Raw genomic sequence first — 57,671 nt, 5'->3', positions numbered from 1 at the left:
TCGCGACGCCGTACCTCATCCGTCCGTTCGAGCACGGCGCCGACATCGTCGTGCACTCGGCCACGAAGTTCCTCGGCGGGCACGGCACGGTCATCGGCGGGCTCATCGTCGACGGCGGGACGTTCGCCTGGTCGGAGCACGCCGACCGGTTCCCCGAGTTCAGCACCCCGGACCCGTCGTACCACGGTGCGGTCTTCACCGAGGCCGTCGGCGACGCGCTCGCCTACATCGTCAAGGCCCGCGTGCAGCTGCTCCGTGACCTCGGAGCCTCGAACTCGGCGGACACCGCGTTCGCGTTGCTGCAGGGCATCGAGACCCTGTCGCTCCGCATCGAGCGGCACGTGTCCAACGCCCAGGAGATCGCGGAGTGGCTCGACCAGCACCCCGACGTCGCCACCGTCGCCTACGCCGGACTGCCGACGTCGCCCTGGTACGCCGCCGCGAACCGGTACGCGCCGAAGGGCGTCGGCGCGGTGCTGTCGTTCGAGCTCAAGGGCGGGGTGAGCGCGGGCAAGGCGTTCGTCGACAACCTGCGGCTGTTCTCGCACCTGGCGAACATCGGCGACGTCCGGTCGCTCGTCATCCACCCGGCGTCGACCACGCACTCGCAGCTCACCCCGGAGCAGCAGCTCACCACCGGGGTCACGCCCGGGCTGGTGCGCCTGTCGGTCGGCATCGAGAACATCGCGGACCTGAAGGCGGACCTCGAGGCCGGGCTCGCTGCGGCCCGAGCGGTCGCGCAGGAGAGCCAGCGCGCGTAGGGCCGGCGCGAGCCTGCCTGCCGACGCAGAACGACAGGGTCGACGTCGTGCGACATCGGCCCTGTCGTTCTGCGTCGGCCCCAACCGGCCCGCCCGACCCAACCCGCAGGCGCCGGGCGTGACGTAACACGGCGGCGGTGACCCGCGCCTCCCGGCAGACTGGACGCACGATGGACTGGCAGACGACCCCCGAGGACTCCGTGCCGTCCACCCTGGTGCCCGGCACCGAACTCGGCACCCTCGGCAAGCCCCCCGTGACCGGCGCATGGCGTCCGGGCGACCACCCGGGAGCACGCCACTTCGCGTCGCTCGGCGAGCAGTGGGTGCGCGGCGGCCGCCTGCCGGCCGTACGGGTGGCGTACGAGACGTGGGGCACGCTCAACGCCGCCCGTGACAACGCGGTGCTCGTCCTGCACGCGATGACCGGCGACTCGCACGTCACGGGCGCTCCCGGCCCCGGCCACCGCACCGCCGGCTGGTGGGGTGACGTGGTCGGACCTGGCCAGGCGATCGACACCGACCGGTGGTTCGTCGTCGCGCCGAACATGCTCGGCGGCTGTCAGGGCACCACCGGGCCGTCCTCGGTGTCGCCGACGGGCGTGGAGTGGGGCTCGCGGTTCCCCTTCGTCACGGTGCGCGACCAGGTCGAGGTGCAGGTGCAGCTCGCCGACCGGCTCGGCATCGAGACCTTCGCCGCGGTGGTCGGCGGATCGATGGGCGGCATGCACGCCCTCGAGTTCGCCGTCGCGCACCCGTCGCGCGTGCAGCGGCTGGCCGTCCTGGCCTCCACGGCGCAGACCACCGCCGACCAGATCGCGGCGAACTCGCTGCAGCGGGCGGCGATCCAGATGGACCCCGCCTTCGCGGGCGGCGACTACTACGAGGCCGATGCCGGCGAGGGACCGCACCGCGGCCTGTCGCTGGCCCGGCGGATGGCGCTCATGACGTACCGCGCGTCGGACGAGCTGAACAGCCGCTTTGCGCGGTCCTGGCAGAGCGACGTCTCCCCGCTCGGCGACGACGGGCGGTTCTCGGTGGAGAGCTACCTCGACTTCCACGGCAACAAGTTCACCCGGCGGTTCGACGCCTCGAGTTACGTGACCCTGACGTACGCGATGGACTCGCACGACGTCGGTGCCGGACGCGGCGGGGTGTCGGCAGCACTCGGGCTGGTGACCGCGCTGACCCTGGTGGTGGGGGTCTCGAGCGACCGGCTGTTCCCCGTCGAGGACCAGCACCGGATCGCCGCGGGCGTGCCGGACACCCTCGACGGGGACTCAGCCGCGGTGATCGCGAGCGAGTTCGGCCACGACGGGTTCCTCATCGAGCACGAGCAGGTCGGGGCGCACCTGCGGCGGTTGCTCGAGTCCTGAGCGGGAGCCCGCCAGCCACCGCGGCGCGCCGAAGGCCCCCCAACGGGTGGCGCGCGTGGAATGATGGCGTGGAGCCCGGCACTGACCGACGCTCGGTTTCCCGCACCACCCAGATCGTCACCAACCAGGACATCGATGGACTTCATCGCACAGGAACGCGACCGCTTGCTGCGGTCGGCGACCCGTGTCGTGGGCATCGTCTGCGCGCTCGTCAGCGTCGTGGGCATCCTCTCCTCCGCCGCCGTGACCACGCTGCCCCTCATCGGCGCACTCCTCTGCATCGCCGCGATGATCACCGCACTCGTGTGCTTCGCCCGCGGCGGCGAAGTGTGGTGGACCGCCGCCATCGTCGTCTCGGGGCTCGCCGCGATGGTGCTGCTCTTCACCGGCGTCGAGGACTCGGCCAGGCCGCTCGTCGCCAGCGCCGTCATGCCCCTGGCCGCCGGCGGGCTCTCGGCACCGCTGATGGCACAGCGCGGACACCCGGTCGGTCTCGGCATCACCATCGCCGGAGGCGGTGCCGTGGTGGTGCTCATGGTCTGGGGGTCGGGCTCGCTCCTGTCGACTCCCGTCAGCGGCGCACTGCTCGGGTGGATCCTGATGGCCGTCGTGGCGATCTGGATCTCCCGCAGCATCCCCCGCGTCGCCCGTCGCATCTACAGCATCGGCACCGCCCACCGCGCCGAACGGCAGGCCAGCGAGACCGAGGCGCAGCGGCGCCAGGGTGCCCGTCTGCTGCACGACACCGTGCTCGCGACCCTGACGCTGCTGGCGCACTCCGGCGTCGGCGTCTCCGAGCAGGCGATGCGGGAGCAAGCCGCCGAGGACGCCCGGCTGCTCCGGCACCTGCGCCTCGGTGCGACCCCGCAGCCCTCGCAGTCCGGCGACTACTCGCTCACCCGCGAAGAGGAATCGCCGCTCGGGCAGACCCTCGAGTCGGTCAAGCAGCGCTTCGGCCGGATGGGGCTCGAGGTCAGCTGGCACGGCACCGGACAGGTCCTGCTGCCGTCGAACGTGCTCGACGCGTTCCTGCTCGCGCTCGGCGAGTGCCTGGAGAACGTCCGTCGGCACGCCGGTGTCGGCGAGGCCCACGTCACGATCGTCCACGACAACGAGGTCGTCCGTGCGATGGTCACCGACTCCGGCGTCGGCTTCGACCTCACCACCGTCAGCGCCGAACGGCTCGGCTTCAAGGAGAGCGTCGTGAACCGCCTCCGCGAGGTCGGTGGCGACGCCAAGCTCTTCTCCGCGCCGGGCTCCGGCACCACCGTCGTCCTGGAGGCACCGCGATGACCCGGGTCCCCGAGGACACCATCGGCCGCAGTCTGCCCGGCGAGACCTCGCCACCAGCTCCCCGTACCCGTCGCGAAGCACGCGAGCGGTACCGGACGAGCGAGCGCCGGCAGGCCCGAGGACTCCCCTCGACGTCCACCGGTGCCCGCTCTCTGCGCCAAGCCGCCAAGCCCGGCGCCTCGCTCGGTGCCGGTTACCTCGGGCTCGGCGCCGCGGTCCTCACCGCCATCGAGGCCGCCGCCGGCATCGCCTTCTTCCTGGTGCGCTGGAACGAGTACTCCGATCCGTGGCTCCCCGCGCTCGCGTGGTTGCTCTACGTCGTCGCCGCCGTCGGTGTCGGTCTCAGTGTCCTGACCTACGGCGAGCGGCTGACGGGGCTGGCCTTCGCGTTGATCTGCGTCGTCCTCGCCTGCGTGGTCACGCTCGACTTCATCGGCATCTGGCCCGAGCACGACATCGCGCACACCGCCACGGCCTCGATGGCCGCGGGCTTCGCGTTGCTGCCGATCGCCACGCTCCGGCCCGCCCGCGAGGTCGCGGCCGCGATCGGCGTGCTCGGCATCGCCTTCATCGTGATGGCCGTGGCGTCGACACCCATCACGCACGAAACCATGCCCGGCATCGTGTCCCTGCTGTCGCTCGTCGTCGTACCGCCGGCGCTCGCCCTGTACGTCGTGCAGCGGTTCCGTCAGCTGGTGCAGCGCGAACTCGACCGGGTGCTCGTGCAGAGCAACGTGCAGGCACCGCAGTTCGCCGTCGGCATGCTCGCCTCGGACGAGCTCGCCCGGCTCGACCTGGCCGCCGAGAAGCTGCTCGACGCCGTCGCGAACGGCACCGACCCGCTGCCGCTGTCCGACGCCTCGAGCTCCGTCGCCGCGTCCCTCGCCACCGAGCTCCGCCTGCACCTGATCGAGGGCCGCCGCGAGACCTGGCTCTACCACGCCATCACCGAGTCCGACCACCTCGGCCGATCGGTCAGCGTCGCCGACCCGACCGCCCTCGCCGGACACCTCTCCCCCACCCAGCGCGACGGGTTGCTGCAGGCGATCTGGCAGATGGTCGGGGACGGGCGCACCGCGCAGCCCGGCATGCCCGTCGTCTCGGTCACCCTCGGCCCGATCGGCTCCGACGGCCACCCGGTCAGCGACGACACCATGGACGTCCCCGTCGTCATCGAGTCCCGTGGGGTGCCGCGGCGCAGCCTCGGCCCGACGGCCTGGAGCGCCCTGCAGCGCATCGGCCCGTACACCGAGACGGTCCGGGACGGCACGCTGCACATCGTGGCGCACTGCGTCGTGAACCGACATCCGTCGATGTAGCTGCCGGACACCCGCACGCCTGACCCGCTTCCGGCCCGGATCCTCCTAGGATCGGCCGAGCAATCCGCACCGAGAAAGGACGCCAGCATGGCGACTCCAGAGGAACCGATCCGACTCGCACTGGTCGACGACCACAGGATGCTCCTCGGCGCGCTCACGGAGTGGATCCGGAACGCGGCCGACGACATCACCCTGGTGGCCGCCGTCACGACCTGGCCCGAGCTCCTGACGAGCCCGGCGTTCCCGGTCGACGTGGTGCTGCTGGACCTGGACCTCAAGGACTCCATCCCGGTGTCGCTGAAGATCTCGACGCTCAAGACCGCGGGCGTCAAGACCGTCGTGATGAGCACGTACTCGGAGCCGAACGTCGTGCGCGAGGCCCTCGGCGCCGGGGCCCTCGGGTACCTCGTCAAGAGCGAGGACGCCGACATGATCGTCGAGGCGATCCGCTCCGCCCAGCGCGGCGAGCAGTACGTCTCGGCCGAGCTCGACCTCGCCATCAACAGCGGCGACGTCGGCGGCGTCCCGAAGCTCAGCGCCCAGGAGCGTCGCGTGATGGCCCTGTACGGCGGTGGCGAGCCCGTCAAGAGCGTCGCCTACCAGCTCGGCATCTCCGAGGAGACCGCGAAGAGCTACCTCAAGCGCATCCGCGAGAAGTACCGCGTCGCCGGCTTCGACGTCGGCACGAAGGTGGCGCTCCGGAAGCGTGCGATCACCGACGGCATCATCGTGCAGGACGGCAGCCCCCTGGGGCTGTAGCGCGCGTCGCGCTGCGCGTTGCGCTTCGTGAGCAGCAATGGTCGGGTCCCGTCACAGGACCCGACCATTGCTGCTCACCATGAGCGGTGGCCGCGCCGCGCGACGGACGGGAGGCCCGTGGCGGCGTCGCCACGGGCCTCCCGTCCGGTGGGCGCGTGCGCGCACCCCGCGCGTCAGGCCGTCGGGACCGGTGCGGTGATCGGACCGGTGGAGGGCGACGAGGAGCGGACCGCGGCACGACGGGTGCTCCGCCGCTCGACCGCGTAGCTGACCATCGTCACCAGGACGCCGAGCAGCGCGAGGCCGATGCCGAGCCAGCCCGGTGCGAGGAACCCGAAGCCGGCCGCGATGACCGCACCGCCGAGGGCCGCCCCGAGCGAGTTGCCGATGTTGAACGCGGAGTGGTTGAGCGCCGCCGCGATCGTGCGGGCATCGCCGGCGACGTCCATCAGACGCGACTGCACCGCGGGCGGGATCGCCGACGACGTCGCGCCGAGCAGGAACGCGCCGAGCAGCATCCCCCAGAGCCACTGGGCCGTCAGGACGGTGATGAGCAGTGCGCCGATGAGCGCGAACATCCCGACGTAGATCGTGCGCTTGACGCTGCGGTCGGCCAGGTGTCCGCCGAGCACCCCGCCGACGACCATGCCGATGCCGACGACGACGAGCACGATCGGCACGAACGACTCGGGCATTCCGGTGACGTGCTGCACGAGCGGCGAGATGTACGAGTACACCGCGAAGAACCCGCCGAACCCGACGGCGCCGAGGCCCATCACGATCCACACCTGCGGCACGCGGAACGCCCGGAGCTCACGGCCGATCGTGGCGTGCTCGTCGCGGGCGCTCTTCGGCACGAAGGCCGCGACGGCCACGAAGGTCAGGGCGAACAGGGCGGCGACCACGCCGTAGGCGACCCGCCAGCCGGCCATCTGTCCGACCCACGTGATCGCCGGGACACCGACGACGTTCGCGACCGACAGGCCGAGCAGCACCATCGCGATGCCCTTGCCCCGCTTGCCCGGGCCCATCATGTCGCCGGCGACGATCGAGGCGATGCCGAAGTACGCGCCGTGCGGCAGGCCCGCCACGAACCGGGCGACGAGCACCAGGCCGAACGAGGGCAGCAGGGCACTCGCGACCGTCGCGAGGACGAACCCGACGAGCAGGACGAGGATCAGGCCCTTGCGCGGGAACCGGGCGGACATCGCCGCGATGGTCGGTGCGCCGACGACGACCCCGAGGGCGTACGCACTGACGAGCCAGCCGGCGTGGGCGATCCCGGCGTCCGGGTCGATGCCGTACTGCTCGGGGAGCAGGGCCTGCGCGATGTTCGGCAGCAGCCCCATCGCGACGAACTCGGTCGAGCCGATGGCGAACCCGCCGAGGGCGAGCGAGATGAGCGCGAGGGTGCGACGCGCAGGCGTGAGCTGTGACATGGGGCCTGTTCTCGTGCGGGCGGAGCGGGACGACGGTGCAGCACCCCACCGGACGGGGCGGCCGTGATGTCCTGGTCCATCGAGTGTAGACCGCTCCAACGGACCGGCGGAATCGCACAGGGCCGAGTCGTCCACGGCACGCGGACCGGACCTACGCCACGCGGACGCAGGCGCCCAATGCTCGGGCGGCCAGCGCCCGGCGCTCAGGCGGCCAGCGCTCGGCGCTCAGGCGGCCAGCGTTCAGGCGGCCTGGCGCTCCGGAGTGCGCGTCCGCCCTGCGGAGTGCTCGGGCAGCTCGTCGCGGTGCACCCATCCGGTGCCGCACTCCGCGCAGCTCGCCCAGGCGTTGCCGCCCTGCTCGTCCGTGTCGATGACGACCGTTCGCAGGTCGCAGTCGGGGCACCAGCCGTCGTGCATCATCACGCGCTCCTCATCGTCGTCTCGGAGGCCACCCGGTGTGGCTCGATGCAGACCATGAGACACCCGACCACCGACATCCGAGGGACCGACCCGGCGTGTCGGAAGACGGTTCGGTGCAGGATGTCGACGTGCCCACCGTGACGACCGTCCTGGCCTCCTGCGCCGCCGGAGCGCCCGCGAACTGCGAGGACGTCACGGACCCGCTCGAGATCGTCATCGTCGTGGTGTTCGCGGTCGCCGGCCTCGTCCTGCTGACGGTCGCCGCGGTCCTCGGCACCGACCCCCGTCGCCGCCGGCGTCCCCGTCGGCGCCGCTGAGGGCTACTCGCCGAGCGCGGCCGCTGAGGGCTACTCGCCGAGCGCGGTCTCGAGCCGTTCGAGCTTGCCGTCGATCTCGCCGGTGTGCCCGGGTCGGATGTCGGCCTTGAGCACGAGCGACACCCGCGTGCCGTACTCGCCGACGGCCTCGGTGGCGCGCTTGACGACGTCCATGACCTCGTCCCACTCCCCCTCGACCTCGGTGAACATCGACGAGGTGCGGTTCGGCAGTCCGCTCTCGCGCACCACGCGGACGGCTGCCGCGACGGCGTCGTGCACGGACCCGTCGGACGTTGCAGCGGGACCACCGGACGGAGCGACGGAGAAGGCGACGATCATGCGTCCATCCTGCCCGGCTCGTGCTGGTCGCGCACGGAAGGCGACGAGCGCGCCGACACCCATCGGGACCCCGCAGACCGTCCCATCCGCACCAGCACGGCCACGCTCCACACCAGGATCGCCACCTCGAGCACGTTCCGCAGCGTGAGCACCACGAGGATCCACGGCTGCACGCCGAGCACCTGGTCGTAGTACCCCGGGTAGACCAGCTGCGTGAGCAGGGCCATCGGCAGCGCGAGCACCGCGATCGGCACGAACCGGCGCGCACTCGGGGTGCCGGCCGCGAGCCCCCACACGATCGGCACCGCGAACCAGCCGATGTACTGCGGCGAGCCCACCTTGTTCGTCGCGATGAGCGCCGCGACGAACAGGAGCGCGAGGACCGGTGCGAGCTCGGCCCGGCGGGCACCCCGGTGTGCGGCCCAGAGTGCGAGCACGACCCCGGCCACCACGACGACGGCCATCAGTGGCGTCGACACCGCGGCGGCGGCGGACGTGCCGGCACCGGACACCTCGAAGGTCAGGATCTCCTGGTTGTAGAACACCGCGGCTCCGTCGGCACCGAACGCCGCGGCCCACATGAACGGCGTCGCGAGCGGCGACTCGATCTGCAGCGCACGACCGGTCTGCTCACCGACGAACGACAGCAGGTACGGCGCACCGCCCCACAGCACGTCGACGAGCACGATGAGGGCGCTCAGCACCAGCGCTCCGGCGAGCACACCCCGGCGGTGTCCCCGACGCACCAGCAGCAGCACCGCGACGAGCGCCGCGGGCCACACCTTCGTCCACGCGCCGGCCGTGAAGAGCGCGGAGGCGACGGCCGGCCTCGAGGCCACGAACGTCACGCCCACCAGCGCGAACACCGTCGCGACGGTGTCGATCCGACCGAGCGCGATCGGTCCGAGCGCGAGCAGGAACAGCAGCCACCACCAGACGACCCGCACCCCGGACGACCCCACCCGCGCCCGGAACCGCCACAGGAACGCGCACGCCGCGGCGTCGAGCAGCACCATCAGCAGCAGCCAGCCGGTACCGATGGACTCGACTCCCCCGAGCGCCGCCGCGGCCATCGGCACGATCGCCAGGATCGGGTACACCCACGCGCCGTCGATGCCGACCCAGAAGTCGGCGGTCCGCCCGGTCTCGATCCACCGGCTGTAGGTGATGGTCACGTCACCGAGCGGCAGGTTCGCCGACACGAGGGTCAGCCACCACAGGAACCCGTGCACGGCGACGAACGCCAGGACGAAGCCGGCGAGTTCGAGCCACCGGTTCGAGGTCCTCTGCACCGGACGAGCGTAGCGGCCGGACCGGGGGGGCGATCGCTGCCACGATCTCAGGCTCTCCCGAGCATGACGTGTCACCGTTCAGCTCGTGACCACCGACACCCCGCGCACGCGCCGCAAGGCCGTCATCTGGATCTCCGTCATCGCCGCCGTCGTCGTCCTCGGCGTCGTCGGCGCGGTGGTCTTCACGAACGTCTACACGAGCACCGAGAACGCGAAGGCCTCCGCCGCGCCCTCGGTCGCCGCGACGCGCGAGGCCTCCACCCTCGACGCCACCGACCTGTCCGGCGAGTGGACGGTCGGCGGCGATTCCGAGGCCGGGTACCGCGTCCACGAGGTCCTGAACGGCTCCGACGTCACCGTCACCGGCCGCACCGACAGCGTCTCCGGCACCGCGACCGTCGACGGCACGAGCATCACCGCCGCGACGATCGCGGTGCAGGTCGCCGACATCACCACCGACTCCGACCAGCGCGACGCCTACTTCCGCGACTCCGCGATGGACGCGGCGGCCTTCCCCGAGACCACCTTCGAACTCACCGGACCGATCGCCGACGCGGTCCCGAGCGGTTCCGACACGACGACCGTGACGGCTCCGGGGAAGCTCACCCTGCACGGCGTCACGAAGGACGTCACCGCGAAGCTGCAGGTCGGCCTGAACGGCGACGGCGTCGACATCTCCGGTTCGGTCCCGGTCACCTTCTCGGACTACGCCGTGCAGGCACCGAACCTCGGGTTCGTCAAGGTCGACGACGCCGGTTCCGTCGAGTTCCTGGTGCACGCGACCCCCGCGAGCTGACGTCCGCGACGCGCGTCACGCCCGTGACGTGACCGCCGACGGTCTGGAGGCGCCGTGCCAGCTGGCACCGCGCCTCCCGGCCGTCCGTCGTCGCGTCCCGGGCCGCACGCGCGCAGCCCACGCCCGTTGCGTCCGCAACCGGCGACACGGTCGTCGTCGTACGACGGCGACCCTGTCGCTGCCGCGCGTGCGCAACGGTGCGCCTACGCAACGAACGACGAAGTCGATGTCGTACGACGTCGACACCGTCGTTCCGCGTCGGTGGCTACCCGCGCGCATCCCCGTCGACGACCAGGTCCCGCACGACCCCCGGCAGCTCGGCGATGAGCGTCGTCATCGGGAACGGCCCGCCGCCGGACGCCCGCCGCGCCGCGAGCCCGTGCACCACCGCGGCCGACGCGGCCAGGTGCGCGAGGTCCGACGGCGTGAGCGACGAACCGGCCGCCTCGACGGCACCCTGCCGCGCGGCGACGAGCGCCCCGAGCACCCCGCCCAGCACGTCCCCGGCACCGGCCGCCGCGAGCCACGGCGTCGCCGAGGACGCCACGAGCCGCACCGACCCGTCCGGCGTGACCACGTGGGTCCGCTCCCCCTTGAGCAGCACGACGCTGCCGGTCTGCTCGGCCGCACGGAGCGCTGCAGCGGCCGGGTCCTGTTCGATCGAGTCGCGCGAGACCCCGAGCAACGACGCGAGTTCACCGGCGTGCGGGGTGAGCACGGCGAGCGGCCCGAGGTCGACGAGCGGGATCGCCCCGGCGTCCACGACGACCGGCACGCCGTCGTCGGAGGCGTGCGCGAAGCCCGACGCCGTCGTCGCGTCCAGTTCTCCGAGCGACGGCGCCGCGACGCCCGACCCGACGAGCCAGGCCTGCACGCGGCCCACACCGGAGACGACCTCGGGGCGGCGGGTGAGCACGTGGTCGGTGGCACGTGGCGGTCCGACGTACCGGACCATGCCGACGCCGCTGTGCACGGCCGCGTCGACCCCCAGCACCGCTGCGCCCGGGTACTGGTCGGAACCGGTCGCGACGCCGAGCACCCCGCGGCGGTACTTGGTGGACTCCCCCGTCGGCGCGGTGACCCACGCGGCGGCATCGGACGGTCGGACGGGCACGAAGTCGTTCACCGGCCCCACGTTACGGTGGAGCACATGAGCCTGTTCCTGCCTGGTCGCGTGGTGGTCTTCGACTACGGCGAGGTGATCAGCCGGACACCGCACGCCTCGCGGGACGCCCTCGTGGCCGCCACCGGCGTCCCGGCCGACGAGCTGTTCCCGGTGTACCAGGAGCTCCGGCACGACCTGGACCGCGGCGACCTGTCCGTCGTGGCGTACTGGCGTGCGATCGCGGAACGGACCGGCCGGAGCTGGAGCATCTCCGAGATCCACCGGTTCTGGGCGATCGACTTCACCGGGTGGTTCGAGGTCGAGCCGGAGACCCTCGAGATCGTCGAGGAGCTGCACGACGCCGGCACCCGTGTCGCCCTGCTCTCGAACGCGGGCTTCGACTTCGGCGACCCGTACCGCCGCTCCCCGATGGGCTCGCTGTTCGAGACGGTCGTGGTGAGCGCCGAGGAGCACGTCCTGAAGCCCGCGGCATCCATCTACCGCGACACCTGTGCGCGCTTGGGAATCGAGCCGGGTCAGATGGTGTTCGTGGACAACAGGGCCGAGAACGCCACCGGTGCGGAAGCGATCGGGGCGGTCGGCCACCACTACACGTCGCCGGACGGCCTGCGGACGTTCCTGGAGGAACTCAGCCGACAGCCCGCGCCGGCGCCCGTCCCCTGAGGAGCCCGCGTGACGCACGCCCTGTTCGACCCGATCACCGTCCGTGACCTGACCGTCCGCAACCGCATCTGGGTCTCCCCGATGTGCCAGTACTCGGTGGACCAGCAGGACGGCGTACCGACCCCGTGGCACCTCGTGCACCTGGGCGGGTTCGCCAAGGGCGGCGCCGGCGCGGTCGTGGTCGAGGCGACGGGCGTCGTGCCCGAGGGGCGGATCACCCCGCAGGACCTCGGGCTGTGGAACGACCAGCAGCGCGACGCCTACAAGCCGATCGTCGACTTCCTGCACGAGCAGGGCGCCGCGGCGGGCATCCAGCTCGCGCATGCCGGGCGCAAGGCATCGACCTACCGCCCCTGGGACACCACCCACGGCACCGTCCCCGCCGACCAGGGCGGCTGGACGACCGTCGCGCCGTCGGCCGTGGCCTTCGACGGCTACGACGTCCCGCGCGAGCTCGCGGTCGAGGACATCCGCGTCGTCGCCCTCGCCTTCGCCCAGTCCGCCCGCCGCGCCGTGGAGGCCGGGTTCGACCTGGTCGAGATCCACGCGGCGCACGGGTACCTGCTGCACCAGTTCCTCTCGCCGCTGAGCAACCAGCGCACCGACCAGTACGGCGGCTCGCTCGGGAACCGTGCCCGCGCGCTGCTCGAGGTCGTCGACGCCGTCCGTGCCGAGGTCGGCGAGGGCTACCCGATCGTCGTCCGGTTCTCGGCCACCGACTGGGTCGAGGGCGGGCTCACGCTCGACGAGACCACCGTCGTCGCCCGCTGGGCCGCCGAGCACGGTGCCGACCTGGCCGACGTGTCGACCGGCGGCAACGTCGCGAGCGCGCCCATCCCGGTCGGCCCCGGCTACCAGGTGCCGCACGCCGCGGCGATCAAGCGCGACGCCGGCATCCCGACCATCGCCGTGGGCATGATCTCCGAGGCGTTCCAGGCCGAGCAGATCGTCGCCACGGGGCTCGCCGACGTCGTGATGATCGGCCGCGAGATGCTCCGCGACCCGTCGTTCGCGCTCCGTGCCGCAGTGGAACTCCGCGTGCCGGTCGACTACGAGCCGCAGCAGTACCACCGCGCGCGGATCACGGCGTAGGTCGGCCCGATCGGCGCGGGTCGCGCCTCCGGGATGGTCACGGCGACCACCCTGGAGGCGCGAGGCGCGTTCTGCACGGATTCCCGGCTTGGCACCGCGCCAGGCAGTACGATTGGCAGCACTGTGGACGATCCCCCGAATAGTTCTTCGCCTCACTCATCCGCCGCTCACTCGGTGAGCTGCACGTCATCCCTGTGCGCGAACGGGGGTGAATCATGAGTCCGATCGACATCGTCATGCTGATCGGCGGCATCCTGCTGACGCTCGGCACGGGTGTGTTCGTCGCGTCCGAGTTCGCGCTGGTCAACCTGGACCGCGCCGACGTCGAGGCCCGCCGCGACCGCGGTGAGACCGGCCTCGCACCGGTCATCGGCGCGCTGAAGGTCACCTCGACGCACCTCTCCAGTGCGCAGCTCGGCATCACGCTGACCACGCTGCTCACCGGGTACCTGCTCGAACCCTCGATCGCGAAGCTGCTCGAAGCCCCCTTCCTGGCGATGAACCTGCCGGAGGGCATCGTCGAGACCGTCGGTTCGATCGTGGCGCTCGTCATCGCGACCCTGCTGTCGATGATCCTCGGCGAGCTCGTCCCGAAGAACTTCGCGCTCGCGCTGCCCCTGCAGACCGCGAAGCTCGTCGTCCCGCTGCAGATCGCCTTCACGACGGTCTTCAAGCCGGCCGTCGCGCTGCTGAACGGCACCGCGAACGCCGTGCTCCGGTCGATGGGCATCGAGCCGCAGGAAGAACTCTCCGGTGCCCGCAGCGCCGAGGAACTCACCTCGCTGCTGCGTCGCTCCGCCTCGGAGGGCTCGCTCGAGCAGGACACCGCAACGCTCCTCGAGCGCACCATCTCGTTCTCCGAACTCAGCGCCAGCGACGTGATGACCCCGCGCCCCCGGCTCTCCACCATCCGGGTGTCCGAGTCCGCTGAAGACGTCATCGCCCTCGCCCGCAAGACCGGTTTCAGCCGCTTCCCCGTCATCGAGGAGGACGCGGACGACGTCGTCGGCATCGTGCACGTCAAGCAGGCCGTCGCCGTGCCGCGCGAGAAGCGTCCGGAGGTCCCGGTCGGGGCGCTCATGACCGACGCCGAACGCGTGCCGGAGACCATGCCGGGTGACACCCTGCTCGCCGAGGTCCGTGGCCGCGGGTACCAGATGGTCATCGTCGTCGACGAGTACGGCGGCACCGCCGGGGTCGTCACGCTCGAGGACCTGATCGAGGAGATCGTCGGCGAGGTCTCCGACGAGCACGACCGCGCCCGCATCGACGTGGTCCGCTCGCGCGACTGGCTGACCTTCCCCGGGCTCCTGCGTCCCGACGAGCTCGAGGACCGCGCCGGCGTGAAGGTGCCCGAGGACGGTCCGTACGAGACCGTCGGCGGGTTCGTCATGTCGACGCTGGGCCGCCTGCCCGTGGTCGGCGACGAGGTCCCGCTCGACGGCGGCGTGTTCCGCGTCGAGCGGCTGGACGGACGCCGGATCGACCGCATCCGCTGGACCCCGACGCCCCAGCCCACCGACACCGCGGCGACCGCGATCATCATCCCGTCCACCAAGAGCACGCCGACCACCACCACGACGAAGGGCAGCACCCGATGAGCTCGGACTGGTGGGGCATCTTCTGGCTCGTCGTCCTCCTGATGGGCAACGCCTTCTTCGTCGCGGCGGAGTTCGCCGTCATCTCGGCACGCCGCTCACAGATCGAGCCCCGCGCCGAAGAGGGCTCCAAGGCGGCACAGATGACGCTGTGGGCGATGGAGCACGCGACCCGCATGCTCGCGACCACGCAGCTCGGCATCACGGTCTGCTCGCTGCTGATCCTCAACGTCTCCGAGCCGGCGATCCACCACCTGCTCGAGGTCCCGCTGCACCTGACCGGGTGGAGCGCCGAGGTGATCGGCACCGTGGCCTTCGTGTTCACGCTGCTGCTCGTGTCGTTCCTGCACGTGGTGTTCGGTGAGATGGTCCCGAAGAACATCTCGTTCTCGATGCCGGATCGCGCCGCACTGCTGCTCGTCCCGACGCTCTGGTACATCGGTCACGGCCTGCACTGGGTGATCGTCGGCCTGAACGAGGTCGCGAACGCCGTGCTGCGCCTGTTCCGGGTCGAGCCCAAGGACGAAGCGGTGAGCGCCTTCACGGTGGAAGAGGTGCAGACGATCGTGGAGCAGTCCCGCCGCGAGGGCACCCTGACCGACGACGGCAAGCTCGCCCTGGCGTTCGAGTTCACCGAGAAGAAGGTCCGCGACGTGGCCGTCCCGATGGCCGAGCTCGTCACCCTGCCCGACGACGCCACCCCCGGCGACGTCGAGCACGCCGTCGCCCAGCGCGGGTTCTCCCGCTACGTGCTCGTCGGCGAGGACGGCTCCCCCACGGGCTACGTGCACGTCAAGGACGTCATCGACCTGCGTCCGGACGAGTTCGACGACCCGGTGCCGCCGAAGCGCATCCGCCAGCTCATCTCGCTCTACACCGAGATGGACCTCGAGGACGCGCTGGCGACCATGCGGGCCGCCGGTCGCCACGTGGCGCGGGCGTTCGACTCGGACGGCCGCACGATCGGCGTGCTGTTCCTCGAGGACATCCTCGAAGAACTCGTCGGCGAGGTCGAGGACGCGACCCGACGCCGGTAGACGCAACGGGATGAGGGACGGGAGGCACGGTGCCAGCTGGCACCGTGCCTCCCGTCCGTCTGTGGTCGCGACCACGGCGTCGGCGTGCGTTTCGCGCTCAGCGACACGTCACGCACTGCGTTGCCCGTGAGCTGTCGCTCAGCGCGAAAGTCCGGCGCAGCAGCTACCAGCTGACGGGCAGGGGCTTGCCCTCTTCGTACCCGGCCGCGGACTGGATGCCGACCAGCGCGCGCTCGGAGAACTCGGCGAGCGACGAGGCGCCCGCGTAGGTGGCGGAGCTGCGGAGGCCGGTCGTGATCATGTCGAGCAGGTCCTCGACGCTCGGCCGCCCCGGGTCGAGGTAGATCGTCGACGACGAGATGCCCTCGGCGAAGAGCGCCTTGCGGGCCCGCTCGTACGGGTCGAGCCGCTCGAACCGTTCACGCACGGCCTTGGCCGAGGCCATGCCCCAGCTCTCCTTGTACGCCTTGCCCGCGGCGTCGCGGCGCAGGACCCCGGGGGCCTCCAACGTGCCGGCGAACCACGAGCCGATCATGACGGCCGACGCTCCTGCTGCCAGCGCGAGGGCGACGTCGCGCGGGTAACGCACCCCGCCGTCCGCCCAGACGTGGGCGCCGAGCGAGCGGGCCGCTGCGGCCGTCTCGAGCACGGCGGAGAACTGCGGGCGACCGACGGCGGTCATCATGCGCGTGGTGCACATGGCGCCGGGGCCGACACCGACCTTGATGATGTCCGCTCCGGCACCGACGAGGTGCGCGACGGCGTCGGCGGTGACGACGTTGCCGGCGACGAGCGGGATGCCGAGCCGCAGGGACGCGACGGTCCGGAGCGCGCGGAGCATGCCCTCCTGGTGGCCGTGCGCGGTGTCGAGGACCAGGACGTCCACGCCGGCGGCCGCGAGGGCCTTCGCCTTCGCTGCGACGTCGCCGTTGATGCCGACCGCTGCGGCGACCCGGAGGCGGCCGGAGGCGTCGACAGCGGGCGTGTAGATGTCGGAGCGGATCGCGCTCGTCCGGCTGGTGGTGCCGACGACGCGGCCGTGGCGCATCACCGGCGCGAAGTCGACCTCGGCGGCCGAGAGCACGTCGTACACGTGCCGGGGCGTGCCGGCGTCCTCGGCGTCGATGGCGGTCGAGGCGCCGTGCAGCAGGTCGCCGAGGATCGCGTCGGGGCCCGCGGTGCCGAGGCGGTTCGCGGGCACGCAGCCGAGGTACTCGCCGTCGGCGTCGCGGACGACCACGCCGCGGCCGGCGACGGGCAGGAGCTGCTCGAGGGCCTCGGCCACCGTGGTGTCCGCCCCCATGTCGTAGGCGGTGTCGTAGTCGACCGGCTGCTCCTTGACCCAGCGGATCGCGGCGTCGAGGTCCTGCAGGTGCATGTCCTGGGGCAGGACGCCGAGACCACCGCGGCGGGCCAGGGTGGCCGCGAGCCGGGGCCCGGTGACCGAGTTCATGTTGGCGCTGACGATGGGGATCGTCGCGCCGCTGCCGTCGTTCGCGGCGAGGTCCACGTCGAAGCGGCTCGTCACCCCGGAGCGGCTCGGGACGAGGAAGACGTCGGAGTAGGTCAGGTCGTGCGTCGGCCGGGTCTCGTAGAACCTCATGCGCTCCACTGTACGGCTCCGTCAGGGGCCCGGGTCGGGGGCACCACGGCGGCCGACTCGCGTCGCGGCTGACACGGAACGGACATGTCGGAGCGGCTAGGCTTGTCCCTGTGCGGCGCAGGGTTGCTCCGCACGACACACACGAGCATCTATCGACGGAGAGTGGGCGATCGGCTGTGTCGAGCCATCTGACCGGAACGGACGAGACCGCGGGCGAATTCGGGGCGAACGAGTGGCTCGTCGACGAGCTCTACGAGCAGTTCGTCGCGGACAAGGAGTCGGTCGACAAGTCCTGGTGGCCGGTCCTCGAGAGCTACCACCGCACGCAGGTCGGTGACGCTCCGGCACCGACGGGCACCCCCGCGGAGCAGGCGCCGACGCAGCAGCAGTCGTCCACGCAGCAGCCCGCCACCGGCGACACCCCCGGCGAGGCCAAGTCCGGCCCGATCCAGGCGAAGACCACCTCGCGCCAGCCGGCACCGCAGCCGATCCCGGCCGAGGCGAACGACGCCGCCGACGACCACGAGGAGACCCACGAAGACGTGGCGACCCCGCTCCGCGGCATGGCGAAGACGCTGGCCTCGAACATGGACGCCTCGCTGACGGTCCCGACCGCCACGAGCGTGCGGACCATCCCGGCGAAGCTGATGATCGACAACCGGATCGTCATCAACAACCACCTGCGCCGGGCCCGCGGCGGCAAGATCTCCTTCACGCACCTGATCGGGTGGGCCATGGTCCAGGCGATCAAGGACTTCCCCAGCCAGAACGTCTTCTACGAGGAGCGCGACGGCAAGCCGTTCGTCGTCGCCCCGGCACACGTCAACCTCGGCATCGCGATCGACGTCCCCAAGAAGGACGGCACCCGTTCGCTCCTGGTGCCGAGCATCAAGCGCGCGGAGACCCTGACGTTCGGCCAGTTCCTCTCCGCCTACGAGGACCTCGTCAAGCGCGCCCGCGACAACAAGCTCACCCCGGCCGACTTCCAGGGCACGACGATCTCCCTCACCAACCCGGGCGGCATCGGCACCGTGCACTCGGTCCCCCGTCTGACGAAGGGGCAGGGCTCGATCATCGGCGCCGGTGCCCTCGAGTACCCGGCGCAGTTCCAGGGATCGGCGTCGAAGACCCTGGTCGAGCTGGGCATCGGCAAGACCATCACCCTGACGAGCACCTACGACCACCGGGTCATCCAGGGCGCGGGCTCCGGCGAGTACCTCAAGCACGTGCACGAGCGGCTCATCGGCGAGCACCGCTTCTACGACGACATCTTCGCCGCGCTCCGGATCCCGTACAAGCCGATCCAGTGGGCGAACGACATCAACGTCGACCTCGCGCACCGGGTGAACAAGACCGCCCGCGTGCAGGAGCTCATCAACAGCTTCCGCGTGCGTGGGCACCTGATGGCCGACATCGACCCGCTCGAGTACCGCCAGCGCACGCACCCCGACCTCGAGATCGAGAGCCACGGGCTGACCTTCTGGGACCTCGACCGCGAGTTCGTCACAGGCGGGCTCGCCGGCACCACCTCCGCACCGCTCCGCGACGTCCTCGGGATCCTGCGCGACGCCTACTGCCGCACCGTCGGCATCGAGTACATGCACATCCAGGACCCGGACCAGCGCCGCTGGGTCCAGGAGCGCATCGAGGTCCCCTACTCGAAGCCGTCGAAGGAAGAGCAGCTGCGCGTCCTCGGCAAGCTCAACGAGGCCGAGGCGTTCGAGACCTTCCTGCAGACCAAGTACGTCGGCCAGAAGCGCTTCTCGCTCGAGGGCGGCGAGTCCACCATCGCCTTCCTCGACACCCTGATCCAGCACGCCGCCGGTGCCGGTCTCGCCGAGGTCGCGATCGGCATGGCCCACCGTGGTCGCCTGAACGTGCTGACGAACATCGCCGGCAAGACCTACGGCCAGATCTTCCGCGAGTTCGAGGGGTCGTCGCTGCCGGGCACGGTGTCCGGGCAGGGCTCCGGCGACGTGAAGTACCACGTCGGCACCGAGGGTGTGTTCCGCACGTCCGACGGCTCGAGCATCCCGGTGACGATCGCCGCGAACCCGTCCCACCTCGAAGCCGTCGACGGCGTGCTCGAGGGCATCGTCCGTGCCAAGCAGGACCGTGAGGCGCCCGGCAGCTTCGGCGTGCTCCCGGTGCTCGTGCACGGCGACGCGGCGATGGCGGGCCAGGGCGTGGTCGTCGAGACGCTGCAGATGTCGCAGCTCCGCGGCTACCGCACCGGCGGCACCGTCCACCTGGTGATCAACAACCAGGTCGGGTTCACCACCCCGCCCGAGTCTGCGCGCAGCTCGGTGTACTCCACCGACGTCGCGAAGACCATCCAGGCACCGATCTTCCACGTGAACGGTGACGACCCCGAGGCCGTCGCCCGCGTCGCGGAACTCGCCTTCGCGTACCGCGAGGAGTTCCACCGCGACGTCGTGATCGACCTGATCTGCTACCGCCGCCGCGGCCACAACGAGGGCGACGACCCCTCGATGACGCAGCCCCTGATGTACAACCTCATCGAGGCGAAGCGCTCCGTGCGCACGCTGTACACCGAGGCCCTCGTCGGCCGCGGTGACATCACGCAAGAGGAGTACGACGAGGCGCACCGCGACTTCCAGGACCGCCTGGAGCGCGCCTTCGCGGAGACCCACGAGGCGCAGACCGGCACCATCCCGGTGATCGAGGTCGATGACGACGGTGCCGTGCAGGGCCTCGAACGCCCGGCCGCGCAGCGCGACGACTCCGAGGTCGAGGTGCACGAGACCGCGGTGTCCGAGGAGCTCGTCCGGGCGATCGGCGACGCACACAGCAACCCGCCGGCCGGCTTCTCGATCCACCCGAAGCTGCAGCAGCTGCTGACCAAGCGCACCGAGATGACGCGCAACGGCGGCATCGACTGGGCGATGGCGGAGCTCATGGCCATCGGGTCGATCCTGGTCGAGGGCAAGCCCGTCCGCCTCGCCGGACAGGACGCCCGCCGTGGCACCTTCGTGCAGCGCCAGTCGGTGTTCCACGACCGGGTGAACGGTCAGGAGTGGCTGCCGCTGTCGAACCTCACCGAGGACCAGGCCCGGTTCTACGTGTACGACTCGCTGCTGAGCGAGTACGCGGCGATGGCGTTCGAGTACGGCTACTCGGTCGAGCGCCCCGAGGCCCTCGTGCTCTGGGAGGCCCAGTTCGGCGACTTCGCGAACGGCGCCCAGATCGTCATCGACGAGTTCATCTCCTCCGCCGAGCAGAAGTGGGGCCAGCGCTCCGGGCTCGTCCTCCTGCTGCCGCACGGCTACGAGGGCCAGGGGCCGGACCACTCGTCGGCACGCATCGAGCGGTACCTGCAGCTGTGCGCCGAGGACAACATGATCGTCGCGCGGCCGTCCACGCCGGCGTCGTACTTCCACCTGCTCCGCCGCCAGGCCTGGGCGAAGCCGCAGAAGCCGCTCGTCGTGTTCTCGCCCAAGGCGATGCTCCGGCTCCGTCAGGCGACGAGTGCGGTCGGCGACTTCACGAACGGCACCTTCGAGGAGGTCCTCGACGACGCCCGGGTGAGCGACAAGAGCGCCGTGCGTCGCGTGGTGCTGCACTCCGGCAAGGTGCACCACGACCTCCGTGCCGAGGTCGACAAGCGGGGCGTCACCGACGTCGCGCTCGTCCGCCTCGAGCAGCTCGCGCCACTCCCCCTCGACCGCATCCTCGAGGTGCTGGCCGGCTACCCGGACGCCGACGTCGTGTGGGCGCAGGAGGAGCCGGAGAACCAGGGCGCCTGGCCGTTCGTCTGCATGAACCTGTCGCCGCACCTCGGCGGACGGCCGTTGTCCGTCGCCGCCCGACCGGCGAGTGCCGCACCGGCCACGGGTTCCTCCAAGCGCTCCTCGCAAGAGGCCACCGAGGTCATCAACACCGCATTGAGCACGTCCGCCTAGACACGAGGAAGCGCCCCGTCCAGGAGCCCGAGGGACTCCCGCACGGGGCGCTTCGTCGTTCGCGATGCGTGTGAGCGCTACGCGATCTTCGTGTAGCGCACCCCGGCGTCGTGGTAGCCGCGCTTCTGGTAGAACCGGTGCGCGCTGTCCGTCGCGGCCGCACTGACGGCACTGAGACGACGCGCGCCCTGCTCGACCGCCCATGCTTCGAACGTGCCGATGAGCGCGGAACCGGTGCCGAGCCTCCTGGCCGTGTCGTCGACGACCAGCAGCAGCAGCTGCGCCGTCGGTTCGTCGCTCGCGTACGCCCACGTGACCTGCGCGCCACCGACGGCGACGACGCGACCGTCGTCACCGCGGACCACCCAGGTGCGGTGCCCGGCCTCGGGGGTGAGCCGTTCGAGCCGGGCGCGCATCGACGCGGCGTCGACGTCGTGACCGAGCAGACGGACGAGGGTGGCGACGTCGGCGACGTCCGTGTCGGACCAGGAGGTGATCGACTCGACGGGGAGGGTCATGTCGGCCAACCTACCCGGGCGCCCGGTCGTGTTGCGACGGGGTTCCATCGCAGGTGATATTCATATACGCTGTATGCATATCACCCGCCGGGTGAACCGACCGACAGGACAGCCATGCACATCACCTCCCGCCACGGCCGCACCGCCGCCTGGATCGCCTTCCCGCTCGCCGTCGTCGCGAGCGGCGCCCTGATCGCCACGGCCTCGTACGCCGCTTTCTCGAGCAGCACCGACAACGGCGTGAACAACTGGCGCACCGGCGCCGTCGCGCTCACCGACGACGACAAGGGCGTCGCGATGTTCGACGAGGACGACCTGATCCCCGGGTCCTCCGGCTCGAACTGCATCACCGTCACGGCCGAGACCACCAACCCGTCGACCGTGAAGGTCTACACCGACCAGCAGGCCGACGCCGACGAACTGGCGCAGTACGTCGGCATGAAGGTCGAGCGCGGCACCCTGGGCACCGCCGGGGACTGCAGCACGTTCACCGCCGGGACGACCATCCACGAGGGAACACTGGCCGACCTGATGTCCGCCGACTCCTTCGGCACCGGGCTCGACGCCTGGGCGCCCGCCACGGGCACGGACAGCACGACCTACCGCTTCAGCTACGACCTCTCGCAGGCCGCGCCGAACACCGTGCAGTCGTCCGAGGCGGCCACGACGTTCGTCTGGGAAGCCCAGACCGACTGACCCCGCCCAGGACCGAGCCGAGCACGACGAAGACCACGACCACGACCACGACCGACCGCGAGGAGCAGCAGATGCCGACCACCGTGACCCACCGAACCCCCCGGTGCGTCGGCGACGTCCCCCGGCTGCTCCTCGCGGTCACGGCACGCACGGCCCTCTGGTCGGTGCTGCTGCTCGCGGTGTGCGCGTCGCTCCCCGCGGCCCTCGGCTGGCACGTGACCACGGTCGTGTCCGACTCGATGGCACCTGGCATCCGGACCGGGGACGTCGTCGCGGCGATGCCGACGGACGGCGATGCGGTGGAACCCGGCCGGGTCCTGCTCGTCGACGACCCTGATCACGACGACCGCCTGCGTCTGCACCGCCTCGAGCGGATCGAGCAGGACGGCAACCTCCGGCTCCGGGGCGACGCGAACCCGTCCGCGGATCGGACCCCGGTCGCACCCGACGCGGTGCTCGGCGTCGGCGTCCTGCGGTTCCCCGGTGTCGGATTGCCGGGCGTCTGGGTGCGCGAGCGGTCGTGGGTGCCCCTGGCGATGACCGCCCTGGTCGCTGCGTTGCTCGTCGTCGCCGGACGCGCCGACCGAGACATCGTCGCAGGGCTCCCCTGCCGCCGGTGCGGTGCCCCGCGTCGCGACCTCCACTCGCCGGCGGTCGCCGAGCCCGGGTCCGCGCCCGGGATCGACCTCGCCCCGACTTCCGCGGCGACGACGGTCGCAGCGGTCACGGTGGCGGCGATCACGCTGACGGTGGTCGCCGGTGCCGGGTTCAGCGGGACGACGGGCACCGCCTCGGCGCTCGGGACCGGCGAGTTCCCGTGCTTCCACCGCGCGGCGGGCGGATCCGTCCTGGCGTGGGACTTCGCGGAGAAGAACGGTCAGCGCGTGACCGATTCGAGCGGAACCGGCGCGGACGGATCCTTCACCTCGGCGGCGGCACGCGTCGACGGCGACTGCGCGGCGAATCCCTACGCGTCGTTCTGGACCGAGGGCAGTGCCGAGGGCTGGGCGGACACGGACACCGCAGTCGACGCGCCGAACACCTTCACGATCGAGGTCTGGTTCCGGACGGACGACACCAGGGGCGGACGCGTGTTCGGCTTCGGCTCCGACCGTTCCGCGGCCTCGGCCCACCGCGATCGTCACCTCTACGTCGACAGCGGCGGCCGGCTGCGGTTCGGCGTCGAGGAGTCCGGGTCACAGTTCAAGTTCACCCTCGGGTCGACGGCCGCGGTCAACGACGGCGAGTGGCACCACGCCGTCGCATCGTTCCGGTCACGCTCGATGGTCCTCTGGCTCGACGGCGTCCAGCAGGGAAGCCGCTCGGACGCCGTCACCCTCCGCCAGTACTCGGGACACTGGCGTGCCGGTCGGCAGACGCTGGCCGGCTGGCCGGGAGCAGCCGGCTACGCCTTCCGCGGGGACGTCGACACGGTGCGGGTGTACGACCGGGTCCTCGACGCGGCGACCATCGCGGAGCACGCCGCCGCCGGACGCTGACCGAACGCCGGCCGCCAGGTGAGCACGGCCGACCTCCACCCGATAGGACGGTTGCGGGCCCGTCGGGTCCGCGACCGACTTCGGTGTCAGTGCGTCGCCTGCTCCACCCGGATGCGCGCGAGGATCTCACTGCGCAGCTGGTCGGGAGCGGTCTCCTTGCAGGCACGACGGACGGTCTCCATGAGCACGACGCCGACCCGGTGCTCGGTCTGGCAGTCCTCGCACCCTTCCATGTGCTCGCGGATGTCCGCGGCGTCCTCGTGGCGGAGCTCGTCGTGCAGGAGCTCCTCGAGCTCGGCCTTCGCCTTCGAGCAGTCGCAGCCGCTCATCGTGCGTCCTTCCGTCCGGTGCGACCCGTGGCCGCGGTTGCCTTCGTCGTCTGAGCCGCGCCGCGTCCCCGTCCACGCATCGTCGCCGTCGACGCTGCGTCCGGGACGATGCCGGTCTCACGGGCGTGGTCCGCCAGGAGCCCACGGAGGAGCCGGCGGCCACGGTGGAGGCGGCTCATGACCGTCCCCACGGGGGTCTTCATGATGTCGGCGATCTCCTGGTACGAGAACCCTTCGACATCGGCGAAGTAGACGGCCATCCGGAAGTCCTCGGGGATGGCCTGCAGGGCGTCCTTCACGGCGGAGGACGGCAGGTGGTCGATCGCGTCGGCCTCGGCGGAACGGGCGGAGATCGACTGGGTGACGCTCTCCGCGCCGCCGAGCTGCCAGTCCTCGAGCTCGTCGATGGTGCCCTGGTACGGGTTCCGCTGGTTCTTGCGGTACGTGTTGATGAACGTGTTCGTGAGGATCCGGTACAGCCAGGCCTTCAGGTTCGTGCCCTGCTTGAACTGGCGGAACGCGGCGAAGGCCTTGACGAATGTCTCCTGCACCAGGTCCGAGGCGTCGGCCGGGTTGCGGGTCATCCGCATCGCCGCGCCGTACAGCTGGTCCATGAAGGGCAGGGCCTGGTCCTCGAACAGAGACCGCAGCTCTCCCTCGGAGACGGTCTTCGCGTCCACCGGCTCGTCTGCGTCGTCGTCGAGGGCGGTCTGCTCCTCTTCCACGGCGTCGAGCTGCACCTCGGTCTCCTCGACCAGGTGGTGCGGAGCTGCCTGCGGTTCGTCGGTCGTCATCGCCGCCAAGTCTAGGCCGAGCGTGCCGAGCGTCGTCGGCACCACGGTCAGCACGGTCGCCGTGCCGGTCCGCTCTCGTGCGAGTGTTGCTGTCGCCACTGATCCTCCCGGTGCGTTCAGTACCCTGGTGAACCGATGGCAGACACGACGCATTCCCACAGCGGGGCCCAGCCCGCCGGCCCCTGGATCGCCCCGGTCGCAGGGGGTCCGCTGCGCGGTGACGTCGCGCTGCCCGGGTCGAAGTCGCTGACGAACCGCGAGCTCGTGCTCGCCGCGCTGGCCGACGGCCCCTCGACGATCCGGCTCCCGCTGCACTCCCGTGACTCGGCGCTGATGATCGCGGGGCTCCGTGCGCTCGGCGTCGGCATCGAGGAGCTCGAGCCGGCGGCCGGCACCGCCCCGAACCCCTACGGCCCGGACCTCCGGATCACGCCCGCCCCGATGCACGGCGACGTCCGCCTGGACTGCGGGCTGGCCGGCACCGTGATGCGCTTCCTGCCGCCACTCGCCGCCCTGGCCGTCGGGCCCGTCACGGTCGACGGCGACCCCTACGCCCGCAAGCGACCGATGCACGCCATCGTGCAGGGACTCGTGGACCTCGGTGTCGACGTCGCGGACGACGGCGGCGGCTCGATGCCGTTCTCGTTCACCGGCACCGGCTCGGTCCGCGGTGGTGCCCTGACGATCGACGCGTCGGCGTCCTCGCAGTTCGTCTCCGGCCTGCTGCTGTCGGCGCCCCGCTTCGACGAGGGCCTGCACCTCACCCACGTCGGCGAACGCCTGCCGAGCATGCCGCACATCGAGATGACCGTCGCGGCGCTCCGTGCCCGCGGCGTCCGGGTCGACGAGCCGTCGGTCGGCGAGTGGGTCGTGCACCCCGGCCCGATCGGCGCGCGTGACGTCACGATCGAGCCCGACCTGTCGAACGCCGCGCCGTTCGCGGTCGCCGCGCTCGTCGCCGGCGGCACGGTCCGCATCCGCACCTGGCCCACCGAGACGACGCAGGTCGGTGCCGACCTCGAGACGCTCTTGCCCCTGTGGGGGGCGAGCGTGGCCCGTGACGGTGACGACCTGGTCGTCGACGGCGGCGTCGGGATCCGGGGCGGGGCCTCCCTGCCGGGTCTCCAACTCGACCTGAGCCGCGGCGGCGAACTCGCCCCGGCGCTCGTCGCGCTGGCCGCGCTGGCCGACGGACCGAGCGAGATCACCGGCATCGGCCACCTGCGGGGGCACGAGACGGACCGCCTGGCCGCGCTGGCAGCGGACCTCAACCGGTCTGGAGGCGCGGTGCACGAACTCGACGACGGCCTGCGGATCGAGCCGGCGCCGCTCCACGGCAGCGCCTGGGGCGCGTACGACGACCACCGGATGGCGACCGCTGGGGCGATCGTGGGCCTCGTCGTCGACGGCGTCGCCGTCGACGACATCGGGTCGACCGCGAAGACGCTGCCGCAGTTCCCGGAGCTGTGGGCGGCGCTGGTCACTTCCTCCGGCTCGGCCGAGTCGGTTCCGACAGGTCTGAGCGCATGAGCTGGTGGGACGACGCCGACGGTGACGACTCCGACGCGGACGAGCCGTACGGACAGTACGACGAGTCGAGCGTGCGGGTGCGACCGAACCCGAAGGGCAACCGGCCCCGCACGAAGACGCGGCCGACGTACGACGACGCCCCCGTCGGGTGGGTGACGAACGTCGACCGCGGGCGCTTCGGCGTGCTGATCGACGACCACGTCATCACCGCGACGAAGGCCCGCGAGCTCGGCAAGAAGTCCGTCGTCACGGGTGACCACGTGTCGCTCGTCGGGGACGTCTCCGGCGACCCCGGGTCGCTCGCGCGCATCGTGAAGGTCGCCGAACGCTCCACCCTGCTGCGGCGGAGCGCCGACGACTCGGACGAGGTCGAGCGCGTCATCGTGGCGAACGCCGACCAGATGCTCATCGTGGTGGCCGCCGCCGACCCGGAGCCCCGCACCCGGCTGATCGACCGGTACCTGGTGGCCGCGTTCGACGCCGGCCTCGACCCGATCCTCTGCATCACGAAGACCGACCTCGCCGACCCGGCTGCGTTCCTGGCGCACTTCGCCTGCCTCTCCTTGCGGATCGTGACGAGCCGATCGGACGACGTCCCGTTCGAGGCGCTGCACGAGCTCCTGGACGACAAGGTGACCGTGACCGTCGGGCACTCCGGCGTCGGCAAGTCGACCTTGGTGAACGCCCTGACCGGGTCGACGCGTGCGATCGGGGTCGTGAACTCCGTGACCGGTCGCGGGCGGCACACGTCGTCGTCGTCGATCGCGCTGCGGGTCCGCGACGGCGGGTGGATCATCGACACGCCGGGTGTGCGGTCGTTCGGCCTCGGGCACGTCGACCCCGCGAACGTGTTCCGGGCGTTCGCGTCGCACGCCGTGCCGGTGCTGCCCGCGCGGGACGGCATCCCGCTGGCGCAGGCGCACGACTGGGAGATCGTCGACCGGGTGCAGGACGGGGAGCTCGGGCCGACCGGCGTCGAGCGGCTCGACTCGTTCCGGGCACTGCTGACCGGGATGGGTGCGTCCGACCCCGGCTCGGAGTAGCGCGGGATCGTCAGTCCCGGGTGAGCCAGTCGGGCTCGGCTGGTCGGCGCTGTTCGGCCGACTGGTCACGACACCCCGCGGCGCGTTCGTCGAGCGGTCACCAACTGTCGGCTGGCGACGCGGCACCCGACAGTTCGTGACCACTCGAGCGCCGGCGCGCGGTGAATCGTGACCACTCCGGCGGGCGCCCCTCGCACCGTGCAGACCTCGCACCGTGCGAGGGGCGCGCGAACGGTGCGAGGTTGTGCACTCCGTGAGGGCTCGCGCTCCTCGCACGGAGTGCACGACCGCGCACCGGACGTGACCTCGACTCCGGGCCGGCGTCGACAGGCGCGCATCAGGGTTGTACTGTTGCGATCGTGTCTGAAGTTGCAAAGTACAACTTTGCGCCGGCCCCCGCTGTCGACGCCCCGTCCCCGAGCACGACGACGACGTCGCACGCGCACCACTCCCCCACCCACAAGTCCCCACGAGGCCCGAAGCAGCAGCGGTCCGCCAGCGTCCTGCGCCCCGCTGGGCTCGGTCGGGTGCTGCTGACCTTCGCCTCGCACATCCTCGTGCCGCTGTTCCTGGCCGCCGGGATGGGCCTGGCGTACCTCGGCGCCTTCCACGCCCCGGCCCCGCAGGAGCTGCCCGTCGGCATCGTCGGCCAGGGCGCGGCCACCCAGGTGTTCGCCCAGACCGTGACCGACCGGTCCGACGGCGCCCTCGTGGCCCACGTCGTCGCCTCGACGAAGGCGGCCGAGCAGCGGGTGCGCGACCGCGACCTCGCCGCCGTGTACGCGCCGACGTCGACGGGCGCCACGCTCTACGTCTCGACCGCCGCGTCGGAGACCACCGCGAGCGCCGCACAGAAGGTCTTCCTGCCGATCGCCTACGAGCAGCACGTGCCGTTCCGCGTGGTCGACGTCGTCCCGACCGGCGACCAGGACACCACCGGCCAGGGACTGTTCTTCCTGCTCGTCGCCCTGAGCGTCGGCGGGTACGCGTCCGCGATCGCCGTGGCCTCGGTCGCGACGAAGCTCCGCGCCGTGTGGACCGCGGTCATCGGGCTCGCCACCGCTGGGGTCGTCGCCGGCATCGGCGTGATCGTCGCCGGACCGGTCTACGGCGTCATCACCACCCACCACTGGCAGGTGTTCCTGTTCGCCTGGCTCTACGACGCGATCATCATCGCGCTCGGCGTGGGGCTGCACCCCGTGCTCGGCCGGTGGACCACCCCGATCCTGACGATGCTGTTCGTGATGCTGAACTTCACGTCGTCGGGCGGGATCTTCCAGCCGGCGTTCCAGCCCGGGTTCTTCGCCGCGCTGCACGCCTTCTGGAGCGGTGCCGCGTGGCTGCAGGCGGCACAGGACCTGCAGTACTTCCCGGACGCCTCGCTCGGGCGGTCGTCGCTCGTGCTCGCGCTCTGGTTGGCCGCCGCGGTCCTGCTCTGCGTGGTCGTGCACGGGCTCGTCGCCCGTCGCACCCGCATCGCCCGCGAGCGCGAGGTCACCCGGCTCGAGGAAGAAGAGGTCGTCGCGGCGTAGCGACGGTAGGTTGGGCGACGTGGACCTCAGCGCCGACCTGGACTTCGCCCGCTCCCTCGCCGACACCGCCGACGCGATCAGCCTCGAGCGCTTCCGTGCCGCCGACCTGCACGTGACGAAGAAGGCCGACAGCACCCACGTCACCGATGCCGACCAGGCCGTCGAGCGTGCCCTGCGCGAGCGACTCGCCGCCGAGCGACCGGACGATGCGTTCCTCGGCGAGGAGACCACGGCGGACACCGGTGCCGAGGCCGTCAGCGAGGGGCACCGGCAGTGGGTGGTCGACCCGATCGACGGCACCGCCAACTACCTGCGCGGCGTGCCGGTCTGGGCGACCCTCATCGCGCTCGCGGTCGACGGTCGCCCGGTCCTCGGCGTCGTCAGCGCCCCGGCCCTCGGCAAGCGCTGGTGGGCTGCCGAGGGCGCCGGTGCGTACTCGCTGGACGGCCCGCTCCGTGTCTCCGGGGTGGCCGACCTGGCCGATGCGAGCCTGAGCTACAACAGCATCCAGCAGTGGGACGACGACGACCGGCTCGAGACGCTCGTCGACCTGTCGCGCCGGGTCTGGCGCACCCGGGCCTACGGCGACATGTGGTCGTACATGATGGTGGCCGAGGGTGTCCTCGACGTCGCCGGCGAACCGGACCTGAAGCCGTGGGACATCGCGGCCCTCGTGCCCATCGTGGAGGAGGCCGGCGGGCGCTTCACCTCGCTCGACGGCGACCCCGGCCCCTGGCACGGCAGCGCGCTCGCCACGAACGGCCTGGTGCACGACGCCGTCGTCGAGGTCATCCGGCGAGCTGACTAGGCCCGGTCGGCTGACTCCGCGGCCGCGTCGGAGTCTTCGGACTCCCCGTCCGAGCGTCGCGCCGCACGACGCCGCGACAGCAGGTCCGCACCGGCCAGCACCAGGGCGAGCGCCATCAGTGACACCGTGAAGGTCGTGCCGCTGCGGAAGGCGTCGTGGTACGCGTCGAGCCGGCTGGCCGAGCCGGGCCCGCCGGACCCCGACCCCGCGGCTTCGCTCCGCACGATGCCGTAGAAGATGCTCGTCGCCACCGCGGTGCCGATGGCCGTACCGACGCGCTGCCCGAGCTGCTGCATCGACCCCGCCACGCCGGACTGCTCGACGGGGATCTCGGCCAGGGTGAGCGTCTGGTTGGGCGACACCACGAACCCGCCGCCGAGCCCACCGACGAGGAAGGCCCCGGCCATCGCCCACGGGGTCACCTCCGGCGGGGTGGCCACGGCCGCGACCATGAGCAGCAGGAACCCGATGACGACCATCCCGAGGCCGGCCACGACCAGCGCCCGCCCGACCCGGTCGACGATCCGCCCGCCGATGTACGAACCGACCGCGCTCGTCGCGGCGAAGGGGATGCTCACCATGCCGGCGTACAGCGGCGAGAGTCCGATGCCCTCCTGCAGGTACAGCGTGACCATCAGGAAGGACGCCGGCAACGCCGCGAAGTACACGGCCACGATCGACAGCCCGTTGCGGTACGACGACAGTCGGAACAGCTCGAAGTGCACCACGGGCGACTTGCCCTGCCGCTTGAACCGTCGTTCCCAGAACACGAACAGCACGAGGAACACCACGAAGCCGACCAGCCAGAACCACCGGGTCGACGAACCGCCACCACCGCTGGTCAGCACGAACGGCAGCATCAGCGTGACGATGGCGGCGCCGAGCAGCAGGATCCCGACGACGTCCAGTTCGCGGTCCTTCGCCTTCCCCTGAGCCCCCTTCGGCAGCAGACGGACGGCGAAGAGCAGCGCGGCGATCCCGAGGGGCACGTTCATCCAGAACAGCAGCCGCCACCCGGACTCCTCGCCGCCGATCGCGATGAGGCCACCGCCGATGGTCGGACCGAGGGCGGTCGAGATGCCGATCATCGCTCCGAACAGCCCGAACGCGCGGCCTCGCTCCGGCCCGCGGAACAGCTGCTGCACCAACCCGATGACCTGGGGCATCTGGATGCCGGCGGCGAAGCCCTGCAGGATCCGGGTGACCATCAGCACCTCGATGTTCGGGGCCACGGCGCACAGCAGGCTCGATCCGGTGAACGCGCTGAGGCCCACGATGAACAGGACACGCCGACTCTTCAGGTCGCCGAGCCGGCCGGCGGGCACGAGGGCGAGACCGAACGCCAGGGCGTACCCCGCCACGATGAGCTGGAGCGACGAACTGGTGGCGTCGAGGGACCGCTCGATCGAGGGCAGCCCGACGTTCACCTTGGACAGGTCGAGGATCGTCAGGGCCGCGACCGCCACGCAGACGGCGAAGGCCCGCCACCTCGTGCGGTCGTCGAGGCGGTCGTCGGTCTTCTCAGCGCTGGACATCCCGTCCGTGCTACACCTGCGGTGGCGAACACGGTCCGGACAGCGCTGTACCCCGGTCGGCTCGGACGGTCCCGATCGGGGTACCACCGAGTCCCAGACGAGCGGCCGGCGCACCCCCCTCGTGGCCCCCCGTACTGGGGGCACGGTTCTGGACATCCGCTCGCAGGAGTCCGCTCGGTGGGCCGGTACCTGAGTTATCGTGCTCCAGACGGCAGGTCACGTGACGCCCTCGGATTCCCTAGATCCGGACGGCGGAACCGACCGGTCGTGTTCGTCCGAAGACCCTAACCCGAGGGGTGATACAGACGATGACATCATCGTTCCCGAGCGGAACCGAGTGCACCCTCACTCGTCGACCGCATCCAATCCACGACAGTTCCGGCGCGCGCGCAGTCGCCGCCGCTCGTCCGCACTCCGCCACGGTCACCCGCCGTGCAGCAGTCCGGTCCGCCTCAGCGCGCCCTGATCGCGCGAACCACACGTTCGCCGACGACCTCCTCGCAGCATCCGCCTCCGGACCCGGAGGCCGGTGAGTCATGGCACTCACCGGTCGACGTCTCGAGGTCGACCGGATCGCGACCCTCGCAGTGCTCCCCCGGGAGTCCGCGATGGTCGTGGTCGGCGACCCTGGTTCCGGACGCAGCAGCGTCCTCGACGCGGTCTCGAACCGCGTTTCCCTCCCCGTCGTCCGGGTCGGTGTCAACGGGAGTGAATCCCGTTGGCCGCTGGCCGGGGTGACCTCACTGTTCACCGCGCTCGACGACCCCCGAGCGACCGCGCACATCGCCCACCTCCTGCAGGCCGGCGAGACGGCGGCCGCCGTGACGGCCGGGTTGGCGGCGGCGCACGACTTCCTCGACGCCGTGCACGCCCTCACCCTGCCGCCGACACTCGTGCTGATCGACGACCTCGACCGGATGGACGCGGAGAGCCAGGAGCTCATCGCGTTCCTCGCCGGCCGGCTCGCCGGGACCGCACTGCGCGTCGTGGCCACGGTCCGGTCGGTACCGTCGGACGGTCCGCTCGCGGCCCTGCCGGCGCTCCGGATCGAACCGTTGCCGTCGGACGAGGCACTCGTGCTCGCCCGTGCCATGGCACCGGCCGAGGCGAACGACGGCGTCCTCGCCGTCCTCGCCGAGGAGACCGGAGGCAACCCCGGCGCGCTCCGCGAACAGCTCGCGGTGCTCACCCGGGAGCAGCTCACCGGTGCGGAGCCGATCGTGCTGCCGCTCCGCCCCACTCCGACGACCGAGGCCATCGCGGCACTCACACTCGGGCCCGCCGCGGGACGCGATCTGGACGTCCTCGCGAAGCTCGCCCTGGTGCCGGTCGCGAAGACCACGGCGTGGGACCGGGACGAGCTGGACGACCTGGTCGGGGCCGGTCTCGCGACCGTCCGCGGGCAGAGCGTCACCGTGCGGGACCCCCTGGTGCGCTCCGCGCTGTACTGGCGGATGCCCGCACGGGACCGCCGTGCAGCGCACGCGGCGTTGGCCGCGGCGAGCGCCGAGTCCGACCCGCGGGCCGCCGCGTGGCACCGGAGCTTCGTCGACGACGTCCCCGACGTGGTCGCGCTGCTCCAGGCCGCACGGTCGTACGTCGTGGACGGCAACGTGCACGCCGCGATCGCGCTGACCGAGCGTGCCCTGCACGTCGGCGGCGGGACGGAGGACGAGCACGTGGCGTTGCTCGGTGTCGCGGAGGCGATGCTCGGCAAGCGCCTGCTCGGCTTCGCCGCGCGGTACCTGGCGGCGCTCCGTCCGTTCCGGACGACGCCGAACGAGGTCCGTCGACTGCGCCTGCAGTACTCGGCCGAGTACCTCAGCGGGGACGCCGTGCACGCGGACGAGCTCCTCGTCCCCGTCGACACGACCGACCCCACGGACGTGGACGCCATCGCCGGGCTGATGGCCATGGTGGCGTGCTTCCGGGCGGAGGCGTGGGAGCTCGACCAGGCGAAGGACCTGCTGCACCGCATCGAACCGCTCGAGGGGTCGGCGTCCGCGCACACCCTCGAGATCGCGACGACCGCGCGGGAGCTCATCGCCGCCGTGGACGGCGTGCTGCCGCCGGACACCGAGCTGCACGACGGGCTCGCGACGTCGGCGCTCGTGGCGATGTCGGACCCGGCCCTGCTGCTCCTCGCGCATGCCTTGAGCATCGGCGAGCGCTACCGGAGCGCGCGACGGGTGTTCGCACTCGTCCTCGCCCGGGGGCAGGAGACCGCGGCGGTCTGGACCGAGGCGGCCCGGTACCTGACGTCCGAGAACGAGGTGCGTTCCGGCAACTTCCGGCAGGCGCTCCGCGCGATCGACGTGTGGGAGGCCGGTTCGTCGGTCGCCGAGCGGCTGCGCGAGCCGTCCCGGGCGATCGCCGTGGCGTGGCGGCACTTCGCCGAGGGCCGGTCCGCCGAGGCACTCGACGTCGTCGACCGGTGCCTCGGGCACCGGTCGACCGGTCGGCTGTGGGCGGCGACGGCGAAGCTGCACGCGCTCCGCGGCAAGGTCCTGCTGCTCGACGGTCGTCTCGACGAGGCGGCCACCGCGCTCGAGGCCGCCGACGCGATCGGCCGGTCCCTCCGGAACCCGGCGGTGCTCCGGCACCTCGGCGACCTGGTCGAGGCGTACGTGCGCCTCGGACGGGTCGACGACGCCCGGACCATCACGGCGCGCCTCGCGGCCGACCACCACGCCCGTCCCGGGCGCTGGGGTGCCCTCGTCCTGGCGCGGAGCCTCGCGCTCGTCGCCGACGACACCACTCGCGAGACGGCTCGTCGCCGCGCGCTGGAGCTGTTCCAGCCGCACGACTCGCAGTACGAGCGGGCACGCTCCTTCGCAGCCCTGGCCGCCGTCGGCAGCCCGGCCGAGCGTCCGCGCCTCGGAGCGGCGGCCGCAGCGGCCTACGAGGCGGCCGGCCTGCGTCGTCCCCTCGTGACGCCGGCGCCGGCAGCGGCGATGCCGCAGTTCGGCACGCGTTCGTCGTCGCTCCGTTCCGCACCGGTCCCCTCGCCGGCGTTCCCCGGGACGCCGCGCAGTGCCCCGGACGCGTCGGCGGTGCTCACCTCGCTGACCGCCGAGGAGCGTGCGGTGGTGCAGAAGGTCACCGAGGGCTACCGCAACCGCGAGATCGCCTCGTCGCTGTTCATGTCGCAGCGCACGGTGGAACTGCGACTCACGCAGATCTACCGCAAGGTCGGCGCGCGGTCGCGATCGCACCTGGTCGCGCTCCTCACGTAGGAGAGGCACATCCGACCGGGCTCGCAGGCTCGCCCGGCGCTGGGTCCGCGCGCCGCTGGCGCGTCGCTCAGAGCGAAGACCGCGCGGACGGGAGGCCCGGTACCAGCTGGTACCGGGCCTCCCGTCCGTCTGCGCTCCACGTCTTCACGCAACCGACCTCGCAGGCTCGGTCGGCGCTGGCGCCGCGCGCCGCTGGCGCGTCGCTCCACGCGAAGCGCGCGCGGTTGCGGGAGTCCGCACACGCCCGCAGCGCGGTGTGCCCCGCACGCGGGGAACCGCAAGAGCGTCCGACGGGTGTTGCCGTGCGGTCGGCGGCGGGTGAGGCTTCTCCTGCACCGACCGCCGTGCCCCTCCCCCGGGGGCCAGCCCGCGGTACCCGAGTCCGGTACCCGAACCTCCCGGCCCACCGACACCGACGTCCGTCCTCGCCTGATCCGAGGACGGGCGTCGGTTCCCGGGCCGGGGGACCCCGGACGCGCGGCAGACCCGACGGCGGTCGGTGCCGCCCCACCACCCCGTTCCACCCACCCTCGTTCCCCCGAAGGGACAGCCGATGTGCGGCATCATCGCGGCCCGCGTGTCTGACGACGCGACCCCCTACCTGCTCGACGGACTCGAGCGGCTCGAGTACCGCGGGTACGACTCCGCAGGCATCGCCGTCCGGACGGCCGTCGGCCGCACCGAGACGATCCGCTCGGTGTCCCGTGTCGGTGACCTGCGCACGCTCGTCGCGGCCCGCTCCGGTGCCGCGCTCACCGGCGTCGGCATCGGCCACACCCGCTGGGCGACGCACGGTGCCGTCCGCGAGGCGAACGCGCACCCGCACGCCGACTGCACCGGCCGGATCGCCATCGTGCACAACGGCATCATCGAGAACGCCGAACAGCTGCGGCAGACGCTCGAGGCGCAGGGACACCGGTTCCGATCCGACGTCGACTCCGAGGTCATCGCGCACCTGGTCGAGCGGGCCCTGGCGGTCGACCCGGACCTGATGCTCGCGGTGCAGATCGCGACGGCGCAGCTCGAGGGGTCGTGGGCGATCGTCGTCCTGGACGCCCGCGACGGCCGGATGGTCGTGGCGGCGGACCGCTCTCCGCTCGTCGTCGCCCGCTCCGGCCGCGGTGACTTCGTGGCGAGCGACATCGGCGCGATCGCCGAGTGGTGCGAGACCTTCGTGGCGCTCCGCGACGGCGACGTCGTCGAGCTCGGCGAGGCCTGGACCTGGTCGTCCGACGGCATCACGGTGCCGGTGCCGTTCCCCACGCCGTCTCCGTTCGCCGCCGCCGCCCTCGACCTCGGCGACCACACGGACCACATGGCGAAGGAGATCGACGAGCAGGCCGACGTCGTCGCCGGGATCCTGGACCGGGTGACCCGGCGCACGGCCGACGGCAGCATGTGGGTGGGGCTCGGCCTGGCCGGTTTCCACCGGCTGGCGATCGTCGCCTGCGGCACGTCGCTGAACGCCGGCCAGGTGATCGCGACGGCGCTGCGCGGCATCGGTGGTGTGCCCACGGACATCGTCGTCGCGAGCGAGGCCGACCAGGCCGTGCTCGGCCCGGGCACCCTGGTCGTCGCGATCAGCCAGTCCGGGGAGACCGCCGACGTGCTCCGCGCCCTCGACCGCTTCGAGGACCGGCACCCGGTGCTCGCGCTGACGAACAACATGCACTCCTCGCTCGCCCGACGGGCCGACGCCGTGCTGGACTGCCACGCCGGTCCGGAGATCGGGGTCGCGGCCACGAAGACGTTCACGGCGCAGGTCGTGGTGGGCGTCGCGGCGATGATCTCGGCGATGGTGGCGTCCGGCCGGATCGAGCCGTCGCGCGCCCAGGTGCTCGTCGACGAGCTGCGCGACCTGCCGGCCCGGATCGAGCACGCCGCGCGGGTGTCCGCCGAGCGGATGCCGCTGCTGGTGTCGAGCGTCAAGGAGGCGTCCGGGTTCCTGTTCCTCGGCCGCGGGGCCGGCCTGCCGTACGCAGCCGAGGGTGCCCTGAAGCTCAAGGAGCTGAGCTACCGCTGGGCCGAGGCCTACCCCGCCGGCGAGCTCAAGCACGGCCCGCTCGCCCTGGTCGACGACGGCACCCCGGTGGTCGTCATCGACCACGGCGAGCCGAAGATCCAGTCGGCGATCGCCGAGGTCCGGGCCCGCGGCGGCTTCGTCATCACGATCGGCGGCGAGACCGCGGACATCCCCGCACTCGGCCGGCGTGGCACCGGCGACCTGGCCTGGGGCGCGATGACCGCGCCGTGGGGCCCGCTCGAGGCCGTCGTCCCGCTGCAGATGCTGGCCCGCGAACTCGCCCTGCAGCTCGGGTGCGACGTCGACAAACCCCGGAACCTCGCGAAGTCGGTGACGGTCGAATAGCCGGGCGACGCCGCGTGAACCGCCTGACGGTGTTCCTCGCCGTCCTCACCGCCCTGGCCATCGCCGGCACCGTGGTCCTGATCGCGGTGGTGCTGACGACGTCCGTGCTCCCCTGACCGGGACCCGGATCCGCAGGGTCTTCCTGGGCGGGGCTGCGATGCTGGTCCCTTGACCACCGCAGCCCCGCCCCTCGTCTTCGTCGCGCTCCTCATCGGCGCCGTCCTGCCGTTCGTCCCGTTCGTCGGGCGAGTCGCCCGCATCGCCGCGACCATCGCGCACGAGGTCGGGCACGCGATCGTCGTCGTGCCGTTCGGCGGCCGCATCCAGCGGATCGAGCTGCACCCGGACGGGTCCGGCGAGGCCTGGGTCCAGCTCGGTCGGGTCCCCGGCGGCATCCGGTGGCTCGTCCGGATCCTCAACCTGTACGCGGGCTACAGCGCACCGCTCTGGGCCGGGGTGCTGCTGGTGACCGGGGTGCTGCACGGGTCACGCTGGTTGCCCGTGGTCGTGCTCGCGGTGATCGGGCTCGTGGCACTGGCCTTCGTGCGGAACTGGTTCGGTCTGCTGGTCGTGCTCGGCTTCGACGCCCTCGCCCTGTGGGTCGCCGTCCGGCCGTCCGAGGCCACGGTGCTGGTGGTCGCCGCAGTCGGGGCGTTCTTCGTCGTCGACGGGCTGCGCTCGGTGGCGCAGGTCGGCCGCTGGCTGCTCACCGGTGCCCGGGTGCAGACGGACTTCCACATCGCCGCGGCGGAGATGCGCGTGCCGGCGTCGCTGTGGTTCGTACTGTTCGTCGTCGTGAACGGCGTCGCGGTGTGGCTGGCGCGCGGGCCGCTGCTCGAGGTCTGGGACACCGTCGTCGCCGGCGTCCGCGCGCTCGTCTGAGGCTGCGCTCGCGTAACCGGGGGCCGCAATCGTCTGTCCACGCCGAGGGGCTGCGAGGCTACCGCCAGACGACCCCCGGAGGTGTCCCATGGCGACCGACGTCCACGGCTTCGCGACCGAGCAGGTGCACGGCGGCTTCGTGCCCGACACGGGGCACGGTGCCCGTGTCCCCGCGATCCACATGTCCTCCGGGTTCCTGTTCGACGACTTCGACCAGGCGCGCGACCGCTTCGCCGACACCGAGGACGGCTACACCTACACGCGCCTCGGCAACCCGACGAACGCCGACGTCGAGCGTCGCGTCGCGCTGCTCGAACGCGGCGTCCAGGCGATCCTGGTCGGCAGCGGACAGGCGGCGGCGACCGTGGCGTTCCTCGGGCTCCTGCAGGCCGGCGACCACGTCGTCAGTGCCCGGAGCATCTACGAGGGCACCCGCGGGCTGCTGCGGCAGAACCTCGGCCGGCTCGGCATCGAGGTCGACTTCGTCCCCGACGCGCGCGACCTCGACGCCTGGGCCGCCGCGGTCCGACCGAACACGAAGGCGTTCTTCGCCGAGACGATCCCGAACCCGAAGAACGACGTCCTCGACATCACCGGCGTCGCCGAGACCGCACACCGCGCCGGCGTCCCGCTGATCGTCGACAACACCCTCGCCACGCCGTACCTGGTGCGCCCGGTCGAGCACGGTGCGGACATCGTCGTGCACTCGGCGTCGAAGTTCCTGTCCGGCCACGGCGCCGGACTCGGCGGCGTGGTCGTCGACGGCGGCACGTTCGACTGGTCCGCAGCGCCCGAGCGCTGGACGCACCTGACCAGCCCGGAGCGGTCCCTCGGCGGTGACAGCTACGCCGAGCGGTACGGCGACCGCGCGTTCGCCGTGTACGCCCGCGACGTCGTCGCCGCACGCATCGGTCCGGCCCCGTCACCGTTCAACGCCTTCCTGCTCCGCCAGGGCATCGAGACGCTGTCGCTGCGGGTCGAACGCCACTGCGCGAACGCGCTGGCCGTCGCGTCCTGGCTGGACCAGCAGCCGGAGGTGACGAGCGTCGACCACGCGGGCCTGGCCTCCAGTCCGTTCCACGACCTCGCCCAGCGCTACCTGCCCCGTGGGGCCGGATCCGTCTTCGCCTTCACGCTCGCCGGTGGCGAAGCCGCCGCGCGGGCGTTCATCGACGCCGTGCAGCTGTTCAGCCGGATGACGCACCTGGGCGACGTCCGCTCGCTGATCCTGCACCCGGCGACCACGACGCACGCCGGGCGCACCCCACAGGAACGTGCCGAGCAGGGCATCGACGACGGCCTGATCCGCCTGTCGGTCGGCATCGAGGACGTCGCGGACCTGCTCCGCGACCTGGAACGCGGGTTCGCCGCCGTGCGTTCCGCAGGCGCCGTCGGCGGTCTGGAGGCGCGTGGAGCGTCGGACGCGCAGCGCACCGCAGTCGGTGGGCCGGCCCTCGACCGGCAGGAGCGCTGAATGGCCGAGCCGCAGCACTTCGGGTACTTCTTCTCACGCGGCTTCGGCCCGCAGGCGTGGGGGCGGTCCGACTGGGACTGGGGCCACGACTGGACGAAGCCGGACCTGTACCAGCAGTCCGTCCGGACGCTGGAGCAGGCCGGCATGGACCTGGTCATCGCCGAGGACGCCGTCTCGCTCGGGAACCCCGCGACCCTCGACCTGCGCATCCGACAGGCGTACGGCGGCCCGAAGCACGACCCGCTGCTGCTCGCCCCGTACCTGTTCGCCGCGACCTCGCACATCGGCATCGCGCCGACCGTGAACGCGGGGATCACCCCGCCGTACCTGGCGGCACGACAGTTCGCGACCCTCGCGCACCTGTCCTCCGACCGGCTCGGCATCAACGTCGTCACCGACGTCGGCAGCGCACGGCACGCCGGGCTGCCGCCGCTGCCCCACGACCAGGCGTACGACCGGGCCGAGGAGTGGATCACCCTGCTCCGCCGGCTCTGGCACTCGTGGGGCGACGGGTACGTCGGCGCACCGGACTCCTGGCACTTCGCGGACGGCGACGCGCTCGACGCGTTCCACCACGATGGCACGTACTTCACCGCCGACGGTCCGCTCAACGCGCTGCCGCTGGCGTCGGACCCCCTGGTCGTCTCCCCGGGCGGGTCGGGTCGTGGACTCGCCTTCGCCGGGACCCACTCGGACGTGCAGCTCGCGCTCGCGCCGCTGTCCGCCCCGGCGGTGTCGGACTACCGGGGGCGGGTGATCGCCGCCGCCGAGGCCGCCGGGCGCTCGGCCGCGGACCTGCGGATCCTGTTCGTGCTCAAGCCCGTGATCGTGTCCTCGGCGGAGGAGGCCGACCGCATCGTCGCCGCCTCCGAGCACCCCGGCGACGACGCCCTGCGTGCCGCGGCGACCGCGTGGTCGAGCGACTCCGAGACCGACCTGCTCGCGCTCGACCTGGACGCGCCCGTGCCCGCCGGGACCTTCGGAGACCACGTCTCCGCGGGCACGATCCGCGGGCTGCTCGGCGACACCCCGGACGCACCGCTGCGGGAACTGCTCACCCGCAAGGCGCGGCAGGGGCGGATCGCGCCGGGCTCGGGCTCGCGGTCCGGGTCGCGGTCGGGGCCGCGGTCGGGGTTCGTCGGGACCGCGGACGAGTTCGCGGACTTCATCGAGGAGCTCGGCAGCGACGCCGACAACGACGGGATCATCTTCTCGGGCGACCTGCACCCGGCACAGGTCCACCGGATGCTCGGCGACCTGGTGCCGGTGCTCCGACGCCGCGGCCTGCTGCGTCGGGAGTACGGCGCCGGAGGGATCCGGGACAACCTGTTCGACTTCTAGCGGGGACGCGCCGTCGACTGTTCGGTCCGGATCCGCGGTCCGGACGGTCGATGTGCCGGAGCACCCGTCGGCGTGAGGCTGGACCCACCACACCGAACGGAAGGTCCCCCTCATGCGTCTCCCCCGCACCCTCGTCGCCACCGCCGCCGCAGCCCTCGCCGTCACCGGCATCACGGCCGGCGTCGCCACCACCTCGTCGAACGCCGCCGCCGCCGACGTCCGCCCCGTCGCGGCCGTCACCGGCGACGCCGTCGTCGAGTCCAAGCGGCTCAGTTCCGCCGACGCGATGCGGGCGGCCTCGGCTGCCCTCACCGCCGCCGAGGCCGACGGCGCGGGGTTCGTCAGCGTCTCGGTCGTCGACCGCAACGGCCAGCTGCAGGCCTTCGTCCGTGGCGAGAACGCCGCCTCGCACACGATCAGCGCCTCGCGGCAGAAGGCCTACACGGCGGCGGCGTTCGGCGCGCCCACCTCGGAGCTCGCGAAGCGGGCCACGGGCGACAACGCCGGACTGAAGGACCTGCCCGGGACCCTGTTCCTCGCCGGAGCCGTGCCGGTCAAGGCGGGCGAGGCCTCCATCGGCGGCATCGGCGTCGGCGGCACCCCGTCGGGCGCCACCGACCAGGAGTACGCACAGGCTGGGCTGGACGCGATCACGAAGTGACCCGGCAGGGTCGTGCAGTGACCCGACAGCGCTGAGTCGATCGTGACGACGGCGGGGCGACCATCGGTCGCCCCGCCGTCGTCACGTCGTCACGTCGTCGGGCGAGCGTGCGGGTCGCGCCTGGCCGTCGAAGGCGATGATGCCCCGTCGGGTGGCCTCGGCCACCGCCCCGGCCCGGCCGTCGACACCCAGCTTCGCGAACACCCGCACCAGGTGCGTCTTCACCGTCGACTCGCTCATGAAGAGCTGGCCCGCGATCACCCGGTTCGTCGAGCCGTCGGCGAGCAGTTCGAGCACGTCGAGCTCCCGCGGCGTCAGGGTCTCGTCCGGTCGGCGACCACGGTCGAGCATGCGTTCCGCCACGGCCCGCGCGTACACGGCGGTCCCGGTGGCGGCGGCACGGACGGCGGCGGCCAGTTCGTCGGCCGACGCGTCCTTGAGCAGGTACCCCGTCGCCCCGGCATCGAGCGCCCGCATGATCGCCACGTCGGTCCCGGTCGCCGTGAACACCAGCACGCGGGTCGACCGGATCAGGTCGGGGATCAGGTCGACGCCGTTGCGCGTCCCGAGGCCGAGGTCGAGCACGACGACGTCCGGAATCGTCTCGGCGACGAGGGCGGTCACCGCCTCCGGGTCCCCGGTCGACCCGACGACGTCGATGTCCGGGAAGGTCGCGAGGATCGCGGCGACCCCGGTCCGGAGCACGGGGTGGTCGTCGACGAGCAGCACGCGGGTCATGGTTCCTCCAACGGTACGGTCGCCCGCAGCACCGTACCGTCCGGGCCGGAGCGCAGGTCGAGTGCTCCCCCGACGGCATCGAGCCGGCGCCGCATGATCGCCAGGCCGTGGCCTCCGGTCGGTCCGGGCACGATGACGGAATCCGGGTCGAACCCGACGCCGTCGTCCCGGACCACGACCGCGACGGTGTCCCCCTCGTACCGGAGTTCCAGCACGATCGACGAGGCGTCCGCGTGCCGTTCGGCGTTGCCGAGCGCCCCCTGAGCGGTTCGCAACAGCGCCAGTGCCGGCATCGGTGCCACGGGACGCCGCTCCCCGACCACCGACCAGTGGGCGCCGACGCGTTCGGCGGCCTCGGCAAGGCCGTCCGCGAGTCCGTCGGCGAGTCCATCCGCCGGGTCCTCGGCGGCCCGCGCATCCGCTCCGAGTCCGTCGACGAGCGCGCGGGTGTCCACCACGGCGGTCCGCAGTGCCCGACGGGCATCCTGCGCGAGACGGTCGTCCCCGGAGCGTTCGGCCGCCTCGGTCAGGTACAGCGCTCCCGCCACCGACTGCACCACCGTGTCGTGGAGTTCCGCGGCGACGTGCTGGCGCGCTTCGAGGGCACTCGCCCGACGCTCCGAGGCGACGAGTCGCGCGCGGGTGGCGATGAGCTGCCGCACGGTGCGCGACCGCTCCTGCAGGGCCACCCGGGACACCACGACCGCGGCGACGAACACCAGCCCGGCGAGGAGACACCCGACGAACAGCCCGGGGTCCGCGCTGCCGGTCAGTCGGGGGACGGACACCGCGGCGACCACGACCGCCGACGCGCTGGCGACCGTGGCCGGCACGACGCGGGCGGTCGTCTGCAGCACGACGACGAGCGGGACGATGCTCCACGCCGCACTCGGGGCGACCACGACGAGCACGACGGCGAGGAGCGCGAGTCCGAGCGGCACCACGGCGGGGACCGGCCGGCGGAGGAGCGCCGCGGCGGTCACGAGCGACGCTGCGACCAGGACGGCTCCGAGCGTGACAGCGAGCACGTGACCCGGCTCGCCGGCATGGAACTCGTGGTATCGGAACGTGCCGACCGCGGTGACGACCGCCGTGGCCGTCGCGGCCAGCGGAGCCGATCGACTGCTCAGGAGCCTCCAGGACCCCCGCCGACGCGACGAGGGCGGGACCGGGGGCACCGCACCAGGGTACGGACCCCCGGTCGGAGATCTGCTGTGGCCGCTACTACTTCTTCGACTTCTTCTTGCCGTCGTCCTTCTTCGACTTCTTCTTGCCGTCGTCCTTCTTCGACTTCTTCTTGCCGTCGTCCTTCTTCGACTTCTTCTTCTTGTCGTCGTCCTTCTTGGACTTCTTCTTGCCGTCGTCCTTCTTCGACTTCGCCTTGCTCGCACCCGTCGGCAGCGGCAGGACGGCCGACACGGCCTCCGGCTCCGCCTGGGCGGCGGAGTCAGCGTCAGCGGGCGCGGGCGCGGGCGCGGCCTCGGGCTCCGGTGACTCCACCCCGTCGATCGGCTCGACGACCACAGCCGAGCCGGTGTCCAGCTCCACGTCCACCGCGTGCTCCTCGAGCACCGGCGCCAGGGCGTCGGCGACCCGCTCGACCGTGAGTACGGCGTCCGCCTCCGCCAGCCGGAGCAGCGCCTGCGCGGTGCGCACCCGGGTGGTCGCCTTGCGGGCGAGCACGTCAGCCCGTGCACCCTCGAGGAACGTCCGCAGGGCACGCTCGACGACCGACCGACCACGCGGGGCGGCGCGGTCGAGCCGGTCGAGTTCCCCGGCGACCCCGGAGACATCGTCGGCGACGTGCTCGTGGCGGACCGACTCGATGAGCGCAGCGATGGCGGCTGCGGCACGCTCGACCCCGGCGGAACGCTGGTCGAGCACGACGAGCATCTCGACGACCGACCCGTACGTGACGGTCTCCAGCCGCACCGGCTCGGCACCGCGGCCTCGCACGACCAGTCGGGTGTCGGGGTTCGGCAGCCACGCGGCGAGGGCGGCGACCGTGGCGACGGACCCGACGATCCGCTCGTACTCGCTGAGCACCACTCGTTCCTGCTCCCGCAGACGGACACGGATCGCGATCTCTTGCACCACGTGCTGACCTCTCGTTCGGGTTCGACGCGAGCGTGTTCTGCGCGCCTGCTCCGGAGCGTAGTCCTCGGACGTGGCACAACAGCGAACGCCCCGGCACTGTCCAGGGGACGGTGCCGGGGCGTTCAGGTGGCGCAGCGTGACAGCGGTTCGTCGTTCGGCGAATGGTGGAGATGGGGGGAATCGAACCCCCGTCCATCGCTGCAATTCGACGTCTTCTACGGGCGTATCCGGATAGTTCGTTCTGCTCGGCCCCGTCCTTTGCTACCGGCTTCTAGGACGACGGGCCCAGTCTCAGTGCAAGTCCCGCACGGCCCTGAGGCGCAACCGTGCAGCAAGTCCTCTGGATGACGTCGGGATCAGGTTAGGGGACGGTCACCTGGCCGACGGACTTCATGTGCTGGGCTGCTTACGCAGCGAGAGCGAAGTCAGTGCGCTTGGAATTGGCACTTGTTGTTTTCCACGGATCGTTAACGAGATAACCGTGGGTCCTCGGCCCGCTTCCCGTCGGCACACAGGCAATGTCGAAACCGATCATCCCCATGCGGGCCGGACGTGCGAGCCGCTGTCACGCTGTTGAGTTGCCAATGCCCCGAGCGGGGCAGTCCCTCAGTCTAGCCGAGGTGATCCGTCGGCGCTACTCCCCGACGCGGTTCCGGGTGCGCATGGCCCGCTCGGCCTCACGCTTGTCGGTCTTCTCACGGAGCGCCTGGCGCTTGTCGAACTCGCGCTTGCCCTTGGCGACCGCGATCTCGATCTTGGCTCGGCCGTCGTGGAAGTAGATCTGCAGCGGCACGAGGGTGTAGCCACCCTGGGCCGTCTTGTGCGAGATCTTGACGATCTGCTGCTTGTGCAGGAGCAGCTTGCGCTTGCGCCGGGGCGCGTGGTTGTTCCACGTGCCCTCGGTGTACTCCGGGATGTGCACCGCGTCGATCCACGCTTCGCCACCGTCGATGTACGCGTACCCGTCGACCAGCGAGGCCCGCCCCATGCGCAGGGACTTCACCTCGGTGCCGGACAGGACCATGCCCGCTTCGTACGTGTCCTCGATGAGGTAGTCGTGTCGGGCACGACGATTCGTCGCGACGACCTTCTCACCGCGTTCCTTCGCCATGACGACTCCTCTCGATGATGACCGGTGCACTGCGCCGCACCGGATGGCGCTGCGCAGCCCTACAGCCTACTCAACACGGAACGGGCGGCGCACCTTCCCGGCGCGCCGCCCGTTCGCGGATGTGATGCTGCGTCAGACCTTCAGGTACCGCCGGATCGCGATCGACGCTGACGCCGCGGCGAGGAGCACCCCGATCACGATCACCGCCGGGACCACGATGGCAGCGTCACCCATGCCGATGAACGCCGTGCCCCGGAAGCGTTCGGCCAGGAAGTTCCGGACGAAGAACCACACGACTGCGGTGATCGCACCGCCGGCCAAGACTGCTCCGATGGCGGCGGCGATCACCCCCTCGAGCACGAACGGTGTCTGGATGAACCGGTTCGACGCCCCCACGAGCCGCATGATGCCGAGCTCTCGCCGTCGACTGAACGCCGACAACCGGATCGTCGTCGCGATGAGCAGCACGGCCGCCACGAGCATGAGCGCCGCGATGCCGATCGCCGTGTACGACGAGGCGTTGAGCAGGTTGAAGATCGGTTGCAGGTAGCTGCGCTGGTCGCTCACGCTCTGCACGCCGGCCACCTTCGACAGGCTCTCGACCAGGACGTCGGCCTGGGACGGGTTCTTCAGGTTCACCCAGAAGGTCTCGTTCAGGTACTCGGGCTTGACGAACTCCGTCGCGGCCGACTCCTTGAACTGCTCCTTGAACCGGGCGAAGGCCTGGTCCTGGTTCTCGTAGTACGTCTTCTCGATGTACGGCTTGAGCGTCGAGGACTCCAGCTGCGCCTGGACCTGCTCGCGCTGGTCCTCGGTGGCCTTGGCACCGGTGCAGTTGCCGGTCGTGTCGGTCTCGGTGCACAGGTAGACGGCGACCTGCGCCCGGTCGTACCAGTACCCCTTCATCTGGTTGATCTGCATCTGGAGCAGGATCGCGGTACCGACGAAGGTGAGGGAGATGAAGGTCACGAGGACGACGGAGACGACCATCGACGCGTTGCGCCGCAGGCCCGAGCCGACCTCGGACATGACGAGCCCGAGCCTCATCGGATGAGCCCCGGGATCGTCTGGATGCCGGTGGTGTTGGACACGGTGCCTCGCTGGATCGGGACGGCCTGGGTCTGGTAGCCGCCGGACTGCTCGTCGCGCAGGACGGCGCCGTTCGAGAGCTCGATGACCCGGCGCTGCATCTGGTTCACGATGCTGGCGTCGTGCGTCGCCATCAGCACGGTGGTGCCTCCCTGGTTGATGCGTTCGAGGAGCGCCATGATGCCGGCGGACGTCGTGGGGTCCAGGTTCCCGGTCGGCTCGTCGGCCAGCAGGATCGCCGGCTTGTTCACGACGGCTCGGGCGATGGCCACGCGCTGCTGCTCACCGCCGGAGAGCTCGTGCGGCATGCGGGTGGCCTTGCCGGCGAGCCCGACGAGCTTCAGCACGTCGGTCACGGCCTCGCTGATGAAGCCCTTGCTCTTGCCGATCACCTGCAGCGAGAACGCCACGTTGTCGAACACGTTCTTGTTCGGCAGCAGGCGGAAGTCCTGGAAGACCACGCCGAGGTTGCGACGGAAGTACGGGACCTTCCGCGATGCCAGGGACCCGAGGCGCTGCCCGAGCACGTGGATCTGCCCGCTGGTGGGCTTCTCCTCCTTGAGCACGAGGCGCAGGAAGCTGGACTTGCCGGAACCGGACGCGCCCACGAGGAACACGAACTCACCCTTGAGGATCTCGAGGGTGAGGTTGTCGAGCGCCGGACTCGGGTTGCCCGAGTAGACCTTGGTGACCTGGTCGAATTTGATCATGACCGGATCAGGGTAGGTCGCCCCGCTTGGAAAACAAGCGAGGCGCGCGGCTCACGAACCCCTACTCAGCGGCGGATTGCTTGCGCCAGCGGATGCCCGCGTTGATGAACCCGTCCAGATCGCCGTCGAACACGGCTGAGGGGTTGTTCACCTCGTGCTCCGTCCGGAGGTCCTTGACCATCTGGTACGGCGCCAGGACGTAGGACCGGATCTGGTCGCCCCAGCTCGCCGTGATGTTGCCGGCGAGCTCCTTCTTCTTCGCGTTCTCCTCTTCCTTCTTCAGGAGGAGCAGGCGCGACTGCAGCACGCGCATGGCGGCCGCACGGTTCTGGATCTGCGACTTCTCGTTCTGCATCGAGACGACGGTGCCGGTCGGGATGTGCGTCAGGCGCACCGCGGAGTCGGTCGTGTTGACGGACTGCCCGCCGGGGCCCGACGAGCGGAACACGTCGACGCGGATGTCGTTCTCGGGGATGTCGATGACGGCGGTCTCCGGCATGAGCGGGATGACCTCGACCGCGGCGAAGGACGTCTGGCGCTTGCCGGCGGCACCGAACGGCGACATCCGGACGAGCCGGTGGGTGCCGGCCTCGACCGACAGCGTGCCGAACGCGTGCGGCGCGTCGATCTCGAACGTCGCGGACTTGATGCCCGCTTCTTCCGCGTAGGACGTGTCCATCACGGTGGTCTTGAAGTTGTGCTGCTCGGCGTACCGGAGGTACATGCGGAGGAGCATCTCGGCGAAGTCCGCGGCGTCGACACCGCCGGCACCCGCGCGGATCGTGATGACCGCAGGACGGTCGTCGTACTCGCCGTCGAGGAGCGTCTGCACCTCGAAGTCGCCGATCATCTTCTGGATCGCCTTGAGCTCGGCGAGCGCTTCGTCGGCGGACTCCTGGTCGTCGCCCTCGTTCGCCATCTCGACCAGCACCTCGAGGTCGTCGATGCGCTGCTCGGTGTCGGTGATCTTCTTCAGCTCCGACTGCCGGTGCGAGAGCGCGCTCGTCACCTGCTGCGCATGGTCGACGTCGTCCCAGAGGTCCTGGGCCCCGGCCTGCTCGCTGAGGTCGGCGATCTCACGCTGCAGGCGGTCGACGTCGACCACCGAGCGGATGTTGCCGAAGGTCTCGCGAAGGGCGGAGAGCTGCTCGGTGAAGTCCAGTTCGACCATGGTCATCGATCCTACCGGCGCGAGTCCGGCTCGGCCGACCGGGAGGCCCGGCGCGGGTCCGTCCCGCTGGTCGCGGTCTTCCTCCGCACGCCTCGCACCCCCGCCCCGGCCCGGTCATCCGGGCCTCCGGTGCGACCTGGCGATCGCGTACCGTCGCAGCCGCACGCCACCGCGGCGCTCGGTCGACAGCAGGACGGCGTCGTAGTGCTCCAACACCCCGATGGAGCCGTCGTTGTCATCACGGCAGACGGCGATCACCGGGTCGATCCCGACCCGCGACGCGTGCGCGAGCACCTGGCCCAGCGCCCACGTCGCCACGCCTCGACCCCTCGCGGACGGGCGGATCCCGTACCCGACATGGCCGAACCGCTGCACGCCGGCCGCGTCCCCCGGAGCCCGGAGCGCGATCCCGCCCAGGACACGGCCGTCCTCGACGATCCACCAGAGCGCCCCGGGTCTGGCGTGCAGTCGGCCGACCCAGGTGCGGAACCCGTCCTCGTCGCCGACGTCGTCGTGGGCGGTGATGCCGAACCCGTCCTCGTGCACGCCCGGCCCCCACTCGGCATGTGCTTCAGCCCACGCCTCGTACAACGCCGTCTGCGGTCTCACCAACTCGAGCATGACCAAGTATCACAACGATGCGCGTCGGTGGCGATCCCTTCATGGACATCGCGCCAGGCGGTTCTGGGCTGCCTCGCGAGGGGTCGTGTCGAGCTACCATCGCGCCGTGGCCGGAACAGTTCTGCTCGGAGCGAGCATCGCGGTCTTGCTGGGCACCGTCGCGATCGTCGTGTGGCGTGTTCGGAACCCGACCTGGGTCCGTGACGCGCAGCTCACCCAGAACGCCAGTCCCGTGATCAGCTTCCTCCTGCTCGCCTTCAGTGCTCTCGTGGCCGCGCTCATCCTCACCCTCGGGGTGTTCTGGGTCGCGACCGGGCACAGAGTCGTCGGGTGGGCGATGGTCTGTCTCGCTGTGACCGGCCTCTCGCACGTCTGGGTCGGCGTCTGGATCCGACGGCAGCCGTTTCCGTAGGGGCGAGCACGGCCGAGGACCGCTGGTCGCCCTACCGTCGGCCGCGAGCCAAGAGCGCAAGAACCACGAGCCCCGCGATGACCGCGCCGACCCAAACCAGTCCTGTCATGACTCCCCCTGACGGCATCGTTCCTCCGCCTCGATCCCGGTCGGACCGAGCGCGATGCGCACCCTGAGGACACTACGACACGGCACAGGCCCGCGCTTCGATCCATCGGTTGCGGAGCCCTGGTACGAGCGGGGCAATGACCTACCGCCCGAGCAACGGCTCCCGCGACGCCATCCCCGCTGCACCGGCCCGTGCGACCGCATCCGGCAGCGCCGTCAGGAACGCGTCGACGTCGGCATCGGTCGTGGTGTGGCCGAGCGTGATCCGGAGCGCACCACGGGCGTCCTGCTCCGACAGCCCCATCGCGAGCAGCACGTGCGACGCCTCGGGCACACCGGCCTGGCACGCCGACCCGGTCGAGACCGCGACCCCGGCGGCGTCGAGCAGGAACAGGAGCGAGTCGCCCTCGCACCCCGGGAACGTGAAGTGTGCGTTGCCCGGCAGCCGGTCGACGGGGTCCCCCATCAGCACCGCCGACGGCACGGCCGCACGGACCCCGGCGACCAGACGGTCCCGCAGGGCGACGAGTGACGGGTGCGGCATCGGCTCGGCGACGACCGCGCTGGCCGCCACGCCGAAGGCCGCGGCCGCCGGGGCGTCCTGCGTGCCGCTGCGCACCTGCCGCTGCTGCCCACCACCGTGGATGAGGGGTTCGACGGTGGCCTTCCGTCCGAGCACGAGCGCACCGATACCGACGGGGCCGCCGACCTTGTGCGCGGAGACGCTGAGCGCGTCGAGGCCGGACCCGGCGAACGACACCGGCACCTGCCCGTAGGCGGCGACCGCGTCGCTGTGCACGGGCACGCCGGCGGCGTGCGCGAGCTCGACGATCCACGACACGGGCTGGATGGTGCCCACCTCGTTGTTCGCCCACAGGAACGTGACCAGGGCGACGTCCGAGGCGTCGGCGAGGCGCGCCTCCAGTCCGGCGAGGTCGACGCGACCCTGCGCATCCAGCGGGACCACGTCGATGACGGCACCCTCGTGCGTCTCCAGCCAGGTCAGGGTGTCGACGGTGGCGTGGTGCTCGCCGCCGGGGACGACGATGCGGGGTCGCTGGCGGTCGCGCTGGCGAGCCCAGAACAGCCCCTTCACGGCGAGGTTGATGCTCTCGGTGCCTCCGGAGGTGAACACCACCTCGACGGTGTCGGCGTCGAGCGAGCGGGCGACCGCGGCGCGGCCGTCCTCGAGCAGCATCTTGGCGCGCTGCCCGGCGCTGTGGATGGACGACGGGTTGCCGACGGTGCCGAGGGCATCGGTGAAGGCGGCGAGCGCCTCCGGCAGGATCGGCGTCGTCGCGGCGTGGTCGAGGTAGACCGACAAATGCACCCCCTGGATCGAGCAGTGTCCAGGATACGCGCCGGTCCTCGTACCCTTGTCGCGTGCACGAGACAGCGATCGACCTGATGCCGGGGTTCTCCCTCGGCGGGACCGTCCCCCGGTTCACCCTGCGGTCCGCGACGGCGACGAGTGTCGTCCTCGTCGTGGCGAGCGGGGCGGACCAGGCGACCACCCACCCGCTCGAGCGCGTGCCGGACACGGACGTCTGGACCGCCGAGGTTCCCGGGGTCCGACCGGGCGACCGGTACCACCTGCTCGTCGACGGTCCGGTGGGGCCGCGCCACGGGTTCGACCCGACCCGGCCGCTGCTCGACCCGTACGCGCGCGGCATCCTGCCGACGGGCAACGACGAAGCGGCAGGACCTCGCTGGACCAGCGTGGTCGTCGACGACGCGTTCGACTGGGGCGGCGTCGTCAAGCCGCAGGTGCCGCTCGACCGCGCCGTGGTCTACGAGGCGAACGTCCGCACCCTGACGGCCGCGAACCCGCACCTGCCGGAGCACCTCCGCGGCACCTACGCGGGGGTCGCGCACGAGAGCACGATCGCGCACCTGCACCGCATCGGGGTCACGACGCTCGAGCTGCTGCCCGTGCAGGCGTTCGACACCGAGCGGTGGCTCCGCGACGCCGGCCGCGAGAACGCCTGGGGCTACAACACGCTCGGGTTCTTCGCCCCGCACGCCGCCCACGCCTCGGCCCCGGCCCAGCAGGAGGGCGCCGACGCCGTCCTGCGCGAGTTCAAGGGCATGGTCCGGCTGCTGCACGAGGCCGGCATCCAGGTCGTCCTCGACGTCGTCTACAACCACACCGCGGAAGAAGGGCTGGGCGGTCCGACGACGAGCCTGCGCGGCATCGACGGCGCGAACCGGTACCGCTGGGCGCGCTCCGCGTCGCCGTACCGGGACTCCTACTACGACACCACCGGGTGCGGGAACACCCTCGACACCTCGGTCGAGGCGACCGCCGACCTCATCGTCGACAGCCTGGTGTACTGGGCGCGCGAGGTGCGGGTCGACGGGTTCCGCTTCGACCTGATGGCCGCCCTGGCCCGCGACGGCGAGCACCGGTTCGACCCGACGCACCCGCTGCTCGAGCGGATCCGGAGCCACCCCGACCTGCAGGACACCCTGGTGATCGCCGAGCCGTGGGACGTCGGCCCCGACGGCTGGAAGACCGGGTCCTTCGGCGCGGCCGGGGACCGCACGAGCGAGTGGAACGACGGCTTCCGGAACACCGTCCGGCAGTTCTGGCTCACCGACATCGCCGAGGAGCGCCGAACCGGCCTGCCGCAGACCGGCATCGGCCGGTTGGCTGAGGCCTTGACGGGGTCGAGGAGCGTCTTCGGTGCCGACCGTGGCCCGCTGGCCAGCGTGAACTTCGTCACCGCGCACGACGGCTTCACCCTGCTCGACCTGGTGTCGTACGACGGCAAGCACAACGAGGCGAACGGCGAGGACAACCGCGACGGCTCGAACGACAACCGATCCTTCAACCACGGCATCGAGGGCGACACCGCCGATCGCGGGGTTCGCGCCGCACGCGGTCGCTCGATGCGCAACCTGGTGGCGACGCTGATGCTGTCCGCCGGGGTGCCGATGCTCACCGCCGGCGACGAGCGGAGCCGCACCCAGCACGGCAACAACAACGCGTACGTGGTGTCCGAGGACCTGACCCCGGTGGACTGGTCGGACGACGAGGACGCCGAGACCATGACCGAGGCCGTCGCCGCGCTGGCCCGGTTCCGGCAGGCGCACCCGGCACTCCGCCCCACGCGCTTCGGCGTCGAGGGGCAGGAGACCCCCGGTGCCTCGCGGATGTCCTGGTACGGGCCGGACGGGCAGGCGATGACGATCGAGGGCTGGGACCAGCCGGTCCACCGCGCCCTGCAGTACTTCGTCGAGTCGACGCCGGAGCACGAGCCCTTCGACCGTGTCCTGGTCGTCGTGCACGGCAGCGGACGCACCCGCGACCTCACCCTGCCGGTGCGCGAGGACGTCCTCGGCTACCGCCTGGCCTGGTCGAGCGAGAAGCACCGCGACCACGAGCGCCTCCGTCCCGCCGGCCAGGTCTTCACCGCCTACGGCCCCGGCATCCACCTGTTCGAGGTGGCGTAGCGCGCGCAGGCGGGTGCGGCCGCTCGACGCGACCGACAGGCGGACGGGAGGCCCGTGGCCCCCCCCCGCCACGGGCCTCCCGTCCGCCGTCCGGCGCGCCCGGGCGTGCTCGTCGCGACACGCGACCCGGGAACACTCCCCGTCCTTCCGGGTAGCGTCGCCTCCGTGGCCACCGCAGACCGACCCCGCCGCCCGAAGATCGGGCGCATCCCGATCACCGAGCTCGCCCCGAGGACGCCGAACGGCTTCCCCGGCAAGGCATTCGACGGCGAGGTGATCACGTTCGGTGCAACCGTCTTCCGAGAAGGACACGGCATCATCGGCGCCGACCTCGTCCTCGAACGCCCAGACGGTGGAACCCGCACCGTCCCCATGACCCTCGGTGCCCCCGGCACCGACCGCTACGAAGCCACGGTGCAGGTCGACCACGTCGGCGTCTGGACGTGGCACGTCGAGTCGTACTCCGACGACTGGGCGAGCTGGCTCCACGGCGCACGCCTGAAGATCGCAGCCGGCGTCGACACCGAGGCGACGCTCCTCGACGGTGCCGTGCTGCTCGACCGGCTGGCCGAGGAGACCGGCTCCCCGGCCGCCACCCGCGCAGCCGCGCGCGTCCGCGACACCGACCTCGACCCGGCGGAGCGCCTGGCCGCCGTCGACGACCCGCGCATCGTCGCCGAGGTCGAGGACGCCCCGCTCACCTCGCTCCGCACCCACTCAGCCACCCAACTGCTCGACGTCGAACGCACCCGCGCCGGCGTCGGCGCCTGGTACGAGTTCTTCCCCCGCTCCGAAGGCGCGAAGAAGAACCCGGACGGCTCGTGGAAGAGCGGCGACTTCCGCACCGCGGCCCGCCGCCTGCCCGCCGTCGCGCGGATGGGCTTCGACGTCATCTACCTGCCGCCGATCCACCCCATCGGCACCACCGCCCGCAAGGGGCCGAACAACACGCTCACCCCCGGACCGAACGACCCCGGCAGCCCCTGGGCGATCGGCTCCCCCGAGGGCGGCCACGACGCGATCCACCCGGACCTCGGCACCGAGGACGACTTCCGCGACTTCGTCGAGACGGCGAAGAACACCGGCATGGAAGTGGCGCTCGACTTCGCGCTGCAGTGCTCCCCCGACCACCCATGGGTCACCCAGCACCCGGAGTGGTTCACGCAGCGCGCCGACGGCTCGATCGCGACTGCCGAGAACCCGCCGAAGCGCTACCAGGACATCTACCCGATCCAGTTCGACACCGACCCCGAGGGCCTGGTCACCGAGGTCGAGCGTGTCCTGCGCCACTGGATCGCCTTCGGCATCCGCATCTTCCGCGTGGACAACCCGCACACCAAGCCGCTGTGGTTCTGGGAGCGGGTCATCCGAGAGATCCGCGACGAGCACCCCGACACCGTGTTCCTCGCCGAGGCGTTCACCCGCCCGGCGATGATGCGCGCGCTCGCCGAGGCCGGGTTCCAGCAGTCGTACTCGTACTTCACCTGGCGGAACACGAAGGAGGAGATCGAGGACTACTTCACCGAGCTCTCCCACGAGACGAGCGACTACCTGCGCCCGAACCTCTTCGTGAACACCCCCGACATCCTCACCGAGTACCTGCAGTTCGGCGGCCGCGCCGGCTACAAGGTGCGTGCGGCGCTCGCCGCCACCGGTGCGCCGACGTGGGGCATGTACGCCGGGTACGAGCTCTTCGAGGACGTCGCCCGCCCGGGCTCCGAGGAGAACATCGACAACGAGAAGTACGAGTACAAGCCGCGTGACTTCGCCCTGGCCGAGGCCGAGGGCGCATCCCTCGCCCCGTACGTCACGATGCTCAACCGGTTCCGCGCCGCGCACCCCGCGCTCCGGCAGCTGCGGAACCTGCACGTGCACGCCGCCGACGACCCGGCGATCGTCGTCTACTCGAAGCACCTGCCGGCGGAGTTCATCCGCTCGGGTCGCGCCGACACCGTGATCGTGGTCGTCAACGTCGATCCGCACTCCGCCCGTGAGGCCACCGTGCACCTGGACCTCGCCGTACTCGGTCTGCCGACCGAGGGCCTGTTCGACGTCCGTGACGTCGTGACCGGTCAGCGCTGGACCTGGGGCGCGTCGAACTACGTCCGCCTGGACGCGTTCCAGGAGCCCGTGCACCTGCTCGTCGTGGAAGGACCCCACCGATGACCACCGACCCGACCGACCCCACGAAGCGCGGACCGGCCGTCCCGCCGGTACCGCCTCCGCCGCCGGCCGTGCCGCGGTACGAGCCGAAGGTCTCCGCCCCGGACGAAGACCTTCCAGGCGCCCCGCCGACCGAGCGCGAGGCACCCGACCGCGGCGTGGCGGAGTCCGCCACGCTCGCGGGGCACCCCGCCGACCCGACGCATCCGCGGCAGCCGTCCGTCGCGGCCGCCGCCCCGTCGGACACCCCGAAGCCCCCGACGTCCGGGGCCACCCCCGTCGTCCGGCCCGCCTCCGTCGACGCCCCGGACGCCCCCACGGCTGCTGCCGCGGCTCCGGCGTCCACCGCGGAGCCGGTCCCGGCCGCGGCTCACGCCGGTGCGCCCACGGACCCGCGTCCGGTACCGATCGAGGACTGGCTGCGTCTGCAGGTCGCCGAGGGCCGCTGGTCCCAGCCGCACGACGTGCTCGGCCCGCACCCGGTCGACGGCGGCACCAGCGTGCGCGTCGTCCGGCACCTGGCCCGCGCGGTTCGGGTCGTGCGCCCCGACGGCGACGACATCGAGCTCACGCACGAGGGCGACGGGCTCTGGGCCGGCGCCACGACCGGTTCGCTCGGTCGCTACCGCGTCGAGTCGGAGTACGACTACGACGAGTCCTCGGACGAGGACGACGCCACCTGGACCACCGACGACGCGTACCGGTTCGCCCCGACGCTCGGCGAGCTCGACCTGCACCTGTTCGGCGAGGGCCGTGACGAGCAGCTCTGGCACCACCTCGGCGCACACGCACGCACCGTCGACGGGGTCGACGGGGTCGCGTTCGCCGTCTGGGCACCCCGTGCCACCGCCGTCCGCGTGATCGGCGACTTCGAGGGCTGGGAAGGCCGCACCACCGCGATGCGCCGCCTGAGCGACCTGGGCGTCTGGGAGCTGTTCTGGCCCGGCGCCGTCGTCGGCCAGCGTTACAAGTTCCAGATCCTCACCGACTCCGGCTGGGTGGAGCGGGCCGACCCGTTCGCCCGCGAAGCCGAGATCGCACCGGCGACGGCATCGGTCGTCACCGAGTCCACGTACACGTGGTCCGAGGGCGACGCCGCGTGGATGGAGCGCCGCGCCCAGACCACCACGCACGACGCCCCGATGAGCGTCTACGAGGTGCACCTCGGCTCGTGGCGCCCCGGCCTGTCGTACCGCGAGGTCGCCGACCAGCTCATCGGCCACATGGAGTACACCGGCTTCACCCACGTGGAGTTCCTGCCGCTCGCCGAGCACCCGTTCGGCGGCTCGTGGGGGTACCAGGTCACCGGGTACTACGCGCCGACCGCACGCTTCGGCTCCCCCGACGACCTGCGCTACCTGATCGACCGCCTGCACTCCGCGGGCATCGGCGTGATCATGGACTGGGTCCCCGGGCACTTCCCAAAGGACGAGTGGGCCCTCGGCCGCTTCGACGGCTACGCGCTGTTCGAGCACCCGGACCCGCGCCGCGGCGAGCAGCTCGACTGGGGCACCTACGTGTTCGACTTCGGGCAGCCGCAGGTGCGGAACTTCCTGGTCGCGAACGCGCTGTACTGGTTCGAGGAGTTCCACATCGACGGCCTCCGGGTCGACGCGGTGGCCTCGATGCTCTACCTCGACTACTCCCGCACGGACTGGCTGCCGAACATCCACGGCGGCCGCGAGAACCTCGACGCGATCGCGTTCCTGCAGGAGACCAACGCGACGGCGTACAAGCGCTACCCCGGCATCGTGATGATCGCCGAGGAGAGCACCTCGTGGCCGGGCGTGACCCAGCCGACGAGTGCCGGCGGGCTCGGGTTCGGGCAGAAGTGGAACATGGGCTGGATGCACGACTCGCTCGAGTACGTGCAGCGTGACCCGGCGTTCCGCAGCTACCACCACGACGAGATCACGTTCTCGTTCGTCTACGCGTTCAGCGAGCAGTTCACCCTGCCGATCAGCCACGACGAGGTCGTGCACGGCAAGGGATCGCTGTACGGCAAGATGCCCGGCGACGAGTGGCAGAAGCTCGCGAACGTGCGCGCCTACCTGGCGTTCATGTGGGCGCACCCCGGCAAGCAGCTGCTGTTCATGGGCCAGGAGTTCGCGCAGCCCTCGGAGTGGTCCGAGGTGAAGGGGCTCGACTGGTGGCTCCTCGACCAGCCCGGCCACCGGGGCGTGCAGGACCTCGTCGCGGAGCTCAACCGCGTGTACAAGGACTCCCCCGCGCTCTGGACGCACGACGCGACGGCCGACGGGTTCGAGTGGCTCGAGGGCGGCGACGCACCGCACTCGACCCTCGGGTTCCTGCGGAAGGACGGCGCCGACCGCGTCGCGGTGTTCGTGAACTTCTCCGGCGTGCCGGTGGAGCGTCGTTTCGGGCTGCCGACCGCTGGCGAGTGGCACGAGGTCCTCAACACCGATGCTGCCGAGTACGGCGGCTCCGGAGTCGGCAACCTCGGCGTCGTCACGGCGGAGGACACCCCGTGGGCGGGCCGTCCCGCTTCGGCGCACCTGGTGGTGCCGCCGCTCGGCGCCGTCTGGCTGAAGCTGGCCCCGTAGCCCGACCCGCGTCCCGGACGCGACCGACAGACGGA

The 57,671-nt window shown here is 71.6% G+C and carries 47 protein-coding genes and 1 other RNA gene (1 of these 48 cut by a window edge); 28 read left to right on the top strand and 20 right to left on the bottom strand.

Annotation, left to right across the window (positions count from 1 at the left end):
- The 5 genes from KK087_RS09960 to KK087_RS09940 all read left to right on the top strand — a co-directional run.
- A protein-coding gene (locus tag KK087_RS09960; protein ID WP_214564996.1) for a bifunctional o-acetylhomoserine/o-acetylserine sulfhydrylase crosses the window boundary here: on the top strand, positions 1-761 show its 3' portion. 571 nt of this gene lie to the left of the window's left edge; the window shows 761 of its 1,332 coding nt (coding positions 572-1,332); the start codon falls outside the window, past its left edge; it ends in the stop codon at positions 759-761.
- Positions 762-931: 170 nt separating this feature from the next.
- Complete coding sequence (gene metX, locus KK087_RS09955) at positions 932-2,134, top strand: homoserine O-acetyltransferase MetX (protein WP_214564995.1); 1,203 nt, start codon at positions 932-934, stop codon at positions 2,132-2,134.
- A gap of 135 nt (positions 2,135-2,269) precedes the next feature.
- Complete coding sequence (locus tag KK087_RS09950; RefSeq protein ID WP_214564994.1) at positions 2,270-3,427, top strand: sensor histidine kinase; 1,158 nt, start codon at positions 2,270-2,272, stop codon at positions 3,425-3,427.
- Positions 3,424-4,746 (top strand): hypothetical protein, encoded by a 1,323-nt coding sequence (locus tag KK087_RS09945; RefSeq protein ID WP_214528569.1) that lies wholly within the window; start codon positions 3,424-3,426, stop codon positions 4,744-4,746. Before KK087_RS09950 ends, KK087_RS09945 begins: the two co-directional genes overlap by 4 nt.
- Before the next feature lie 87 nt (positions 4,747-4,833).
- Positions 4,834-5,505, top strand: a complete 672-nt coding sequence (locus KK087_RS09940; protein WP_017888182.1) for a response regulator transcription factor — start codon at positions 4,834-4,836, stop codon at positions 5,503-5,505.
- Between the two features lie 173 nt (positions 5,506-5,678).
- On the opposite strand, the gene KK087_RS09935 is transcribed toward KK087_RS09940, so the two are convergent.
- Positions 5,679-6,944: an MFS transporter gene (locus tag KK087_RS09935; protein WP_214528570.1), complete on the bottom strand. Its 1,266-nt coding sequence runs from the start codon at positions 6,942-6,944 to the stop codon at positions 5,679-5,681.
- A 240-nt stretch (positions 6,945-7,184) separates the two neighbouring features.
- Positions 7,185-7,364, bottom strand: coding sequence for a hypothetical protein (locus tag KK087_RS09930; RefSeq protein ID WP_214528571.1), 180 nt, complete (start codon positions 7,362-7,364; stop codon positions 7,185-7,187).
- Positions 7,365-7,492: 128 nt separating this feature from the next.
- On the opposite strand from KK087_RS09930, the gene KK087_RS09925 reads away from it, so the two are divergent.
- Complete coding sequence (locus KK087_RS09925) at positions 7,493-7,681, top strand: hypothetical protein (RefSeq protein WP_214528572.1); 189 nt, start codon at positions 7,493-7,495, stop codon at positions 7,679-7,681.
- A gap of 30 nt (positions 7,682-7,711) precedes the next feature.
- Here the strand turns inward: KK087_RS09925 and KK087_RS09920 are convergent, their stop codons facing one another.
- Complete coding sequence (locus KK087_RS09920) at positions 7,712-8,020, bottom strand: thiamine-binding protein (protein WP_214564993.1); 309 nt, start codon at positions 8,018-8,020, stop codon at positions 7,712-7,714.
- A complete protein-coding gene (locus KK087_RS09915) occupies positions 8,017-9,312 on the bottom strand; it encodes a glycosyltransferase 87 family protein (protein ID WP_214564992.1) in 1,296 nt (431 codons plus the stop codon). Before KK087_RS09915 ends, KK087_RS09920 begins: the two co-directional genes overlap by 4 nt.
- Positions 9,313-9,397: 85 nt before the next feature.
- Here KK087_RS09915 and KK087_RS17920 point away from each other — a divergent pair, with 85 nt between their 5' ends.
- A complete protein-coding gene (locus KK087_RS17920; protein ID WP_214564991.1) occupies positions 9,398-10,108 on the top strand; it encodes a YceI family protein in 711 nt (236 codons plus the stop codon).
- Between the two features lie 265 nt (positions 10,109-10,373).
- Here the strand turns inward: KK087_RS17920 and KK087_RS09905 are convergent, their stop codons facing one another.
- A complete protein-coding gene (locus KK087_RS09905; RefSeq protein ID WP_214564990.1) occupies positions 10,374-11,234 on the bottom strand; it encodes an ADP-dependent NAD(P)H-hydrate dehydratase in 861 nt (286 codons plus the stop codon).
- Between the two features lie 24 nt (positions 11,235-11,258).
- Between KK087_RS09905 and KK087_RS09900 the strand changes: the two genes are divergently transcribed.
- The 4 genes from KK087_RS09900 (at position 11,259) to KK087_RS09885 (ending at position 15,624) form a co-directional block, all read left to right on the top strand.
- On the top strand, positions 11,259-11,897 hold the full coding sequence (locus tag KK087_RS09900; RefSeq protein ID WP_214564989.1) for an HAD family hydrolase: 639 nt from the start codon (positions 11,259-11,261) through the stop codon (positions 11,895-11,897).
- 9 nt (positions 11,898-11,906) lie between these two features.
- Positions 11,907-12,989 (top strand): NADH:flavin oxidoreductase/NADH oxidase, encoded by a 1,083-nt coding sequence (locus KK087_RS09895; protein ID WP_214564988.1) that lies wholly within the window; start codon positions 11,907-11,909, stop codon positions 12,987-12,989.
- 215 nt (positions 12,990-13,204) lie between these two features.
- A complete protein-coding gene (locus KK087_RS09890) occupies positions 13,205-14,590 on the top strand; it encodes a hemolysin family protein (protein ID WP_214528579.1) in 1,386 nt (461 codons plus the stop codon).
- The gene (locus KK087_RS09885; protein ID WP_214528580.1) at positions 14,587-15,624 is read left to right on the top strand and encodes a hemolysin family protein; all 1,038 of its coding nucleotides are present in this window, start codon (positions 14,587-14,589) and stop codon (positions 15,622-15,624) included. Before KK087_RS09890 ends, KK087_RS09885 begins: the two co-directional genes overlap by 4 nt.
- 163 nt (positions 15,625-15,787) lie before the next feature.
- Here KK087_RS09885 and guaB1 read toward each other — a convergent pair whose 3' ends face one another.
- Positions 15,788-17,227: a GMP reductase gene (gene guaB1, locus KK087_RS09880; protein WP_214564987.1), complete on the bottom strand. Its 1,440-nt coding sequence runs from the start codon at positions 17,225-17,227 to the stop codon at positions 15,788-15,790.
- 176 nt (positions 17,228-17,403) lie between these two features.
- Between guaB1 and KK087_RS09875 the strand changes: the two genes are divergently transcribed.
- Positions 17,404-21,150: a multifunctional oxoglutarate decarboxylase/oxoglutarate dehydrogenase thiamine pyrophosphate-binding subunit/dihydrolipoyllysine-residue succinyltransferase subunit gene (locus tag KK087_RS09875; protein WP_214564986.1), complete on the top strand. Its 3,747-nt coding sequence runs from the start codon at positions 17,404-17,406 to the stop codon at positions 21,148-21,150.
- A gap of 77 nt (positions 21,151-21,227) precedes the next feature.
- Here the strand turns inward: KK087_RS09875 and KK087_RS09870 are convergent, their stop codons facing one another.
- Positions 21,228-21,668, bottom strand: a complete 441-nt coding sequence (locus tag KK087_RS09870) for a GNAT family N-acetyltransferase (RefSeq protein WP_214528583.1) — start codon at positions 21,666-21,668, stop codon at positions 21,228-21,230.
- A gap of 114 nt (positions 21,669-21,782) precedes the next feature.
- On the opposite strand from KK087_RS09870, the gene KK087_RS09865 reads away from it, so the two are divergent.
- Positions 21,783-22,364 (top strand): hypothetical protein, encoded by a 582-nt coding sequence (locus KK087_RS09865; RefSeq protein ID WP_214564985.1) that lies wholly within the window; start codon positions 21,783-21,785, stop codon positions 22,362-22,364.
- A 71-nt stretch (positions 22,365-22,435) separates the two neighbouring features.
- Positions 22,436-23,863 (top strand): LamG-like jellyroll fold domain-containing protein, encoded by a 1,428-nt coding sequence (locus KK087_RS09860; RefSeq protein ID WP_214564984.1) that lies wholly within the window; start codon positions 22,436-22,438, stop codon positions 23,861-23,863.
- An 86-nt stretch (positions 23,864-23,949) separates the two neighbouring features.
- Here the strand turns inward: KK087_RS09860 and KK087_RS09855 are convergent, their stop codons facing one another.
- Positions 23,950-24,192, bottom strand: a complete 243-nt coding sequence (locus KK087_RS09855) for a zf-HC2 domain-containing protein (protein ID WP_214528586.1) — start codon at positions 24,190-24,192, stop codon at positions 23,950-23,952.
- Entirely contained in the window at positions 24,189-24,986 is a 798-nt protein-coding gene (locus KK087_RS09850; RefSeq protein ID WP_250900988.1) for a sigma-70 family RNA polymerase sigma factor, read from the bottom strand. Before KK087_RS09850 ends, KK087_RS09855 begins: the two co-directional genes overlap by 4 nt.
- 135 nt (positions 24,987-25,121) lie before the next feature.
- Between KK087_RS09850 and aroA the strand changes: the two genes are divergently transcribed.
- The 4 genes from aroA (at position 25,122) to hisN (ending at position 29,899) form a co-directional block, all read left to right on the top strand.
- A complete protein-coding gene (aroA, locus tag KK087_RS09845) occupies positions 25,122-26,516 on the top strand; it encodes a 3-phosphoshikimate 1-carboxyvinyltransferase (protein ID WP_214564983.1) in 1,395 nt (464 codons plus the stop codon).
- A complete protein-coding gene (gene rsgA, locus KK087_RS09840; RefSeq protein WP_214544411.1) occupies positions 26,513-27,559 on the top strand; it encodes a ribosome small subunit-dependent GTPase A in 1,047 nt (348 codons plus the stop codon). The genes aroA and rsgA overlap by 4 nt, the downstream gene beginning before the upstream one ends.
- 359 nt (positions 27,560-27,918) lie before the next feature.
- On the top strand, positions 27,919-29,091 hold the full coding sequence (locus KK087_RS09835) for an ABC-2 transporter permease (RefSeq protein ID WP_214564982.1): 1,173 nt from the start codon (positions 27,919-27,921) through the stop codon (positions 29,089-29,091).
- 19 nt (positions 29,092-29,110) lie between these two features.
- Positions 29,111-29,899, top strand: a complete 789-nt coding sequence (gene hisN, locus KK087_RS09830; protein ID WP_214544409.1) for a histidinol-phosphatase — start codon at positions 29,111-29,113, stop codon at positions 29,897-29,899.
- Here hisN and KK087_RS09825 read toward each other — a convergent pair.
- Positions 29,896-31,434: an MFS transporter gene (locus KK087_RS09825; RefSeq protein ID WP_214564981.1), complete on the bottom strand. Its 1,539-nt coding sequence runs from the start codon at positions 31,432-31,434 to the stop codon at positions 29,896-29,898. The two genes, hisN and KK087_RS09825, sit on opposite strands and share 4 nt — an antisense overlap.
- Before the next feature lie 536 nt (positions 31,435-31,970).
- Here KK087_RS09825 and KK087_RS09820 point away from each other — a divergent pair.
- The 6 genes from KK087_RS09820 to KK087_RS09795 all read left to right on the top strand — a co-directional run bounded on the left by KK087_RS09820 (position 31,971) and on the right by KK087_RS09795 (position 41,396).
- Positions 31,971-34,670, top strand: coding sequence for a helix-turn-helix transcriptional regulator (locus KK087_RS09820; RefSeq protein ID WP_214564980.1), 2,700 nt, complete (start codon positions 31,971-31,973; stop codon positions 34,668-34,670).
- Between the two features lie 553 nt (positions 34,671-35,223).
- On the top strand, positions 35,224-37,038 hold the full coding sequence (gene glmS / locus KK087_RS09815; protein WP_214564979.1) for a glutamine--fructose-6-phosphate transaminase (isomerizing): 1,815 nt from the start codon (positions 35,224-35,226) through the stop codon (positions 37,036-37,038).
- A gap of 168 nt (positions 37,039-37,206) precedes the next feature.
- Positions 37,207-37,920: a M50 family metallopeptidase gene (locus tag KK087_RS09810; RefSeq protein ID WP_214564978.1), complete on the top strand. Its 714-nt coding sequence runs from the start codon at positions 37,207-37,209 to the stop codon at positions 37,918-37,920.
- An 88-nt stretch (positions 37,921-38,008) separates the two neighbouring features.
- Positions 38,009-39,394: an O-acetylhomoserine aminocarboxypropyltransferase/cysteine synthase family protein gene (locus KK087_RS09805; protein ID WP_214564977.1), complete on the top strand. Its 1,386-nt coding sequence runs from the start codon at positions 38,009-38,011 to the stop codon at positions 39,392-39,394.
- Complete coding sequence (locus tag KK087_RS09800; protein ID WP_214564976.1) at positions 39,395-40,735, top strand: LLM class flavin-dependent oxidoreductase; 1,341 nt, start codon at positions 39,395-39,397, stop codon at positions 40,733-40,735.
- Between the two features lie 112 nt (positions 40,736-40,847).
- Positions 40,848-41,396, top strand: coding sequence for a GlcG/HbpS family heme-binding protein (locus KK087_RS09795; RefSeq protein ID WP_214564975.1), 549 nt, complete (start codon positions 40,848-40,850; stop codon positions 41,394-41,396).
- Positions 41,397-41,477: 81 nt separating this feature from the next.
- Here KK087_RS09795 and KK087_RS09790 read toward each other — a convergent pair whose 3' ends face one another.
- The 9 genes from KK087_RS09790 to KK087_RS09750 form a co-directional block, all read right to left on the bottom strand.
- Entirely contained in the window at positions 41,478-42,134 is a 657-nt protein-coding gene (locus KK087_RS09790; protein ID WP_214564974.1) for a response regulator, read from the bottom strand.
- On the bottom strand, positions 42,131-43,162 hold the full coding sequence (locus KK087_RS09785) for a sensor histidine kinase (RefSeq protein WP_214564973.1): 1,032 nt from the start codon (positions 43,160-43,162) through the stop codon (positions 42,131-42,133). Before KK087_RS09785 ends, KK087_RS09790 begins: the two co-directional genes overlap by 4 nt.
- 196 nt (positions 43,163-43,358) lie before the next feature.
- The gene (locus KK087_RS09780; protein WP_214564972.1) at positions 43,359-44,231 is read right to left on the bottom strand and encodes a hypothetical protein; all 873 of its coding nucleotides are present in this window, start codon (positions 44,229-44,231) and stop codon (positions 43,359-43,361) included.
- 162 nt (positions 44,232-44,393) lie between these two features.
- Positions 44,394-44,770, bottom strand: a transfer-messenger RNA (tmRNA) gene (ssrA, locus tag KK087_RS09775).
- Positions 44,771-44,865: 95 nt separating this feature from the next.
- A complete protein-coding gene (gene smpB / locus KK087_RS09770) occupies positions 44,866-45,342 on the bottom strand; it encodes an SsrA-binding protein SmpB (RefSeq protein WP_214528601.1) in 477 nt (158 codons plus the stop codon).
- A 132-nt stretch (positions 45,343-45,474) separates the two neighbouring features.
- On the bottom strand, positions 45,475-46,389 hold the full coding sequence (gene ftsX, locus KK087_RS09765) for a permease-like cell division protein FtsX (protein ID WP_214528602.1): 915 nt from the start codon (positions 46,387-46,389) through the stop codon (positions 45,475-45,477).
- Complete coding sequence (gene ftsE, locus KK087_RS09760) at positions 46,386-47,141, bottom strand: cell division ATP-binding protein FtsE (protein ID WP_214528603.1); 756 nt, start codon at positions 47,139-47,141, stop codon at positions 46,386-46,388. The genes ftsX and ftsE overlap by 4 nt, the downstream gene beginning before the upstream one ends.
- A 61-nt stretch (positions 47,142-47,202) precedes the next feature.
- Positions 47,203-48,312, bottom strand: coding sequence for a peptide chain release factor 2 (gene prfB, locus KK087_RS09755; protein WP_071244840.1), 1,110 nt, complete (start codon positions 48,310-48,312; stop codon positions 47,203-47,205).
- Between the two features lie 114 nt (positions 48,313-48,426).
- Entirely contained in the window at positions 48,427-48,921 is a 495-nt protein-coding gene (locus tag KK087_RS09750) for a GNAT family N-acetyltransferase (protein ID WP_214564971.1), read from the bottom strand.
- A gap of 118 nt (positions 48,922-49,039) precedes the next feature.
- Here KK087_RS09750 and KK087_RS09745 point away from each other — a divergent pair, with 118 nt between their 5' ends.
- The gene (locus tag KK087_RS09745) at positions 49,040-49,345 is read left to right on the top strand and encodes a hypothetical protein (RefSeq protein ID WP_214564970.1); all 306 of its coding nucleotides are present in this window, start codon (positions 49,040-49,042) and stop codon (positions 49,343-49,345) included.
- Positions 49,346-49,595: 250 nt separating this feature from the next.
- Here the strand turns inward: KK087_RS09745 and KK087_RS09740 are convergent, their stop codons facing one another.
- Entirely contained in the window at positions 49,596-50,777 is a 1,182-nt protein-coding gene (locus tag KK087_RS09740; RefSeq protein WP_214565020.1) for a cysteine desulfurase family protein, read from the bottom strand.
- Positions 50,778-50,836: 59 nt separating this feature from the next.
- On the opposite strand from KK087_RS09740, the gene KK087_RS09735 reads away from it, so the two are divergent.
- From KK087_RS09735 to glgB, 3 genes are all read left to right on the top strand, one after another.
- Complete coding sequence (locus KK087_RS09735; RefSeq protein WP_214564969.1) at positions 50,837-52,909, top strand: glycogen debranching protein; 2,073 nt, start codon at positions 50,837-50,839, stop codon at positions 52,907-52,909.
- Positions 52,910-53,074: 165 nt separating this feature from the next.
- Positions 53,075-55,075, top strand: a complete 2,001-nt coding sequence (locus tag KK087_RS09730) for an alpha-1,4-glucan--maltose-1-phosphate maltosyltransferase (protein ID WP_214564968.1) — start codon at positions 53,075-53,077, stop codon at positions 55,073-55,075.
- A complete protein-coding gene (gene glgB / locus KK087_RS09725) occupies positions 55,072-57,636 on the top strand; it encodes a 1,4-alpha-glucan branching protein GlgB (RefSeq protein WP_214564967.1) in 2,565 nt (854 codons plus the stop codon). The genes KK087_RS09730 and glgB overlap by 4 nt, the downstream gene beginning before the upstream one ends.
- Positions 57,637-57,671 lie beyond the last annotated feature (35 nt).

This window comes from Curtobacterium aurantiacum, from assembly GCF_018598555.1.
Classification (GTDB): Bacteria; Actinomycetota; Actinomycetes; order Actinomycetales; family Microbacteriaceae; genus Curtobacterium; species Curtobacterium aurantiacum.
The sequence above is the reverse complement of the archived record's forward strand: the minus strand, read 5'-3'. Positions and strand labels throughout refer to the sequence as shown.

Excerpts from the sequence above, each read along its gene's own strand:
- metX (WP_214564995.1), top strand. The coding sequence starts at position 932 with ATGGACTGGCAGACGACCCCCGAGGACTCCGTGCCGTCCACCCTGGTG.
- KK087_RS09950 (WP_214564994.1), top strand. The coding sequence starts at position 2,270 with ATGGACTTCATCGCACAGGAACGCGACCGCTTGCTGCGGTCGGCGACC.
- KK087_RS09945 (WP_214528569.1), top strand. The coding sequence starts at position 3,424 with ATGACCCGGGTCCCCGAGGACACCATCGGCCGCAGTCTGCCCGGCGAG.
- KK087_RS09940 (WP_017888182.1), top strand. The coding sequence starts at position 4,834 with ATGGCGACTCCAGAGGAACCGATCCGACTCGCACTGGTCGACGACCAC.
- KK087_RS09935 (WP_214528570.1), bottom strand. The coding sequence starts at position 6,944 with ATGTCACAGCTCACGCCTGCGCGTCGCACCCTCGCGCTCATCTCGCTC.
- KK087_RS09930 (WP_214528571.1), bottom strand. The coding sequence starts at position 7,364 with ATGATGCACGACGGCTGGTGCCCCGACTGCGACCTGCGAACGGTCGTC.
- KK087_RS09920 (WP_214564993.1), bottom strand. The coding sequence starts at position 8,020 with ATGATCGTCGCCTTCTCCGTCGCTCCGTCCGGTGGTCCCGCTGCAACG.
- KK087_RS09900 (WP_214564989.1), top strand. The coding sequence starts at position 11,259 with ATGAGCCTGTTCCTGCCTGGTCGCGTGGTGGTCTTCGACTACGGCGAG.
- KK087_RS09890 (WP_214528579.1), top strand. The coding sequence starts at position 13,205 with ATGAGTCCGATCGACATCGTCATGCTGATCGGCGGCATCCTGCTGACG.
- KK087_RS09885 (WP_214528580.1), top strand. The coding sequence starts at position 14,587 with ATGAGCTCGGACTGGTGGGGCATCTTCTGGCTCGTCGTCCTCCTGATG.
- guaB1 (WP_214564987.1), bottom strand. The coding sequence starts at position 17,227 with ATGAGGTTCTACGAGACCCGGCCGACGCACGACCTGACCTACTCCGAC.
- KK087_RS09870 (WP_214528583.1), bottom strand. The coding sequence starts at position 21,668 with ATGACCCTCCCCGTCGAGTCGATCACCTCCTGGTCCGACACGGACGTC.
- KK087_RS09865 (WP_214564985.1), top strand. The coding sequence starts at position 21,783 with ATGCACATCACCTCCCGCCACGGCCGCACCGCCGCCTGGATCGCCTTC.
- KK087_RS09860 (WP_214564984.1), top strand. The coding sequence starts at position 22,436 with ATGCCGACCACCGTGACCCACCGAACCCCCCGGTGCGTCGGCGACGTC.
- KK087_RS09855 (WP_214528586.1), bottom strand. The coding sequence starts at position 24,192 with ATGAGCGGCTGCGACTGCTCGAAGGCGAAGGCCGAGCTCGAGGAGCTC.
- KK087_RS09850 (WP_250900988.1), bottom strand. The coding sequence starts at position 24,986 with ATGACGACCGACGAACCGCAGGCAGCTCCGCACCACCTGGTCGAGGAG.
- aroA (WP_214564983.1), top strand. The coding sequence starts at position 25,122 with ATGGCAGACACGACGCATTCCCACAGCGGGGCCCAGCCCGCCGGCCCC.
- rsgA (WP_214544411.1), top strand. The coding sequence starts at position 26,513 with ATGAGCTGGTGGGACGACGCCGACGGTGACGACTCCGACGCGGACGAG.
- KK087_RS09825 (WP_214564981.1), bottom strand. The coding sequence starts at position 31,434 with ATGTCCAGCGCTGAGAAGACCGACGACCGCCTCGACGACCGCACGAGG.
- KK087_RS09820 (WP_214564980.1), top strand. The coding sequence starts at position 31,971 with ATGGCACTCACCGGTCGACGTCTCGAGGTCGACCGGATCGCGACCCTC.
- glmS (WP_214564979.1), top strand. The coding sequence starts at position 35,224 with ATGTGCGGCATCATCGCGGCCCGCGTGTCTGACGACGCGACCCCCTAC.
- KK087_RS09805 (WP_214564977.1), top strand. The coding sequence starts at position 38,009 with ATGGCGACCGACGTCCACGGCTTCGCGACCGAGCAGGTGCACGGCGGC.
- KK087_RS09800 (WP_214564976.1), top strand. The coding sequence starts at position 39,395 with ATGGCCGAGCCGCAGCACTTCGGGTACTTCTTCTCACGCGGCTTCGGC.
- KK087_RS09795 (WP_214564975.1), top strand. The coding sequence starts at position 40,848 with ATGCGTCTCCCCCGCACCCTCGTCGCCACCGCCGCCGCAGCCCTCGCC.
- KK087_RS09790 (WP_214564974.1), bottom strand. The coding sequence starts at position 42,134 with ATGACCCGCGTGCTGCTCGTCGACGACCACCCCGTGCTCCGGACCGGG.
- smpB (WP_214528601.1), bottom strand. The coding sequence starts at position 45,342 with ATGGCGAAGGAACGCGGTGAGAAGGTCGTCGCGACGAATCGTCGTGCC.
- ftsX (WP_214528602.1), bottom strand. The coding sequence starts at position 46,389 with ATGAGGCTCGGGCTCGTCATGTCCGAGGTCGGCTCGGGCCTGCGGCGC.
- ftsE (WP_214528603.1), bottom strand. The coding sequence starts at position 47,141 with ATGATCAAATTCGACCAGGTCACCAAGGTCTACTCGGGCAACCCGAGT.
- prfB (WP_071244840.1), bottom strand. The coding sequence starts at position 48,312 with ATGGTCGAACTGGACTTCACCGAGCAGCTCTCCGCCCTTCGCGAGACC.
- glgB (WP_214564967.1), top strand. The coding sequence starts at position 55,072 with ATGACCACCGACCCGACCGACCCCACGAAGCGCGGACCGGCCGTCCCG.